This is a genomic window from Nostoc sp., assembly GCF_036919595.1.
Classification (GTDB): Bacteria; Cyanobacteriota; Cyanobacteriia; order Cyanobacteriales; family Nostocaceae; genus Nostoc.
The window spans coordinates 1-51,656 of record NZ_JBALCO010000080.1 but is presented as its reverse complement, the minus strand read 5'-3'; the positions used below and the strand labels follow the sequence as shown (position 1 = coordinate 51,656).

At 42.3% G+C, this 51,656-nt stretch carries 44 protein-coding genes and 1 pseudogene; 24 read left to right on the top strand and 21 right to left on the bottom strand.

The features are described 5' to 3' along the window. Positions 1-93 precede the first annotated feature (93 nt). Positions 94-516, bottom strand: a pseudogene (locus V7K21_RS11575) (GTP-binding protein); the annotation flags it as partial. Positions 517-783: 267 nt separating this feature from the next. On the opposite strand from V7K21_RS11575, the gene V7K21_RS11570 reads away from it, so the two are divergent. From V7K21_RS11570 to V7K21_RS11560, 3 genes are all read left to right on the top strand, one after another. Next, positions 784-1,707, top strand: a complete 924-nt coding sequence (locus tag V7K21_RS11570) for a tetratricopeptide repeat protein (RefSeq protein ID WP_335174300.1) — start codon at positions 784-786, stop codon at positions 1,705-1,707. 89 nt (positions 1,708-1,796) lie between these two features. Further along, a complete protein-coding gene (locus tag V7K21_RS11565) occupies positions 1,797-2,345 on the top strand; it encodes a phosphate-starvation-inducible PsiE family protein (RefSeq protein WP_335174298.1) in 549 nt (182 codons plus the stop codon). 216 nt (positions 2,346-2,561) lie between these two features. Further along, positions 2,562-2,807, top strand: coding sequence for a hypothetical protein (locus V7K21_RS11560; RefSeq protein ID WP_335174296.1), 246 nt, complete (start codon positions 2,562-2,564; stop codon positions 2,805-2,807). A 201-nt stretch (positions 2,808-3,008) separates the two neighbouring features. On the opposite strand, the gene V7K21_RS11555 is transcribed toward V7K21_RS11560, so the two are convergent. The 4 genes from V7K21_RS11555 to V7K21_RS11540 form a co-directional block, all read right to left on the bottom strand. After that, positions 3,009-3,806: an Rpn family recombination-promoting nuclease/putative transposase gene (locus tag V7K21_RS11555; RefSeq protein ID WP_335174294.1), complete on the bottom strand. Its 798-nt coding sequence runs from the start codon at positions 3,804-3,806 to the stop codon at positions 3,009-3,011. 343 nt (positions 3,807-4,149) lie between these two features. Beyond that, positions 4,150-5,070 (bottom strand): methylenetetrahydrofolate reductase, encoded by a 921-nt coding sequence (locus V7K21_RS11550; protein WP_335174302.1) that lies wholly within the window; start codon positions 5,068-5,070, stop codon positions 4,150-4,152. A gap of 57 nt (positions 5,071-5,127) precedes the next feature. Next, entirely contained in the window at positions 5,128-6,138 is a 1,011-nt protein-coding gene (trpS, locus tag V7K21_RS11545) for a tryptophan--tRNA ligase (protein ID WP_335174292.1), read from the bottom strand. Between the two features lie 1,009 nt (positions 6,139-7,147). Beyond that, positions 7,148-7,279, bottom strand: coding sequence for a hypothetical protein (locus V7K21_RS11540; protein WP_335174290.1), 132 nt, complete (start codon positions 7,277-7,279; stop codon positions 7,148-7,150). A gap of 336 nt (positions 7,280-7,615) precedes the next feature. Between V7K21_RS11540 and V7K21_RS11535 the strand changes: the two genes are divergently transcribed. Then, positions 7,616-8,566, top strand: a complete 951-nt coding sequence (locus V7K21_RS11535) for an acyl-CoA desaturase (RefSeq protein WP_335174288.1) — start codon at positions 7,616-7,618, stop codon at positions 8,564-8,566. A gap of 172 nt (positions 8,567-8,738) precedes the next feature. Here V7K21_RS11535 and V7K21_RS11530 read toward each other — a convergent pair whose 3' ends face one another. Then, positions 8,739-9,872 (bottom strand): SAM-dependent methyltransferase, encoded by a 1,134-nt coding sequence (locus V7K21_RS11530; RefSeq protein WP_335174286.1) that lies wholly within the window; start codon positions 9,870-9,872, stop codon positions 8,739-8,741. 146 nt (positions 9,873-10,018) lie between these two features. Here V7K21_RS11530 and V7K21_RS11525 point away from each other — a divergent pair, with 146 nt between their 5' ends. Further along, the gene (locus V7K21_RS11525) at positions 10,019-10,135 is read left to right on the top strand and encodes a DUF4070 domain-containing protein (RefSeq protein ID WP_335174285.1); all 117 of its coding nucleotides are present in this window, start codon (positions 10,019-10,021) and stop codon (positions 10,133-10,135) included. A 268-nt stretch (positions 10,136-10,403) separates the two neighbouring features. On the opposite strand, the gene V7K21_RS11520 is transcribed toward V7K21_RS11525, so the two are convergent. Together V7K21_RS11520 and V7K21_RS11515 are read right to left on the bottom strand one after the other, a co-directional pair. Beyond that, positions 10,404-11,270, bottom strand: a complete 867-nt coding sequence (locus V7K21_RS11520) for a calcium-binding protein (RefSeq protein ID WP_335174283.1) — start codon at positions 11,268-11,270, stop codon at positions 10,404-10,406. Positions 11,271-11,382: 112 nt separating this feature from the next. Then, positions 11,383-12,642 carry a glycosyltransferase family 4 protein gene (locus V7K21_RS11515; protein ID WP_335174281.1) on the bottom strand — a complete coding sequence of 420 codons (1,260 nt, stop codon included), beginning with the start codon at positions 12,640-12,642 and terminating at the stop codon, positions 11,383-11,385. Positions 12,643-12,793: 151 nt separating this feature from the next. On the opposite strand from V7K21_RS11515, the gene V7K21_RS11510 reads away from it, so the two are divergent. Next, positions 12,794-13,519, top strand: coding sequence for a DUF429 domain-containing protein (locus V7K21_RS11510; protein WP_335174279.1), 726 nt, complete (start codon positions 12,794-12,796; stop codon positions 13,517-13,519). 120 nt (positions 13,520-13,639) lie between these two features. On the opposite strand, the gene V7K21_RS11505 is transcribed toward V7K21_RS11510, so the two are convergent. The 3 genes from V7K21_RS11505 to V7K21_RS11495 all read right to left on the bottom strand — a co-directional run bounded on the left by V7K21_RS11505 (position 13,640) and on the right by V7K21_RS11495 (position 17,855). Next, on the bottom strand, positions 13,640-14,185 hold the full coding sequence (locus V7K21_RS11505; RefSeq protein WP_335174277.1) for a hypothetical protein: 546 nt from the start codon (positions 14,183-14,185) through the stop codon (positions 13,640-13,642). Between the two features lie 190 nt (positions 14,186-14,375). Continuing rightward, a complete protein-coding gene (gene glgP, locus V7K21_RS11500) occupies positions 14,376-16,940 on the bottom strand; it encodes an alpha-glucan family phosphorylase (RefSeq protein WP_335174275.1) in 2,565 nt (854 codons plus the stop codon). 591 nt (positions 16,941-17,531) lie between these two features. Next, positions 17,532-17,855 carry a hypothetical protein gene (locus tag V7K21_RS11495; protein ID WP_335174272.1) on the bottom strand — a complete coding sequence of 108 codons (324 nt, stop codon included), beginning with the start codon at positions 17,853-17,855 and terminating at the stop codon, positions 17,532-17,534. 558 nt (positions 17,856-18,413) lie between these two features. Between V7K21_RS11495 and V7K21_RS11490 the strand changes: the two genes are divergently transcribed. From V7K21_RS11490 to V7K21_RS11480, 3 genes are all read left to right on the top strand, one after another. Then, a complete protein-coding gene (locus V7K21_RS11490; RefSeq protein WP_179063512.1) occupies positions 18,414-18,578 on the top strand; it encodes a hypothetical protein in 165 nt (54 codons plus the stop codon). Between the two features lie 470 nt (positions 18,579-19,048). Next, entirely contained in the window at positions 19,049-19,189 is a 141-nt protein-coding gene (locus V7K21_RS11485) for a hypothetical protein (RefSeq protein WP_335174270.1), read from the top strand. A 408-nt stretch (positions 19,190-19,597) separates the two neighbouring features. Continuing rightward, positions 19,598-20,299 carry an acyltransferase gene (locus V7K21_RS11480; RefSeq protein WP_335174268.1) on the top strand — a complete coding sequence of 234 codons (702 nt, stop codon included), beginning with the start codon at positions 19,598-19,600 and terminating at the stop codon, positions 20,297-20,299. On the opposite strand, the gene V7K21_RS11475 is transcribed toward V7K21_RS11480, so the two are convergent. Then, a complete protein-coding gene (locus tag V7K21_RS11475; protein ID WP_335174266.1) occupies positions 20,273-20,494 on the bottom strand; it encodes a hypothetical protein in 222 nt (73 codons plus the stop codon). The genes V7K21_RS11480 and V7K21_RS11475 overlap by 27 nt on opposite strands. A gap of 363 nt (positions 20,495-20,857) precedes the next feature. On the opposite strand from V7K21_RS11475, the gene V7K21_RS11470 reads away from it, so the two are divergent. After that, positions 20,858-20,974, top strand: coding sequence for a photosystem II reaction center protein I (locus V7K21_RS11470; protein WP_273769737.1), 117 nt, complete (start codon positions 20,858-20,860; stop codon positions 20,972-20,974). A gap of 196 nt (positions 20,975-21,170) precedes the next feature. After that, positions 21,171-24,110, top strand: a complete 2,940-nt coding sequence (locus V7K21_RS11465) for a DUF3769 domain-containing protein (protein WP_335174264.1) — start codon at positions 21,171-21,173, stop codon at positions 24,108-24,110. A 352-nt stretch (positions 24,111-24,462) separates the two neighbouring features. Here the strand turns inward: V7K21_RS11465 and V7K21_RS11460 are convergent, their stop codons facing one another. Beyond that, on the bottom strand, positions 24,463-24,747 hold the full coding sequence (locus tag V7K21_RS11460; protein ID WP_335174262.1) for a hypothetical protein: 285 nt from the start codon (positions 24,745-24,747) through the stop codon (positions 24,463-24,465). 99 nt (positions 24,748-24,846) lie between these two features. Here V7K21_RS11460 and V7K21_RS11455 point away from each other — a divergent pair, with 99 nt between their 5' ends. After that, positions 24,847-25,047: a hypothetical protein gene (locus V7K21_RS11455; protein WP_335174260.1), complete on the top strand. Its 201-nt coding sequence runs from the start codon at positions 24,847-24,849 to the stop codon at positions 25,045-25,047. 69 nt (positions 25,048-25,116) lie between these two features. Next, positions 25,117-25,476, top strand: coding sequence for a winged helix-turn-helix domain-containing protein (locus tag V7K21_RS30670; RefSeq protein WP_442948870.1), 360 nt, complete (start codon positions 25,117-25,119; stop codon positions 25,474-25,476). A 183-nt stretch (positions 25,477-25,659) separates the two neighbouring features. Here the strand turns inward: V7K21_RS30670 and V7K21_RS11450 are convergent, their stop codons facing one another. The 4 genes from V7K21_RS11450 to V7K21_RS11435 all read right to left on the bottom strand — a co-directional run bounded on the left by V7K21_RS11450 (position 25,660) and on the right by V7K21_RS11435 (position 30,457). After that, a complete protein-coding gene (locus V7K21_RS11450) occupies positions 25,660-26,172 on the bottom strand; it encodes an outer membrane beta-barrel protein (RefSeq protein WP_335174258.1) in 513 nt (170 codons plus the stop codon). A gap of 153 nt (positions 26,173-26,325) precedes the next feature. Next, positions 26,326-27,930, bottom strand: a complete 1,605-nt coding sequence (gene murJ / locus V7K21_RS11445) for a murein biosynthesis integral membrane protein MurJ (protein ID WP_335174257.1) — start codon at positions 27,928-27,930, stop codon at positions 26,326-26,328. A 459-nt stretch (positions 27,931-28,389) separates the two neighbouring features. Continuing rightward, positions 28,390-28,896 (bottom strand): pentapeptide repeat-containing protein, encoded by a 507-nt coding sequence (locus tag V7K21_RS11440; RefSeq protein ID WP_335174255.1) that lies wholly within the window; start codon positions 28,894-28,896, stop codon positions 28,390-28,392. 49 nt (positions 28,897-28,945) lie between these two features. Continuing rightward, on the bottom strand, positions 28,946-30,457 hold the full coding sequence (locus V7K21_RS11435; RefSeq protein ID WP_335174253.1) for an LCP family protein: 1,512 nt from the start codon (positions 30,455-30,457) through the stop codon (positions 28,946-28,948). A gap of 115 nt (positions 30,458-30,572) precedes the next feature. Here V7K21_RS11435 and V7K21_RS11430 point away from each other — a divergent pair, with 115 nt between their 5' ends. The 5 genes from V7K21_RS11430 (at position 30,573) to V7K21_RS11410 (ending at position 36,098) form a co-directional block, all read left to right on the top strand. Continuing rightward, positions 30,573-31,637, top strand: a complete 1,065-nt coding sequence (locus tag V7K21_RS11430) for a mannose-1-phosphate guanylyltransferase (protein WP_335174251.1) — start codon at positions 30,573-30,575, stop codon at positions 31,635-31,637. Between the two features lie 78 nt (positions 31,638-31,715). Then, on the top strand, positions 31,716-31,946 hold the full coding sequence (gene yidD, locus V7K21_RS11425; protein WP_335174249.1) for a membrane protein insertion efficiency factor YidD: 231 nt from the start codon (positions 31,716-31,718) through the stop codon (positions 31,944-31,946). A 92-nt stretch (positions 31,947-32,038) separates the two neighbouring features. Beyond that, complete coding sequence (locus tag V7K21_RS11420) at positions 32,039-33,685, top strand: ABC1 kinase family protein (RefSeq protein ID WP_335174247.1); 1,647 nt, start codon at positions 32,039-32,041, stop codon at positions 33,683-33,685. A gap of 597 nt (positions 33,686-34,282) precedes the next feature. Then, on the top strand, positions 34,283-35,263 hold the full coding sequence (locus V7K21_RS11415; protein WP_334964239.1) for an ABC transporter ATP-binding protein: 981 nt from the start codon (positions 34,283-34,285) through the stop codon (positions 35,261-35,263). Between the two features lie 46 nt (positions 35,264-35,309). Beyond that, entirely contained in the window at positions 35,310-36,098 is a 789-nt protein-coding gene (locus tag V7K21_RS11410; protein ID WP_335174244.1) for an ABC transporter permease, read from the top strand. Between the two features lie 233 nt (positions 36,099-36,331). Here the strand turns inward: V7K21_RS11410 and V7K21_RS11400 are convergent, their stop codons facing one another. The 3 genes from V7K21_RS11400 to V7K21_RS11390 form a co-directional block, all read right to left on the bottom strand. After that, on the bottom strand, positions 36,332-38,050 hold the full coding sequence (locus V7K21_RS11400) for a serine/threonine-protein kinase (protein WP_335174242.1): 1,719 nt from the start codon (positions 38,048-38,050) through the stop codon (positions 36,332-36,334). 206 nt (positions 38,051-38,256) lie between these two features. Then, complete coding sequence (locus tag V7K21_RS11395) at positions 38,257-38,490, bottom strand: hypothetical protein (protein ID WP_335174240.1); 234 nt, start codon at positions 38,488-38,490, stop codon at positions 38,257-38,259. Positions 38,491-38,498: 8 nt separating this feature from the next. Beyond that, positions 38,499-39,335: an alpha/beta fold hydrolase gene (locus V7K21_RS11390; RefSeq protein WP_335174238.1), complete on the bottom strand. Its 837-nt coding sequence runs from the start codon at positions 39,333-39,335 to the stop codon at positions 38,499-38,501. Between the two features lie 148 nt (positions 39,336-39,483). Between V7K21_RS11390 and V7K21_RS11385 the strand changes: the two genes are divergently transcribed. Together V7K21_RS11385 and V7K21_RS11380 are read left to right on the top strand one after the other, a co-directional pair. Further along, the gene (locus tag V7K21_RS11385) at positions 39,484-39,630 is read left to right on the top strand and encodes a hypothetical protein (RefSeq protein WP_335174237.1); all 147 of its coding nucleotides are present in this window, start codon (positions 39,484-39,486) and stop codon (positions 39,628-39,630) included. A 142-nt stretch (positions 39,631-39,772) separates the two neighbouring features. Next, complete coding sequence (locus V7K21_RS11380; RefSeq protein WP_335174235.1) at positions 39,773-39,910, top strand: hypothetical protein; 138 nt, start codon at positions 39,773-39,775, stop codon at positions 39,908-39,910. Here the strand turns inward: V7K21_RS11380 and V7K21_RS11375 are convergent. Continuing rightward, positions 39,907-42,609: an ATP-binding protein gene (locus V7K21_RS11375; RefSeq protein ID WP_335174233.1), complete on the bottom strand. Its 2,703-nt coding sequence runs from the start codon at positions 42,607-42,609 to the stop codon at positions 39,907-39,909. The genes V7K21_RS11380 and V7K21_RS11375 overlap by 4 nt on opposite strands. Positions 42,610-43,668: 1,059 nt before the next feature. On the opposite strand from V7K21_RS11375, the gene V7K21_RS11370 reads away from it, so the two are divergent. From V7K21_RS11370 to V7K21_RS11355, 4 genes are all read left to right on the top strand, one after another. Next, complete coding sequence (locus V7K21_RS11370; protein WP_335174231.1) at positions 43,669-45,918, top strand: glycoside hydrolase family 65 protein; 2,250 nt, start codon at positions 43,669-43,671, stop codon at positions 45,916-45,918. A 1,016-nt stretch (positions 45,919-46,934) separates the two neighbouring features. Further along, positions 46,935-48,317, top strand: a complete 1,383-nt coding sequence (locus tag V7K21_RS11365) for a CmpA/NrtA family ABC transporter substrate-binding protein (RefSeq protein WP_335174229.1) — start codon at positions 46,935-46,937, stop codon at positions 48,315-48,317. A 70-nt stretch (positions 48,318-48,387) separates the two neighbouring features. Continuing rightward, complete coding sequence (gene ntrB / locus V7K21_RS11360) at positions 48,388-49,227, top strand: nitrate ABC transporter permease (RefSeq protein ID WP_335174227.1); 840 nt, start codon at positions 48,388-48,390, stop codon at positions 49,225-49,227. 257 nt (positions 49,228-49,484) lie between these two features. After that, the gene (locus tag V7K21_RS11355) at positions 49,485-51,485 is read left to right on the top strand and encodes an ABC transporter ATP-binding/substrate-binding protein (RefSeq protein WP_335174225.1); all 2,001 of its coding nucleotides are present in this window, start codon (positions 49,485-49,487) and stop codon (positions 51,483-51,485) included. The last annotated feature ends 171 nt before the right edge of the window (positions 51,486-51,656 follow it).

The window sequence follows — 51,656 nt, the reverse complement described above, 5'->3', positions numbered from 1 at the left end:
AGCAACCATTATTCAGGAGAAATCTTCTTCTAATCTATTTGGTGGGTCGTGGATGCCAGAATAATTTTCTACCCCGAAGTATTGAGGGGATACAATGTTTGCCCGATCCATTTTGTTGACAAAGACGAGGTGGGGAATTTCCCAATCGTCTAGGAATTTAAATAGAGGGGCAAGGGTGAGGACTCGTTCGCGTATGGGTTCGCAAACTACAATTGCCGCATCGACTCCGATTAAAGCATTGTACGTTTCTTGGGCAAATTCTACACTTCCCGGACAGTCTATAAAAGTGAAGCGAATGCCGCTATACTCAGTGCTAGCGGCGCTGACTTCTACACTCATGTGGCGATCGCGCGACTCGGCAGCACTATCTCCTACTGTATTGCTGTCCTTAACACTCCCTTTGCGGGAAATTGTCCCTGTGACGAATAACAAGCTTTCTAGTAAAGTGGTTTTTCCACTTAAATAAGGCCCGACGATTGCAACATTCCGCGAACCCGATTTTACTTTTTCGTTCATAAAACCCCCCTTGCGGTAAGTCTTTCCTAACCGCATTATTCTGCTGTATATATCAGGGATAAAAAATGGTTCTCTGGAGTCAAAATTACCCCTTCTTTAATTTTTTATTATCCTTCTTTTAATCGAAACTTAAAAAAATTGTAGCCTGTTGTAAGATTTAGCTTAAGAAAAGTTAACTATCACAAACTTTCATGGCAAATTAAAAATATTTGTAAAAAACTTCTTATGAAGTAAATTTAACTGAAAGTGTTGCGAGTCAGGAAATCAATGGGATTATCATCATCTAAATATCGCATAGCAGGGTTAGTAAGTTTGACTTTACTGGTTGTTAGCATTCCTTCACCTTCTCTTTCTCTATCTCCTCCTGTGCCCTCAAAGCTGGCACAATCTCATGGTAAAACTGCCATAGACTGGTTAAACCAAGGTTTACAGGCAATTCAGGCGGGAAAGGTACAAGATGCGATCGCCGCCTTTAAACAAGCAGCCCAATTAGATCCGACATTAGCACCAGCGCACTATAATTTAGGGTTAGCATTCCGACAAACGGGACAATTACAACCCTCTGCGGATGCATTTTATCGAGCGACGCAAGCCGATCCCAAATTTGCTCCTGCTTTTGCTAATTTAGGTGGTGCGTTGTTAGAAGGTAATAATTTCCATTTAGCTAACGATTATTTGCAACGCGCGTTGGAACTTGATCCCAAACTAGGATTTGCCCACTATAACTTGGGGTTGGTACGAGAACAGCAACGAGATTGTGAGCGAGCGATCGCATCTTTTAAAAAAGCCATAGAATATAGCAAAAATGCACCAGAACCACCTTATCATATAGGGATGTGTTATCTCCAACAAGGCAAACTTGATCAAGCCATAAATGCCTTTAATCAGGCAGTAAAAATTAATCCAAAGTATCCAGAAGCTTACTACAATCTTGGTTCAATTTTGTTTCAGCAACGCAAATCACAAGAGGCATTAGAAGCTTTTAGAAAATCAGCTGAAGCTAATTCCAACTATCCCAACGCTTATTATGGTGCAGGATTAATTTTTATGCAGCTACAGAAATATGGAGATGCAGTACAAGTATTCCAATTTGCCAAAGATTTATACAATGCTCAGGGTAATCACCAGTGGGCAAAAAATGCCGAGCAATTGTTGCAACAGGCACAAAATTTAAATTACCAACCTCGCTGAAGCATAAAAGCTTAATATTGCATAACATAAAACTATTGGGTTGACTCGCTGGTGTTGTCTTAACTTGTCCTGATTGGAATGAAACGTACATGCAAAAGCGCCTGAAGAGTCGATTTTTATTTTCCGATCGCTGGCTTGATCGGCACTCAATTGTTCGCAACATGGAAGCCTTCCAAGACTTAATTGTGATTGTTTTGTGTTTGGCTTTGTTTGCCGTCATGCTGATGCAATTGTGGGGGTTATTTATCGCCATTACGCAGCAACTGGATTATAAACATGTGACTGCAAAAATTCTATTTGTGTTGATTTTAGTCGAGCTATTTCGACTGTTAATGGTCTACTTGCAAGAACATAGTATCTCTGTGGGGGTAGCAGTTGAGGTAACAATTGTATCTCTACTGCGAGAAGTAGTAGTTCAGGGAGCGCTGGAAATTTCTTGGGTTAATACAGCTGCAATTTGTGGTTTGTTGTTTGTTTTGGGTGGGCTACTTGTGGTCTGTGCTAAGACGCCACACATGGATTGTATGAGCGCTAACACTAAATTGTGCCCGATTGTCCATAGAGGAGATAGGGAACGGCAAAATGAGTTGGAATTGCAGTATTCACGTCAATGTGATGAAAATCAACCTCTTGGATAAACTTCTATGAAATTAGGGAGTGAGGAGTGGGAGAGGAGAGGAGAAAGAGTTGAAACCATATCGGTTTCTTTAACGGCTGTTAAGCCAAAAGTATTAGTACCTAGCTTACCCTCATAAGGTACTTCCGACGTATTTAACTATACTCTTTTTGGGAGATGAATTGCTCTTGAAGGGTGGGTATAAAGTTAATTATAAATTCTAAAAGAGGGTCAAGCAATGACTACAAATACAGGTAACGGACAGTCTCAAGAACCAATTAGCAACTTGGAGTATGATTTTATCACCGTTTTGCACAACAAGGCTGAAGCCATTAAAGCTTACGAAATTTACATCAAAGATGCAGAGCAAGTAGGTTTTCAGCCTTGTGTAGAGTTGTTCCAAAAATTGCGCCAATCTGATATTGAACACGCACAAGAGGTTCGCCGACATCTACAAGAAGTGCTGCAACACGGTAAGATGTAACCCAGGTGTTTAACTGTGTAGATGTAGCCCGTCGTAGACATCGTTTCTCATTTAGTGAAACTAAACATCAAAGAGGCGATCGCACTTCAAGTAAAAAACTTTATTAATATCTTGCACACTTTGCTTAAGCAATATATAGCAGAGTGTTTCCAAAGATAAAGCGCAATACTCAAGCAGCGCCCACTATCAGCCAAACTGATTCTAGGCTGCTTGTTGTACTTGTGCCACTGTCAAATCGAGAGCCACCGCCACTTGTTCCACACTCAATCCCAATGCCAACAACCGAGGAATAGCTTCTAATTTAGCTTGTTGCCGACCTTCCTGCCGACCTTCCTCCAAGCCATCTTGCTTGATTGATTGATACATCCTTGTCTTTTTGAATTCGTCATCTATACCCAACATTTCTGCTAACTCCTCTCGGCTTAACCGGGTAAATTTGTACAACAGGATAGTCTCTATTAATTCTACAATTTGCTTTCTGGTTGCTTCATCTGTCAGTTGTTGTCTTGCTTGTAAAATCAATTCTCTACCTTTGCCAACGGCTGTCTCTTCTCTTTCAATAATTAATTTAACGATCGCAACTTCAAGTGAGTTCTCCCCTGTATCTAATTCATCAAGATAAATACGTTGCACTTGTGAACTGTTTAGCAGCAACTCATACGGTAGCCGATCGGTGGGATCTAAACTTCGTTGCGGATAGATAACAACAGCACGCCAAAAATTTACTGATCCGTTTTGACGCAAGTAAAGAAAGATTTCGGCAAAGAAGCGTCTATAAAAAGTTGAGTCTACTTGAAACTGGACTTCTACAAAGTACAGTGGTTGATTTATGGTTTGATTTTTGGGGATGAATACCCCATCAATCCTAAAAGCAGTTTCTTTTAGTTCGACTGAAACAAATTCATAGGCGTTGACATTGACAGTCGGATCGCCAATTATTGTAAAAAATATGCTAGGAAAAGCTTGAAATAAACTATAAAATATTTTGTCAGTTTGCACCTGGATTTAGTCAAGCGAAAATTGGATATTGAAAGTTTATCAAAAATAGTGTATGCGTGTCTGATTCTAACAATTCAGATCATGTGGAAAAGCCTATGAAAAACCTAATCCCCTTCCCGACGCTCTAAGGGGGAAAATTCAAAGTCTCTAACGCCACGTGCTAAAGAGCGGGAACGCTAAGAGTGAACAAGTCGGCGCGCAAGGGCGCAGTGGCTCCTCCTTTTGGGAGAGAGAAATAGAAGTGAGGTTTTCTAAATACCGTGAAAAGTCAAGTGTCTGATTCAGTGTTAAAAAAAGCAGATGGTTGCTCCCATCTGCTTTAATAAAAGATTTATTATCTTCTTTACTTGGATACCAACTGATTAACCGGAGCAACCCCAGCTAAATCCAAAATTGGCGCGATCGCATCTTCACGCTTCACCGCCATCACATGGACACCCTGACACAATTGCCGCGCTATTTGCACTTGCTCGGCTGCAATTTTTATCCCTTCCTCAAAAGGGTCTTTGGCTTTTGCCAATCTATCAATAGTATGCTGGGGAATATTTACACCTGGAACACACCTATTAATAAACTGGGCATTTTTTGCCGATTTCAACAGAAAAATTCCTGCCAAAATCGGTTTTTTATAGCCAGCGGCAATTGTGTCCATAAACTTTTCTAGCAGGTCAAAATCGGTAATCAACTGACTTTGAAAAAACTGCGCTCCTGCTTCAATTTTGCGTTCAAATCGACTTTGTAAACCCGACCAACTTTTACATTGTGGATCTACCGCTGCACCAACAAATAAATCTAACGCTCCATCAGTCAAGGGTTTCTCGTTGCAATCAACGCCTTGATTCATCTTCCGAATTAGTTGCAGCAGTCGCACAGCTTCCAAATCAAATACTGCTTTGGCATCTGCATGATCGCCTGCTTTTACTGGGTCACCAGTCAAAGCTAAAATGTTATGGATGCCCAAAGCATGAGCGCCCATTAAATCAGCTTGTAAACCAATGCGGTTGCGATCGCGGCAAGCAACTTGACAAATCGGCTCTATGCCGTTTTGTGACAAAATCACCGACGCCATTAATGAAGACATGCGTAACATTGCACGGCTACCATCAGTAACATTGACAGCATGAACCCTTCCCTTAAGGGTCGCCGCCATTTGAATCATGTGGGCTGGATCTCCCCCTTTCGGCGGTGCTACCTCGGCGGTAACTAGAAATTCACCTGCTTGTACAGCTCTCTTGAAGGCTGTGCGGCTATGGGTGTAATGCATAAAATTAAGAACTTCCATTTATTAAATGGTATAGCAAATCACACCTGAAGGGAAAACCTATAGAGGAAGAGAGTAGCCTAAAGCAGTTTTTACTTGTGATAAAGTTTGATTTGCGATCGCTCTAGCTTTTTTTCCTCCATCCCGCAACACAGATTCCAAATAGCCTTTGTCCGCCGTTATTGACTGATATTTTTCTTGGATTGGTTTCAGGGACTGAATTATCGTGTCCGTCAACAATGGCTTAAATTGTCCCCAGCCCATATCCTGACACTCAACTGCTACATCTTCCTTTCTCTTACCAGAAAGCAATGTATAAAGCGTTAACAAGTTATTACACTCTGGACGCGCTGGATCATCAAAAGTCAGCCCACGAATCGGATCAGTTTTACAACGCTTAATCTTGTATTGAATCTGCTCTGGCGGATCTAACAAACTGATTCGGCTTAACTCGGAAGGATCAGACTTTGACATTTTGCGTGTACCGTCTGCTAAACTCATCACTCTTGCTCCTTCCTTGCCAATCAAAGGGTCTGGTAACTTCAGAACTGATTGATCTGGTTTACCAAATTGGTGATTTAACCGAGCTGCAATATCCCGTGTCAATTCCAAGTGTTGCTTTTGGTCTTCACCCACTGGGACTTTATCCGCTTGGTAAAGCAAAATATCAGCAGCCATTAGCACAGGGTAATCCAATAAGCCTGCGCTCACATTTTCTCCCTGCTTGAGTGCCTTTTCTTTGAACTGGATCATATCTTGCAGCCAGTTTAGAGGTGTAATGCAGTTGAGCAACCAAGTGAGTTCACTGTGGGCGGAAACATGGGATTGGACAAAGATGGTGGAGTGATTTAAATCAAGACCACAAGCTAGATAGAGAGCAGCAAGGGTGTAGGTATCAGCTGCCAACTGTTTTGGGTCATGTGGCACTGTAATCGCGTGTAAATCAGCCACAAAAAGGTAATTTTCGTATTCGCTCTGACCTTCTACCCAGTTGCGAATGGCTCCCAAGTAGTTGCCTAGATGGTAATTGCCTGTTGGTTGAACTCCAGAAAGAACACGTTGCTTGCCCATAAATTTCAACTTAGTTATCTCAAATCCGCGTTATGTAAAGTGGCAATGTCTGGCGACAAGTCGCAACTCTTGGAGACGCTACGCATAGCAAGATCCCCGTAGGAGTATGCGCCTACGCAAAACTCATTTAATTTTGACATTTTCCAGGTCAACTCGCCGTTGTGGATTAGAGATTTTAACTCAACTCGGATTGGTATAGAAACTCTTCATGAAAGAAAACGACAACTTTGTGTAGTAACAATAGATTGTAGGGTGGGCATTGTAATGCCTTACTGTAGTCTGCTGTAAATAAAAAGTCGCTACAATCGCATTGTAAGTCGATGCAATCACATTGTAAGTCGATGCAATCATATTGTAAATCGATGCAATCATATTGTAAGTCGATACAATCACATTGTAAGTCGATGCAATCACATTGTAAGTCGATGCAATCACATTGTAAGTCGATGCAATCACATTGTAAATCGATACAATCACATTGTAAGTCGATGCATTAACAATGCAGAAGGTTGCGTTTAAATGACACGGCAATAGAAATACTAAACCGCAAGACCCTGTAAATAACAATACTTTTTCTCTTGATCTGAGCGCTTTATGTATCTTTAATTTATAGAAATAGACAAAATTTAAGTTTTTGTCAAAGAAAGGAAAACTAACCTAAGAATTGTAAGTTAATTTTTCCACTCCGGAAAGTCTGTTGATGAAAGCTTTACTACTCTAGCCAATAATGGAATGGCACTAAGAAAAGATGAAACCTTAGCCTGAACTGTCTCTATGGTGTAGAGAATAATAAAGAAAAATATAAATAATTGCAAACATCTATAAATCTCTGACCTACTACACCTCAAACTCTCTCATCCCTCTAGATAATGAATTCGCTCAAATCTTAGTGCTATTTGCTCATAAGCTTGTTTCCAGCTTGTTGTCGAACCCAATCACACATCTAGAATTGTTTGAATTTCCTAGTATAAATAGGCTTGATAAACCAACTTTACCGCTATGGCTTTTCTCACTTTACGCATATTTGGTACGCAGAGCGATAAATTCTTGCACTTGATGCGATCGCATCAAGTGTGTCTTTGAGTATCGTTCGCTGAACAACTTCAGAAGTAACTGTTGCGGTTTGTAGATGCTGATTCATTATTGTTTGCTATTAGACTTGTACACACCACAGTATTTTGGCTAATCAAACCTGGGATGGGATTCAAAATCAATTCCTTTTTCAAGGAGTTTTCTGACCTCAACAAGTTTTTGCAATACACGGTAGAACTGATAGCAACAAGGGTCGTACTTGCTTTCTCAAAAATTGCTTAGTGCCATTCGCTTACAAAGGAACTCATTTTCACTACTTTTTTTGCCACCGCTTGTGTTTGAAGCTGCTTTTCATATTTCAAGCGAATTGTGCCAAGATATCCCTGTAATGTTAAGGGTTGCAACGGTAGGCGTTCTGCTGCCCATGAGCTAAACTGCGGCGAAGATGTGGTGCATTTCTATTTTGAAGCTTAAGGACGTTAGAAGACTAATGAAGCAGTACTCTCCACTGACGATTATTTCTTACATATTAGGGCCTACTTTGATCGTAGTGAGTCATTTAGGATCACTACTCATTTTTGTTACTGGCTTATCGTGGGGTGCTGCCTTGTGGGCCGTATTGTTATATGTAATACGAATGCTTGCAACTACTGGCATCTACCATAGGCTACTCACCCACAAGAGCTACCAGGCTCCAACCTCAGTTCTATGCGTTGGAAGTATCGTGGCCGCTTCAGCTGGGCAGATGGGGCCAAGTTGGTGGAAAGCTCACCACATGGCGCATCATCAATGCTCAGACCAAGAAAAAGATCCTCATTCCCCCTATATGCCTTTCAAAGGGATAAAAGGATTCTGGTGGTCTCAAGCTGGATGGCTATTCTCGCTACAGTTTTTTCCCTCGAAGCTTCCTACCGATGTTGAGAGTAATGTGGTTTTGAAGATTGTTGACCGTTTGCACTTCATTCCCACCGTTGCTCTGGGTGCGCTCTCATACTACATCGGTGGAGCTGAATATCTCGGCGCTTTTTTCCTCAGCACGACTGTCCTCTTCCACGGTGTCGCCACCGTCAACTCACTCAGCCATATACTGGGTGAGCAACCGTTCATAACCAACGACTATAGTAAGAACCATTGGCTCGTCGCGTTTCTGACCCTGGGTGAAGGCTGGCATAATCTTCATCATGCATTCCAGTGGTCAGCCCGGCATGGCATAACCGTGCGAGAGGGCCAGGTTGCCTATCTTCCAGACCCAACATTTCGGTTCATCAAAATCCTTGAGTTTCTGAAGTTAGCGTCAAAGATTAGAGTACCTTCTGAACCAGAACTTCTCACTCGTGCCAGAAACCGCAACTATCAGAACTCAGTTTTCAAGGTGGAAGCGGAGATATCTATTTGATATTCTGGTTGACAGATTGCTCAAGATAAAAGTCTGTTCCTTGCCTTCTCAGTAAAGAATCCAAACATTTAACAGAATGAAGATGTTTTTGTCAAGAAGGCATCTTCAGCCAGTTAAATAAGGACAGGCAGGATGTCCATCCCCTAGCAGGTGAAACATTAGCTTTGTCCGGTTAAGCATGAACCATTAAAAATTGACCATTACCATTATATTCTCCATCACAACTAGCAAAATTACGAATAAACCATATCAAATAAAACCTCCATATCCGGCGAAACTTGGCATAATCCATGCCATAGTTTAATGTTTTTATTATTACCTGATTGTCGTCAAAATTTTGTAACCAGTTACTGAGTGTTTTAGAGTAATTAGAGCCATTAAGATACCATCTTTGAATTGTTTTGAGGTCTTGTTTATGGCTTGGAACTGCATCGTAATTCCAGTACCGACCGTGTGGAAAAATATATTTGTGAGTGTAAACGCTGGACATATTGTTAGGGATGCGGACTGTGATGATGTGAATTAAAACTTTGCCATCATCCTTCAGAAACGAAGCTAATTTTTTCAAGGCTCCCGTTAAGTTACCAACATGACAAAAAACACCAATCGAGAGGATTTTATCAAACTTCGCCTCGAAATTTGCATTATTCAAATCACCTTCATATAGGGTAAACCGATCTGAACTGAGATAACTCTCAGGATCTTGCATTTTGTGGCGGATATATTCACATTGCTCGTGGCTCAAATTAAGACCCGTAAACTTGACATTGGGGAACTTAGAAAGAATGTAATTAGGAACACATCCCCACCCGCACCCAAAGTCTAAGATATTGTCTCCGTCCTTGATGTCTAGCTTTTCAATCACATCATCAATCATCTGCATCTGGGATTGCTCAAGGTTTAATGCTCCTTTTTCCCACAATCCCATGCTGTACTTAGGATAAATGAGTTTCCCGTCCCCCAACATAGTATTCAGCATGGCTTGAGGCAAGTCGTACTGAATTTTCATTAGTTCTCGTGATCCTACGGCGAGATGGTCAGTTTCTTTTAATACCCATTCATACGGTGCCAGTAGGGATGGGAAATACTGAAAGAAAATTGGCATACAGGTATCAAAAAGCGATTCTATGACGGAATCAGGAACTTCTAATCCGTTGATATAAGCCTCTGCCACTGCCATCTGGACTGTGTTAACTACCTCAACCGCCCTACGAGTTGCTTGGTATGCTAATGGACTCTTGATATTTATATCTCCCACAATAGGGATATACTTTTCTATTTCTTGCAGTAGGGTACTAGTAGTCATAGTCACACTCCTAAACAAGCATTAAAATCATGCAACATGAGTATAATAATTAATTAGATTTTTTTAGTTTTTTAACACCAAAATGTAAGAACTTGTAACATACATTTAGGAATATTTATCTCCGACGCACCTGACGGCACTTTGACTTGATAAAAGGTAAGCATACTGAGGGCAAACGTCCTATAACTTGGCATGAACTGCGTTTATTTCCAATAATTGTATGGCGTCAGGGTGTTGTTCGATCAACTCGTTTCCGTTTCTAGTGGCAGTTGGTTGCGATCGCTTTCCAGAAACCGCATTTATTGTATGATTACTTCGTAGCATTGAGTAGGTGAACACTTCTTCAGCTTCTGTCATGAGGTGAAGGTGCAACTGGAGGCATAACTGGAAACATTCAAACAACAGCAGCAAACACAGGAGATAGAAAAAGCAAGTTATTAGTTGTCACATGTTAATTGGTTTTACGAAAGGTACTTTAGCCGTTTGCAATAGAGTTAACGATAATCATTCAACCAAACTCTTAAACTCGATTTACCTTTCTGCTAAACCCACCTGTCCTCCAATTAGCCCCAGAAATCCAGTTCCAAAGTGCTGAATCTCCAAAAAACTTGCTTGCTCCGGTGAGGTTTTGTAAATTCGGAATGTCTTCATAATTCCTAATGTGGCAGCACTTTCTAGAGGCCCAACAAAGCTAATATCCCGGTCGAGAAAATAAGTTTGATTAGCCCATTGAGCCATTTGATTTGCATTCAAAAAGTAGCAGCCTGCGTGAGGATTGAGGGCACGACGAAAGGTTATTGGTGTATTCAGAATTGTACCCTTGAGTTCCTGTTGCTCCTGCACATTTTGAAAGGGAGCAGTTACTCGTAAAGCCAAATCCCCATCAATGTAAGCTTTGTGAACCAAACCGTGGGGAGAGACTTCATAACGATGTGGCTGGAGCAAATTTAAATCACCCGCTTGTTGCGTAAACCAGTTTAATTTTATAAAAAACCAAGGGTCATAAATAATTAGGTCATCTTCAAGGAAGCAGTAGTAATCATACTGACTGAGACAACTTTGCAGAACAGCTTGGCATTCAAACCCCAAAAGCAGAGGTTCTATATTAGTAGAATGATGCTTATATAAATGAGATGGTAAGGGAAGCTGATTCAGAAGATGATTATCTTTAGTTGTACAAATAACAATATCTAGTTCATGCGACTGGGGTTGGTTAGCAGGGAAAGCTAGTCGTTGAGCAATGTTGATGATACTTTGAGATTTGCCCAATAATTGGTGTAAGGCGGTAAGGCTTTTAGTTAATGCCTGCAAGCGGGGTTGTGGGTCTTTGCGTTGAGAAGCATGACGACCCTCACCGCTAGGTTTGAAAAAATGAGCAATGGTAAAAATAATTCGCATTGAGGCTATTAATTTATTACTTGTAAATATCTTAGTTTCATTAGTTTTTCCCAATCAAAAAACTTCAGTGTACCCCAATTAAACTTCGGGAAACTCAACCCCAACTGCTTATCTAATTTCTGCCGAATCCTTTAGAACTTGGGCGCTTTTTCAAACTATCAGAACCTTTACCCGCGAATATCCATTGCAAATGCTGTGGTAACAGTTTCGCTAAATCATAACGCTTCAAAATAGTCTCTCGCGCATTGGCACGAATTGCTTGCATTTCCTGAGGATGATTCAGCGCCTCTTCAACCCGATTAGCAATATTCTCCGCAGAAAAGAAATCTACCAGCAGTCCATTTATCCCATCCTGTACGACTTCCAATACTGGCTGAGTCTTAGAGGCTACTAATAAACATGCTGCTGCCATGACTTCTAACATTGACCAGGACAAAACAAAAGGACGGGTTAAATAAACATGAGCAGAAGAAGCTTGCAAAACCTGAAGATACTCATTGTAAGGAAGCCTATCTGTAAAGTGCAGCCTCGATAAATCTAAAGGTAATTTTTCTAGCATTAATTTTTTATAAGTCTGACCATCGGGGAGATTCTTCCCATAAGCCACCCTATCTTCTCCCACAACTACTACATGGCACTTAGGTCTTCGCTGCTGAATTAGCGCCACCGTTTCCATAAACTGCGGAAAACCTCTATAAGGTTCCATCCCCCGTCCCACATAAGTTACCAACTCTTCCACATGGGAAAGATCAAGATTGATTCTTGGTAAAACTAACTTTGCGCCTGGTTTGGGGACAAAAAAGTTGGTATCAATACCATCATGAATTACAGTGATTTTGCTATGATATTCTTTAGGAAACTGCTGTCGCTGCCAATTCGTTGGAGAAAGACCGCGATCGCAACTATATAAATCAGTCAAAATCGGCGCATTTTTTACGCGGATGCGGCATACATCATCAACATTCAGTGGTTCCTTAGGATCAAAATCTGCATCCGAACCGTGAGCGTGGTAAAACCACTCGAAATAACACAATAATTCGGCTTTGGGGAAAATATCTTTTATAAATAAAGTCGGCCCCCAACCAGAATGACCATAAACTATATCTGGAACGAAACCCTCAGCTTTTAATTTTTCTGCCACGCGATAGATAGCCTGAGCAGTGAGAACAGCATTTTCCAGATTGCGAACATAGTGGTGGGTTTGGGGAGCAGCTTCACGAGAAGGAGTGTAAATAGCTTTATAAACGCCAGGTATTTCTCCTTCACGACGATTTGTCCCAAAGACGACTTTGTAATTAGGATTTTTACCTAAAACTGTCGCCAGGTTGCGAAATTGCGACGGAAAATTGGGATGTAAAAATAAAATCTTCATTGGAATAATCTTGATTAATTTATTGCGAGATAAAATAAATTAAGACAAGCTGCTTAAGATTATAAGATTATTTACCACGATTTTTAGCAAGTAAACTTAGGTAAATGGTTATCCGAAAATGCAAAAATAATCACAAATTCGTGTTATAACTATGAAATTTATTGGCATTGATTTAGGTTGGAAATCACAACCAAGTGGATTATGCTGCTTAAAATGGATAAATGGACAACTGCAACTACTTGATCTAGACCGTAAAGAAGCCATTGCAGACATCCTCACCTGGATTGATCAGAGTGTAAAACCAGATGAACCAGCCATCATCGCCGTAGATGCACCTACTCTCATACCCAACGATAGCGGGAGTCGCCTTCCCGACAAACTCAGCCACAAGTACTTTGGCAGATATCATGCAGGATGCTACCCAGCTAACAAAAACCTACCCTTTGCAGAACGCACCATCAACTTTGGTCTAGAATTAGAATCACGCGGTTTTGCACACGCACCCACAATAGAACCACAAAAACTCAGCAGATATCAAATAGAAGTCTTTCCTCACCCAGCAATCGTTAACCTATTCAGCTTAGAACGCATCCTCAAATACAAAAAAGGACGCCTCAATGAGCGCCGCCTAGAATTAATCAAACTCCAAAATTATCTTTTACATATCCTCCCCTCTTTTTCTCCTGCTCTACGCCTCTGCGGTTTTTTCCTTCTTGAAATCCCCACCACAGGCGCAGCCCTCAAAGCAACCGAAGATAAACTAGATAGTCTGATCTGCGCTTATGTTGCTGCTTATTGGTGGTATTGGGGAGAACAACGTAACCTCGTATTAGGCGATCGCACCACAGGCTATATTGTCATCCCTCAAAGAATTTGAGCAAAGGCTTCGCGTATGCTGCTTTAGAGTCCTTGCTTCTGATTTAGATATTGCGACGCGATCACAATATCTTATCCCTAGTAAACTAGACTAATCAATGGGGGTATTGTAGATTGGTAGTTAATTGTGTTTGGGAAAAAACCCTTCCTTAAACGCTTCCTTAATTGCCTCGAAGAATTGCTCTGAAACAGCATCATCCATCGGCAGTGGCGTCACTCCTTCCTCAGGTTCAGAAGAAATTTCTTGCCATTCACTGACAGGAATCTTTTCTTTCTCCAAGCTCTGTAGCTCATCTAGCGTAGCGAAGACCGTCCAAACTGAAAAGTCTGTGATCCGCAATAACACCTCAGTGTCATTGATTAACTCATAGCTCCATAGCTGTTCAAAAAAATCATAGCAGCCATCTTCCTCAAATTTTCCACGTTCTCGAATGAGCGCTCTTGCTGCTGGCGTTAAAGTGCCTTCAACAACTATACAGCCCACCATTCCTGACCAAGGTTGTACAGACACTTCCTCAAGCGCTAAAAAATCTGGTCTGTTGCCACTTAACTCCTGCCATCCTGGAAAGTACGCCCGAAACCTGTCAGCCTTTTTCAGGTAGAAGTCGAGGATGCCTTGCTGAATCTGTACTGTGTTTTGGGTAACTAGAAAACTTGAACGAGACATAAAAATAGCCTTTGAAACCCCTAAGAGGACGTGAGTTCGACGGGTTGAAAAAGAAGCAAAAAAAAGCTGAGACTGGAATAATTCTAGCAGTAGTTATTTTTTGGGTGTGACTGCGTAGCATAATAAAAGGCGTTGCTAAACTTAGATCAGCAACGCCTAATCTTGAGTAATCAATAACTACTCAGCACTATTACTCTGCCCAAGCAATCAACCTTGGTTCATAAGCATTAGCCAGGTATTGATTTTTCGGCAATACACGCAAAGACAAGCCTTGCAAACCAGAAGCGGTATAGGTGATATTACCCGTGTAAATACCCAATTGCTGTCCATCCTCACCTTCGTAATCCATTACCACTGACACAGCGTTGACAATCTCACCATTGGGATCGATCGCACCTTGGTATAGCTCCACCTGCACATCATTATTCGTCAAAGTTGCCAAGTCAACTTTGGCTTTGATTGTAACAGTTTGGTTAACCTCAATGTCCGAAACTGCCGATACGTCAACATCTTTAATTTTGATGTTGAACCAGTGTTCACCTAGTTTTGCTTTCCAAGCAGCTAGTTCTTTAGCCGGGGCATAGTTATCAACAGTCAGGGTATGATAGCGATCGCTAGCTGGAAAATAAGCTCGCTCGCCATATTCTCCTACCATCCGTGCTGTATTAAAGAATGGACAATTCAACCGAATTGCATCCTTCATTTTCGCAACCCACGGACGCGGTAAGCCATCAGTATCCCGATGTTCATAAAATAGCGGTACAACTTCCTTCTCTAACAACTCGTAGAGAGCATTTGCTTCTACTTCATCTTGGTAGTTGGGATCGTCGTAATTCTCTCCATGTCCAATTGCCCAGCCTGTGCGGACGTAATCAGCTTCATCCCACCAGCCATCTAGTACACTTAAATTCGGCAATCCATTCATTGCTGCTTTCATGCCACTGGTACCAGAAGCTTCCCGTGGACGACGCGGTGTGTTTAACCAGATATCGCAACCCGCAACCATCAACCGGGATATGTGAATGTCGTAATTGGGAACAAACACTACCTGTTTTTCTAAATCTTGTTCGCGGATAAAGTGGTTGATATCGCGGATCAGTTCTTTACCAGGAATATCCTTGGGATGTGCCTTACCAGCAATCACGAATTGCACTTTCCGGTCTTTATTAGCCAGTAAAAGCCGCTTAATGCGTTCTAAATCACGCATCCAGAGGGTAGCGCGTTTGTAGGTGGCAAACCGACGGGCAAAGCCAATGGTGAAAGCGTAAGGATCTAAAACTTCTTGAGCTTGGATAATTTCGGAAGCAGAAGCGCCGCGATCACTCAAATGCTTAACCAAATGATCCCGCACATACAAAATCATATCTAAGCGGCAGCGTTCGTGATTGCGCCACAACTCCTCATCGGGTATAGCGTCCATCCGCTCCCACAATGGGCTATCTGGTGGTGCTGATGACCAATTTGGCCCCAAATAGCGATCATACAATTCTTGAGTCGATTTCGCAACACAACTCCGGGCATGGACACCGTTAGTAATTGCTGCGATCGGCACTTCCTCTACGGGCACATTCTGCCACAAGCCCTGGAACATTTGCCGCGACACTACACCATGTAATTGTGCAACACCGTTAGAAAATGTGGCCATCTTCAGCGCTAGCACCGCCATACTGAAAGGCCCAGATAAATCGCCTGTATTCTCGCGCCCCAGTCCTAAAAATTGCTCTTTGGGCAACTCAAATATCTCTGCATAGTACCCCAGGTAGTACAACATTTTCTCGGGAGCGAACAAGTCAATCCCCGCCGGTACTGGTGTATGGGTAGTAAATATATTGCTGGAAGCCACCACCTGTCTAGCTTGAGCATAATTGAGTCCCTCTTCCTGAATCAGCAAGCGGATGCGCTCTAGGGCAGAGAAGGCGGCGTGGCCTTCATTCATGTGGTAAGCGGTGACTTTCAGCCCCAAAGCTTTGAGCATTTGCACACCACCGATCCCCAGCATGATTTCCTGGTGGATACGCATATCGATGTCGCCACCGTACAGCTGATCTGTGATGTCATGGTCGTAAACATTGTTGGGGTCAATGTTGGTGTCCATCAAATATAGGGGCACCGTTCCTACCTGTACGCGCCAAACTCTGGCATACACCTTGCGTCCTGGATAATCTACCGCAATCCGCAGTTCTGAACCATCTGGATTACGCTCTAGATGCAAGGGCATATTGTAGAAATCATTGCTCAGATAGCGTTCCTGCTGCCAGCCATCGGCATTGAGGTACTGAGCAAAGTAGCCTTGCTGGTACAGTAAACCTACACCTACAAGCGGTAGACCCAAGTCACTGGCAGATTTGAGGTGATCTCCCGCTAGAACGCCCAAGCCCCCAGAATAGACGGGTAAACAATCTACAAGTCCAAATTCCGCCGAAAAATAGGCGTAGCATTCTTTTGGTTTGTGTTCCCGTTGTTTCTGATACCACGTGCGCTCTTGCAAATAATCTTCTAACTGACGGTCAGCTCGATCCATTTGCGCTAGGAAGCCTTCATCTTCGACAACGTCCAGAAGCCGTGATTGAGAGATAGTACCTAACATTAACACCGGGTTGTGATGGCTAGACTCCCATAGGTCAGAGTCTAAGCGACGAAATAAATCTTTAGTTTCAACATTCCAATCCCAGTGCAAGTTCTGTGCCAGCCGCCGCAGTGGTTCGAGTCGCGGCGGTAGTGAAGGGGATACGTTAAATGTGCGAATTGGCTGCATAGGTTGGCAAAACTCCAAGTTTAGCTATGGTTATTGTTTACTCTCTTTACCAATGTTGCCAATTCTTTATACTGTATTTTGTGAAAAAGCGATGACTTTGTTAAGTATTGAGAATTATTCTTTACCTCGTTGCTAAAGCTTACACCAAGGTGTTTCTAATTCTATGCCTTACCCTCAGCCATGTACTTGGTATATTAAGATTTAATCATTTACTGGCACTGGATCACTTAAAAAAAATCTAGTTTTGAATAAATAATTTATATTTTTTTTAGTATTGCTTCCGGGGATCAATTCTAGGTCTTAGCTGAGGGTGAAAATTTCCCATAGCTGTATCCAGGAAAATTAAATTTTTAATTATTTTTTAATAAAATGGCGCCGCCAAAGAAGTAGTGTCAGAAGGCAGAAGGTAAACCCCATAAATAATCCATGAAAACTTTACCAAGCAATTAACCAGGAAAAGCGATGCCTGCGGTGGTCACTGAGCTTGGCGTTCGCGCAGCGTCTCGTAGAGAAGTGCGGGCTACGCCGACGCTAACTACTTGGTATAATTTTTGATCCTAAATCAGGAAAATAACTTCTTACCGTATTATTTTACGCGCCCAATGAAGGCTGATCTTTGGTATTTTTTGTCATTGACAAAGCCACAGCTGCTGCATAAGCAATCTCCGCTGCCATTTGATAAGCAAGTTTGATACTCGATGAAGCGTCTTTAGCTTTAGGAGAGAGGGAAGCTTTTTTTCGGCGCGACTCTTGCTTGACATCACCCGCCGCAATAGCTCGCTGTAAAATGATCCAGGCATCTAGGTCTTCTGAATCATAATTACTTTGAAGTTGCGATCGCAGTTGATCTTCAGCTACAACACTCAGATAGCCGATAGTTAGAGCTTCTTCGACAATTTCTTTAATTAAAGCCATAATTTGAACCAAGTGTGTGAGTTAAAACCGATACCTCAATTTGAGCAATTTGATGTTGTTTTGTGGACTTATCCTGAAAACTAAGCTATGTTTTAGCTTTCTCTCGATAAAATTAAATTTATAATGAGTAGTGCCAAGCACGCATCACCCGCTTGGATCACCCGAATGGGTGATTTACAATGTTTTAAATATAAGTAATAGGCAAGAGGAATATTTTTAGCATTTTTAAGAAGAGGGTGTCATAAGTATAGTAAATATCATTCTGAGTTGAACGCCCAATCATAAAATAACTTGGACAAGCAACGATAGAAATATGGACAAAAATGCCAATTAACCGCTTATAGCATTTTTCAACTTCCCATCTTCAATGGATTTTATCTAAGTGTATAAAATTAGTTTAGGTAGCGATCACTTAAGTGAAAAAGTTAATTGATTTCCATTATTCTCATCAATAAGCAACTTGGAAATCAACTTATTTCTTGAGAGTGTTCCACTAAAAATAAAATGTGTTATCGTTAAAAACAATTGTTATTAAAAACCATTCATGTAATTACAAACGTGAACTGGTTAGTCTGTAAATCATCTGTGTGCAACATGATTGGAGCAGCATACTCTAGAAATTCGTTGCAAGAAAGCCGTCATAGCAGTCGGGGAAGCGCTTACTTGTTTGCACCGATGGTTAATTTCAATGTGATGGCTGATGTGGGAGATAATCCACCCTAATTGGGTTTTCTTTGGGCAAAAATACCCAGAAAAATCCAACAATAATTACATTGCCATGCTAGGCAGAAATTTTTTCTAAACTTTAAATATAGTCTAGTCAAATGTATTTTTTGTTGCATAATAGCTTGTGGAACTGAGTTGTTTAAAAAGGCTAAAACTGCCTGACATAAAGTAGCTTCAAGGCAAACAACTCCATCCCTAGTTGCGTAACAAGCGTTTCAAATTTATCGGATAACCAAAACAGTAGCCTATTTAAACCAGCAAATTTACCCATCAGATAATTTAATAGTCTGATATTTGACTCTGCAATGCACTGATATTGTTTGATTAATTGAACTGGTAAAAAAGAAGCAAAATTGTCATGTGCCTTGACTGTGCCAATTTTAGATTTTAGATTAAAGGATTGAAGAATTAAAGCCTCGACTACTTCGACGCCGACTCCATTGAGCGACTTGTGTTGAGTACAGTCGTTGACGCAGCCTCTCGAAGAGAAGCAAGCCGAGATTCTCAGTACAAGTTTGCTCAGCTTTAACACTGAGCGACTTGCCTTGAGCGTATCCCTACGGGGAAGCAAGCTACGCGCAGCGTCTCCAAGAGTTGCCGAGGTATAGGAGCCGAAGTATTAAAGGTCAATCCCTTCGGGTGACGCTCGTTCCTCGCTAACAGCAGTCGCTCATGGAGGAAACCCCTAAGACCGGGCTGCTTCACCAAAATCCAAAATCCAAAATCCAAAATTGATAGACTGGTATAAAAGCTTCTAGCGACCCAAATCAATTGTGTATATCAATTGAGTAATTCTATCGCACTTAAATTAAAGAATTGCTCACATAGTCAAAGCTAGACTTTAGTTTTCCAACATCTGGAAAACCATTTAAAAATATGGGTAAATTTCGGTAATACTGCCAACTTACCTGATGTATTAAGAAATACAAAAATTATTGGTATTGGCAGAAGATTAGGATACAGCCAAAACAACTTTCAATACTGTCAACAACAATTGATTGAAGAGATATGTAGCCATGCATAACGAGCAATATGTTTCAAAATTGCAGCGCGTGCAAGAACTTTTAGTAACTACTGTGTTAGGGGATATTCCTACACTCATTCTAGGTCCGAAGTTGCGTAATTTGGGATATCGTAGTATTTTTGCTCAAATAGGCAGCCCAGTTTATATTCAAAATGGTGTTGAATTTAACGGTACCTCTTGTATTGAGATAGGCAGTGGAGTATATATTTTTAAGGGTGTACGGATGGATGCTAGAGGACACAAAAATAATAGAATTCATCTAGGAAATAGAGTTGCTATTGAGCGTAACGTTGATATAGGGTCTTTGGAAGATACGTGTATACATATTGATGAAGACACCTTCATTGCTCCCAACGTGTGTATTGAAGGACCAGGAGACATTATAATTGGCAAACATTGCATGATTGCTGCCCACTCAGGGATATATGCCAATAATCATAATTTTGCTGATCCGATGGAGCTGATTAAATATCAAGGTGTTACTCGCAAGGGAATTGTGATTGAGGATGACTGTTGGCTAGGGCATGGAGTAACGGTATTAGATGGGGTTACTATCGGTAAAGGCAGTGTTATTGGTGCGGGAGCAGTTGTCAATAAAGATATTCCTCCTTTTTCCATTGCTGTAGGCATACCTGCACGAGTAATCAAAAAGCGAATTGGCAAAGACCTAGCAAAAGTTCAAGTTGAAAAATAGGGCATCGGGAAGCCACTGCGCCCAAGAGGGTTCCCCGACTTGTCCCTTGCGCGTCTGACGCCACTTGACGCCAGTCCGCTCAAGTCGCCAGCCCGCCCAGACGGCTGGCGACTCTACTTGGGAAAACTCCTCTAAGCGAGTGGCTCCTTTTCTCACATTGCCAGAGACTAGCTGCCGTAGGATGCCCGAACGCAAGAGCGTCTCCTGTCTTGAGAAGGGCTGTAGGGAGAAGCAAGTGGCGTCATGGGGCATTGGGAATATTAACTATCCCCTGTAAGCTATAACCTGTTACCTTTTTTGGGAAACCTTTGCCGTCAGTTAACGTCACAACAGTAAACAGTCTCTGAGTTATTTTTTAAGGGCATCTAAAAGTCAGACAACTGACATCTTGCACCATTCTCAATAACTGTAGGGTAGGCACTGCTAGTTCCTAATCTCCAAGTCCCCAGAGTCCTCTAAAAAAGGGACGAGATTTGGGTAATATAAAGGAGCTATCTTTTCTGCATGGCAGATCCTGAAAGAAAAGCTTTCTTTGTCTTACCCCTTGGAGATATTTCTATGCTGACTTTAAAAATCGCTGTTTATATTGTTGTTGCCTTCTTCGTAATTATCTTCGTCTTCGGATTTTTGTCGAACGACCCAGCTCGTAATCCCGGCCGTCGGGACTCAGAGTAAAAGGCGATAAATCATCCGCGACTTTGGAAGGTGGAAGATACTAAACGCCACGGAAACTTACTAAACTTTCGCCTAGTAAGTTTCCTCCTCCAAGTGGCTTGCTGCAGGTAGCAGAAGGCGACAGTCGGAAGGCAATAATGTATATTTATCCTTCCGTCCGTCATTTGGCTGTTTGTTAGCCCGATTTTGCTCAAATATGCTTCATCCAGTTCTGCCACCCGATCCGCCTCCGATCCTCGAATCTTTACAACCTATAAATCCCGCCTCATCTGCAAGTCATACAAAGTTTCTTTCAGTTGTAGAGACTGGGATGCAGGAAAAGACAGACAAATCCAAGCAGCCCAAAGATTTGACTCAGTTGGCAATTGTGAGTGACACCAACAGTAATCCGCCATTGCCAACTGAAATCAACTCAACCCAGGATGACTTGGTAGTTGTCAAAACTCCTTCTCTATCCCATCCACCAGAAATTTCCCCGATCACCGCACCTGGAAGTGCTGCACTTTTGGGGCAGTCGCTGGTTGTTGGTTATCCCACGCAGGAAGTTAAAACCTCTAATCGCCAAGATAAAGAAGACACAAAGACAAGTCTGAGCGCCGGACGTCGACGCTCGGATCTTCTGCTCAGGTTGTCGCTGCACAAACAGAAGACGCAAACAGAAGCCACTGCATTGCCAACAAAAGTTGGATCTGAGGCTTCCAACCTAGATGTAAAGCGGCTTGTGGTCAAACATCCCAACTTCGGAGAGTTCTCGACCTTGAACCAAGTGGCGTGGAAAGACGCAAAACGTGAACCTTCTCAAAAACTCGGTGAGCGATCGCCAGATCCCAACTCTAGTGATGGAGAAAAACAAACATTATTAAATGGTAGCTTTAGCTATAGAGTTTCCCCAAGTCCTCAAGTCGCCCAATCTTTGCGTCCTCTTCAAATTGCCCCAAGTCTCACAAACAGCAACAGGTTAGTCGAATCCAAGGCGGAAATTTTAGCTGAGAAGTTAAACCAGCAAAAACAGCAAAGTGATATTACTGCACCACAGTCTCTAGGAAGAGACAATATCTCTGTATCTGCTGCTGATCTTGCACCAAGTTCTCAATTAGTACAAAATTTTATAAAATTCAAGTCTCGCAGTCCGACAAACCAACTCTCAACGCCCCTCACTGTAGAATTCAATTCCCAAATCCAGCAACAAGCTCAAGTACCAACACCTACACCACAGGTGGATACTACTAATAAGCCACAAGGTCAACCATCTGGTACAACTGCGCCAGTCAGCACGCCGCCAGCCAGACCGAGAATTGTGGAAGTTACTTCAGATCGGCAAGAATATGACGAGCAACGGCGAATTATTACAGCTGTTGGGAATGTAGTTGTGCGATTTGATGGGGCAGTGGTGGATGCCGACCGCCTGCAAGTCAATTTAGACAACTTGATCGCTGCGGGGGAAGGCAACGTAACTTTAACACGGGGTGATCAGATACTGCGTGGACAACGCTTTACCTATAACTTTGTTCAAGATAGTGGGGAACTGCTAAATGGTAGAGGAGAAATTTACGTACCCTCAGCACAAACAGATTTTGCTTTCTTATCCACGGATATAAGTGCTGGTGGAGTCCCAAAACGTCCGCCCAGCGATCGCATTTTAGCCAATCAGCCCGTTTCCGGTGTGAGCAGCCCTGGAGGAATTGATGTGACAATTGGTGGTCAGACAGGCGCTACCAACATCCCGCCACCAAAATCAGGGGGTGTAGTCAAGCGGCTCAGGTTTGAAGCTGAACACATTGACTTCTATCCGCAAGGCTGGCAAGCAAGGGATGTCCGCATCACCAATGATCCTTTTTCACCGCCAGAATTAGAATTACGGGCAGATACAGTAACTTTGACGCGAGAATCACCCTTGGTAGACCGCATCAGGACACAGCGACAGCGTTTGGTATTTGATCAAAGGCTCTCCTTACCAATTCCGGTGAATGAGCGGACTATTGACCGCCGGGAGCGAGACGTTACACCTGCAATAGTTTCCCCCGGCTATGATGGAAAAGATCGGGGTGGTTTGTATATTGAGCGTGGTTTTCCAGTGATCACTACAGATCAGACTAGTTGGACGATCACGCCCCAGTTGCTAGTACAGAGAGGTATACAAGAAGGCACGGGTGACTTAGGCGCACTGTTTGCTGTGAAGACAAAGATAAATTCTGTTTTGAGTCCACGAGCAGTAATTCAGGGGACTGGGGAGCTAACTAGTTTTGACTTGAACAAGGTGGAAGATAATTTGCGGGTGAATTTGGGATTGCGCCAAATATTAGGGACTTCCCTTCCCCATATCTTGAATCTGCAATATAACTACCGTGATCGTCTCTACAACGGTACTCTCGGCTTTCAAACTGTCCAGAGCAGTCTTGGCGGCATTATTACCTCTCCTGTGATTCCTTTAGGAAAAAGTGGTATCAACCTCACCTATCAGGCAAGCGCTCGATATATCAATGCCAACACCGATCGCCAAGACTTACTAAAACCAGTGCGGGAAAACGATCGCGTCTCACTAGGTCGTCTACAAGCCAGCGCTACCCTCAGTAAAGGGCTGTCGCTGTGGCGGGGAAAACCATTACCACCCACTGCCACTGAGGGATTACGATACACTGCTAACCCTGTAGTTCCTTACTTGCAAGCGTCCGGTGGTCTTACAGGCACTACCAGTTATTATACCAATGGTGATGACCAAAGCACCCTAACTGCTACAATTGGCTTACAAGGGCAAATTGGTCATTTCTCTCGACCTTTTTTAGACTATACCGCCTTTAATATTAGTTACTCTCAAGGCTTAAATAACGGATTATCACCCTTTTTGTTTGATCGCTCCGTTGATAACAAAGTGTTGAGCGCTGGGATATCACAGCAGGTCTACGGCCCTTTTCGCTTAGGCTTTCAAACATCTGTTAACTTGGATACTGGTAAAGAAGCTAGCACCGACTACATTGTGGAATATAACCGTCGCACCTATGGCATCACCTTCCGTTACAATCCAGTGCTGGAGTTAGGTGGCTTCACCATCCGAATTAGTGATTTTAACTGGGGTGGCGGCACTGATCCATTTTCTGAAATTAAGCCAGTAGTAGGTGGCGTGCAACAGGATTATTAGTCAATCGATTTTGGATTTTAAATTTTGGATAATGGAATTTACCCCGACCACTTTTTGGCTTAAGGCAATCAATTTTAGATTTTAGACTTTCCTGCGGAACGCTACGCGAACGGCTACGCTCAGTCGAACGATTTTAGATTTTAGATTGGAAGAAAATACTTAGAGGCCGCTGTGTTTTTATTTGAACAATTTTTCAATTTAAAATCAAAATGAACGGGGCGGGGCATGAACCGAAATAGTTTTTAATCTAAAATTGGCACGGTTAAATAGTTATCAGTTACCCTACCCGACACTTGATTCTCTAGTCACAATGGATACTTTCTTTTTTCTGATTTTCTATCTTTTGCCCAATCTAAGGACTTGGCACGACTCGATAGCCGATCGCACAATTGGTTAATGCACTACCAGGTATTCTCAGGTTGGCATAATCGCCGCTTAATTGAACACGTGAAGGTGGTTGGTGTAAAGTTGCACAGCATCTTTGAACTGCGGCTTGGTACTCTCGCCATTGCTTACGGATTGCTATACTGGCGGCATCATCACCTAAGTCTGAAAATCTTAGCCCAGCCCGAATTAGCCAAGATTCCACGTCAGTTGTTTCACCCAGTATTTCTGGAATGGGATTAATCTTTTTCATGAGTAATATATTATACGTGTATTAGCGATTATTCATTTTATTTTAAGAGAAAGGATGAATACTAGCCAATATAATTTTTTCTCAAAATCATAAATAAAAATGATTAAACCTCATCCATATTCAGAACTGGAGTTTTGCCAGAAAAAATATTACTCTGAAGAAGTGGGTGTAGTAGAGAACAAAAGGAGGATGCTTAAAGTAGAGTGCGATCGCTGGAATCAAAGTAGCTCAATATTGAGACAAGAGGCGTTAAAAGCAAATTATCCTCGGAAGGAGCGAACGTTTGATGGCACTGTATAAGATATGTAATGGAAAAAGCGCAACATAGGTAGGTCGCTCAACAAGACGCAACCCCTAGACAATCATGGAGTGGGTACATCGTTACAATATTTCAGGTATAGAAGTACTGCGGTATCAACATACAGGTGGTCATCCCCCCCTTTTTCAAAACAGATACAGAAAGCAGTTGATAAAGAGATTCGTAAAACCTTAGAACTGGCATCAACAGCACCTCAGCAAAAAAAGCTCAATCAAGAGTTCTTACCTGGTTGGACGTTGAAGCGTTTAGTAGCTTGGATTGACAATCATCAATTTAATCTCAAATGTTGTCGTGAATCAGTGCGTAAGACTCTGAAGAATTTCGGATTTTCATGGAAGAAAGCGCGGAAACTGTTAAATAAAGCTATATGCCTGTCGAACACCTCTGGCAATGGTTGCGTACAAATGTAATAAATCATACATAATAACACTTATCTGCTGAATTAATTGGACGGGTTCATTCAAGATAGACGTGGTTTAAAAAAAAGTTCATATCTGAGTATGAATACTCAGATATGATGAATGAATTACTATTACGGCTGGCAAACATCATTGCTTTAGTTTCCGAATAAGCCGTTTTCTAGCTTGTAATCACTAGAAGCGATAGCCTAATCCAGCTTGAAAGCTGACAGCATCAGCATCACTATTTTTGTAGGCGTCAATACCCCATTTAGTATCGCCATAAGCAATGACATTGTTTCTAATTTCTGATTCAATACCAAGGGTGACAACAGGTGCATTCTGATTGCCCAATGGGGTTTTTTGACCTTCGTCAGTCACAAAAGAATAACCACCACCGAAGTAAACGTTAGTATTTTTGGCGATGGGCGCATCGTAAGTCAGTATGGGCATAATTGCGGCAGCATCACCACCATACAGCACAGAACCCCGTAGTGAAAGAGGTGTTTTGGGAACGGCGTACCGTCCTTGAATATTACCCCCAAGTTGTGCCTCATCGTTTCCTTGTCCGCCACTGGTTGCACCAACAGCAACACCAGCACCGATGTAATTGCCGTTTGTACCCGCAGTTTGAGCAGAAGCAATTCCCGCTGAGAGGATAATGGAAGCAACAGCAAGGAAAGACGTAGCTAATTTTGTAAGTTTCATAGAATTCTTCTTACTAGAGTTAAGTAAAATCAATGTTCTCTAGTACTAGAATCTCTTTTTTTACAAAATGTAACCTCGCACATTTGGCTCACCCAAATGGCTGAATTATTAATCACCCAAATGGGTGTACCAACTGAAATTTTCAAATAATAGTTACTTCTTCAAAAAGCGCTGACGTAGACGAAATATAAAAATATTCACCTCTGCTATTTTCATTGATGAAGCGATCGCAGCAAACACTGCAATCCCCACGAAGCCAGATACACACAACTGCAACAGCAATATCAGTAAACCCGTTTTACCTAACAACTGCTGAGAACTAACCAAAGTTCCATAGCTTGCTACCCCAGCTACTACGCTACCAGCAGTCAAACCCAAAATCGGCAAACTCCACTCACGCCAAGGTAAACCATTAAGTTTGTGATCAAGCAACCATAACAGCATTAACATTGAGCTGCAATTTACACCCACTGTTGCCAACACCAAACCGGGAGCGCCAAAAGGTTTAACGAAAAACGAATCTAATAAAATGTTGAGCAAGATGTTAAAAACACTGATGCGAAAAGGTGTCTGTCCATCGCCTAAAGCATAGAATACCCGCACCAATACATCACGTCCCAAATAGACAAACATTCCAATCCCATAAGCGACTAACAAGGATGAAACTAGCTGTGTAGCTTCTGGCTTGAAAGCACCGCGCTCATATACCACCTGCACAATAGGTACAGATAGTGCCACCATCAGCGCCCCTAACGGTAGCATGGTGAAGGCAGTCAGTAGCAATCCTTGGCGAATGCGTAATTTTAACTCTGGCCAATTTTCTGGGCCGGCTAGTTTGGCAAATATAGGTAATAGGGGCAGCAAAATAATATTAGAAATAATCCCTAAAGGAGTTTGTACTAATAGATTTGCATAGTTAAATCCTGCCGCAGCACCAGGGATAGGACTGGCAAAATAAAGGTCGGTGGCAACATTAATTGGCATCATTCCAGAGGAAATTGTTGCCGGAGTCATGATTTTAATTACTTCTTGAACGCCTGGAGATTTAAACTCAAACCGCAGGCGTAATGTGCCTAATCCTAACCGCCACTGGACAATTAGCTGCACTAACCATTGGAGAATGGCTCCTGCCAAGGTTCCCCAAGCTAACACCATTCCACCGATTAAAGCGGACTCCGGCTTAATAATGTCCTTGCCCAGTTCCATAGCCAAGATACCAAGACCGCCAACAACGGTAATACTGGATAATAAAGGACTAATAGAGAGTAACCAATATTGATTGGCTGTATTGAGAGTACCGAAGCCAATGCCAATTAAACCGGCAAATAAAGCCATCGGTGCCATAATCCGGATTTGTTGAATTGCGATCGCTCTGGTTGTCTCTTGCAAACCTTGACCGACGAAATCAATGATTGCATCTGCAAAGAAAATCTGAGCAACTGTCACCAATAACAGCAATCCACCCACCAGCGTTGTCACAGTTTCCACTAGGGGAGCCGCTTCTTCTCGCCGACGCTTGGCTAAAACGCTGACAATTGCACTGTGTAATGGGCCGTTTACGCCACCTAGTAATATTAATATAAAGCCAGGGATAATATAGGCATAACTATAGGCAGTGGCAGCTGCACCAACACCAAAAGCGGCAGCGATCGCTTGCTGCCGCACTAAACCGAAAACTTTACTAATTAATGTAGCTGCGGCAACAATGCCAGCAATTCCAGCGAAAGAACGAGAGGGTTTTTGGTCTTGTTGTGTCACGAATAATACCCGACAACTCTTGCAGAGTGCATACTTTAAAACATTTAACCTGAAATCCCGCAGTTTGTCAGGTAAATTTTGACGAATTAGTGATTTTAAATGCCTACGGTGGTCACTGACTTGTACAGAGGGGCCTTGAGCGGCTTGTGTCTAGCGAACGCAACAGCGTCTCCAAGGGAAGCCGAGGTAAGCCGAAAGGAGCCGAAGTAGTACGAAGTAGCTTTGCCGTACTCCTACGGGGATCTTGCTACCAAGAGCGTCTCCAAGAGTTGGGCGGGCTATGCCTACGCTCAAAATTAAATTCCTGAGATTGCTATAATACAGCGAATTACAAGTTAGTTAGATAACGATTTAAAAGGGGTCAGATCGTAAGGGAACGAGGAGAGGTAGAGGTTTCTTCTGTTCCTCTAAGGCATCATAACTGCTTTGATTTGTTTTTATGCTCAATACTGAGATTCTTTACTTACAACCCAAACTGTCTCGCGTTAACACACCCGTAATTGAATTTACCCCATCGGCTCTTTCACACAATAGTGACACTTGATAACGGTCAATCAAAGCGTCTGTAAAATCAGCGCCTGTAATTTCGGCATCGTAAAAGCGGCTGCTTGTCAAAGTTGCTTCTGTAAAAATGGCATTTTTTAGGTTAGCACTATCCATAGTCACGCGATCAACTAAAGCGCCGCTCAGGTTCGCGCCTTCCAAATTTGCTTTTAATAAAACTCCTTTAGTGAGAATTGCGTTGGTTAAATTCGCTCCTTGGAAATTTGCCCCTCGCATTTCTGCTGCTACAAAAGTCACACCTGCCAAATCAGCATTAGAAAAGTCACGATTTTCTAAATTTATATTGTTGTAGTTGATTGTATTTAGTTGAGCAAAAACTGGTTTTGGACTAAGTATTATCCACAAAAATGCTAGTATTAAAATTACAATTAAACCAAAAAAGCGAAGTAAAATCTTTTTCATAACTTTATTATTTGTAGAGGCGCACAGCTAGCTGTGCGCCTCTAGTAACTTATTTCCAATCTTTACCAATACGGATTGTGAGATCAGATTCTAAATCACCAATCGCCGACACTTCGATTTGACCCAAGCCTAAGACTTTTTGCAAATCAACTCCAACTTGTCGGTTGCCTTTTTGGACAACAATCTGAGTTTGACGTTGGATATCTGGCCAATCAGGCACTTTGTAAATATTAGTAAAGCCTTTTTGTTTGAGATAAGCAATAACTTTTTCAGTTAGCTGAGGTTGATTGGAAGCATTTTGAATAGCAATTTTGAGGTTAGGGATCCGGCGCATATCTGGCTTTAGACCAGGTACATTTACCCCAACATAATCATTCAACAGGCTCTGTTGTCCAGTCATGTTCAGCCAATAGCTATCAGGGTCTTTGCTAAAACGGCTAAACGTACCAGGCAACACGGTCATTTGGAAATTATCCCGATCCAAGTTGAGTCCGAAGTTCACCAACGCCATCATTTCTTCCATCTTCAGGTTGGTATCAAAATATTTTCGCATCAAGCGAGTTAATTGAGGCAACCTGGGTAAGACGGTGGGACTATTGAGGCGTTGCAGCAGGGCTGCTATTAGTGCTTGCTGACGCTGCACTCTCGGCAAATCTCCCAAACCTGGGTCGCGGAACCGGGCAAACTGTTCTGCTTGTTCGCCGTTGATGGTTTGCCAGCCACTGACTAAATTAATCGACAGCCGACTGCTGGAGTCTTTATATTCCATTGATTTGGGAACAAAGACTTCTACTCCGCCTAACTGATCGACTAACTGCCGTAAGCCGCTGGTAGAAATGCGGATGTAACGATCAATTGGGGCATTATTTAAGGTACGGCTAACTACCCGCGCTGCCAAGACTGGGCCGCCTTTGGCATTGGCATCAGATACCTTAGTTAATCCCTTTTCTCCCTTTTCTGGGATGGCGATCATCGTATCTCTGGGAATCGAAAGCACCCGTACAGATTTTTCACTAGGGTTAAGCCGTACCAGCAGCATGGTGTCGCTTTTCCCAGCAAAGCTTTCTGGTGAACCATCAACAGTACCGTTGACTGGTTCAATCCCCATAATTAAAATATTCATCGGTCGTGAAAGCTGGTACTGGGAGAGTTTACTCCATAACTCTCCTGGTAATGGTATCTTTATCTCGTCTTTAGCAGCAGTTCCTAAATCTTCATCTGTTCGATCTAGATTGCTCCACAACGGAGTCCAAAGGGCCAACGTTGATACCAGTAACCCAGATAAGATGATGCCGATGACCACCGTCATGATCCACAACAGCCATCGAGGCATGGTCAAGCCCAGTCTCTCATAAAGCTGATTGGGAATTGCACCCACTGATTCGACGACGCTACGGTTCGGATTCGCTGGCTGGTTTAGTTCTAACTCCTGTGCGTCTGCTACTGGTGCAGGCGTTACCTGATTTTCCGGGCGTTGAAGTTGCTGCGATCGCATTTCATTTTCAAATGCTACTTGCTGAGATCCAAGCGGATTTTCCGACCATTCGACTTGTTTTATCACAATTATCTCCCCACTCAACCACTCCCTAAAAGTATGTTAATCCAAGCTACAAATATTGCCAGTGGAAAAGCTCACTGTAAACTTGTAATGTTCTTCGGTAGGCGTGTATGACAACATGAATACTTTATTGTTCCCCGTAATCCTTGCTGGTGGTAAAGGTGAACGTTTTTGGCCCCTGAGTCGCAAAGACCGACCCAAGCAATTTTTAAGTCTTGATGGTAGCTCTAGAAGTCTATTACAAGCAACCGCCGATCGATTGATTGAACTCGGTGGCGGGTGGGATTTTTTGTGGGTAATAACTTCTAATCAGATAGCTGAAGGTGTACGTCAACAATTACCTGATCTACCAGTTGAAAACTTACTGATTGAGTCGGAAGGAAGAGACACTGCCGCTGCCGTTGCTTGGACAAGTTTAGAAATCAAACAACGCTATGGAGAAGACGCTGTTATTGGCTTTTTCCCTGCTGACCACTGGATTGCCGATCAAGAGGCGTTTGCACACACATTAAGCGCGGCTACGCAACTGGCAGCAAGCACAGCAGCGATCGTTACACTGGGGATCAAGCCTACTTTTCCATCAACTGGTTACGGCTACATTGAACAAGGTGAAAAAATAGGTAGCTTTAATGAGTTGCCAGCTTATCACGTCAACCGTTTTACTGAAAAGCCCAACCGTGAAACAGCCGAGACTTTTTTATCTACGGGACGCTTTAGCTGGAATAGTGGAATGTTCGTTTTTCGGGCAGGGGTTGTTCTCAAAGAACTACATACCCATGCACCAGAAATTATCGAACCTTTAGAACAACATGGTCCTGATATCTATCCCCAGTTGCCTAAGAAGAGTATAGACTATGCGTTAATGGAAAAGACAACTCTAGCATACGTTTTGCCAGTTGATTTTGGTTGGGATGATTTAGGAGATTGGAATGCGATCGAGCGCTTACTCAAAACAGAGGAGACTCCCAATGTAGAACTCGGTACACATGTAGGACTGGATACGCAGGGGGCGATTATTTATGCCTCCAATCCAGAGGATGTAGTTGTTACTATTGGGTTAGAGGACGTGGTGATTGTGCGCGATCGCAATGTCACCCTCGTTGTCAAAAAAGAACGTACCCAGGAAATCAAGCAGATCCTAAAAATTCTCCAAAGCGATTCCCGATTTACCGACCTGCTATAAAAGTTAAAACCCTTGGCAGAGGCGAAAAAGTTGATTTTTCCATTATAACTTGACAGTCTGTTATTCTATCTGACAATTATGGACATTATTAGCTTTGAGCCTCTCGCCAAGACAATGGCAATCGAGTCTATTACTGCCTATCAAAAATATATTTCTCCGTCCAAAGGATTTAGTTGCTCCCATCGCTTATTACACGGCGGGGATTCCTGCTCTACTTACGTCAAAACTCTTCTGAACGAACAGAAGCTCCACCAAGCCGTAGAATCATCCATAAAAAGATTCCAAGTGCCGCAGCTAGCAAAACTTTAACAAGTACCAAAGCTACAGCCAACTTCCGTTGTATTGTCATCCCCTGCTTTAGCTCTTTAAACTTTTCTGCTTTTTTGCAGTTCTTTACAAAAATGTTCCTCACCCAAACTGTTCCCCGACAACGAGAAATTCTGGAAGTATTCCTTCGCAATGGCTGGGACTATATGCGAAGGTTACTTACTGGTGGCAAAGCTGATGAACCCCAGCTTCCGACACCTGCGGTTTTAAAAAATATCTTGGTAGACTTGGGGCCAGTTTACGTTAAACTTGGCCAGCTAATGTCTACGCGTCCAGATTTACTGAATGCCTCCTACATTGAGGAACTATCAACTTTACAAGATGAAGTACCGCCAGTTCCTTGGTCAGAGATAGAAATAATCCTCCGTAAAGAATTAAAACTTTCACTAGCAGAAACCTTCAGCACAGTTAACCCGATCCCAGTAGCGGCGGGATCAATTGCCCAGACACATCGAGCTACATTAATAGACGGTCGAGAAGTTGCTCTGAAAGTGCAACGTCCGGGAATTGATCTGACTATTGCCCAAGATATTGCTTTAATTCAAGGTATTGCCGATTTAGTGGCGCGGACTGAGTTTGGGCAAACCTATGAAATAAAATCCATCGCCGAAGAATTCACCAAAGCATTAGAAGCCGAGTTAGATTTTACACGGGAAGCGGGTTTTACAGACCAACTGCGGCGCAATTTATCTAAAAGTCGCTGGTACGATCCTACGCAAATAGTGGTTGCGGAAATTAATTGGGAATTGACCACAGAAAAATTACTGGTGATGGAATGGCTGGATGGGGTGCCGTTCCTAGAAGCGGATTTGGAGAACAACAATAATGGTAAAGACCCAGATGTGAAGCGTAAAGAAATAACTACTTTGTTATTTCGGGTATTTTTTCAGCAACTATATATTGATGGCTTTTTTCACGCTGATCCTCATCCAGGAAACTTGTTTTATCTCAAAGATGGTCGTGTTGCCCTCTTAGACTGTGGCATGGTGGGAAGACTTGATCCCCGCACACAGCAGATATTAACAGAAATGTTGTTAGCGATCGTTGATTTAGATGCTCAAAGGTGCGCTCAGTTAACTTTGCAGCTATCAGATTCTGCTCAACCAGTAATTTTGTCGCGGTTAGAAAATGATTACGATCGCATGTTGCGAAAGTATCACAACGTCAGCCTCACGCAAATAAACTTCAGTCAGATAATTTATGAAGTTTTGCAAGTTGCCCGCAACAATAAAATTAGGTTGCCTAGTAATATGGGTTTGTATGCCAAAACCCTAGCGAATTTAGAGGGTGTGGCGCGGACATTCAACCCGGAGCTTAACTTTTTTGATGAAGTTAAACCATTAATTACAGACTTGTTTCGTCGGCAATTACTGGGTGATAATCCAGTGCGATCGCTATTACGGACAGCCTTAGATATTAAAAGTCTGTCTCTCCAATCTCCTCGCCAAATCGAACTGTTATTAGACCGAGTTACCTCAGAAACCTTACAGTGGAATCTATCGCTGCGGGGGTTAGATGGCGTGCGGCGCACTATGGACGATGCCGCTAATCGGCTATCTTTTAGTATTTTAGTGGGTTCGCTGATCATGGGTGCGGCAATTATTTCCACCAGAGCGCAGACAACTCAGCTATCTTTTTTAAGCACCATCCTGTTTGCAGTCGCTAGTTTATTGGGTTTGTGGTTAATTATCAGTACATTGCGATCGGGACGTTTACGGTAAAACCTATATGTTGTGCTAGAAAATTATGATCGCTCTCACTGGCAAAAATTCTTGCTTTACTATTTGAAAACACAGATACATACAGCAGTTTGTAACTGAATGAGGTACAGAGCCTAGACTATAAAGCCAGGTATAAAACCTATTTTGCTTACGACTGTGCCAATTTTAGATTTTGGATTTTGGATTGAAAGAAAAATCTAAAATCTAAAATTGAATTACTCCTAACTCGTAACCGTTCACGGGGGGTAAAACATTTGCCTAAATGTCTAAAGCTATTTTTAGCAAGGCTTAGAGGTGATTTCTGGTATGAGATAATCGCTTTCCTTAATGCCTAAAAGACAATTAACATCCCAGTATATGACTTTTGCCTACTCAAAATTATCCCGAAAAAATAAAATATAGACTGGTTTTCATACTGTTTCCGTGTGATTTTCTATCGGCCACTTTTTTGATCACCCTGTGAACGGTTCCCCTCACTTCTCCTGTGAACACTGCTAAACACTAATGATTTATGTGTGTTTACCCCGAAGTTCTGATTGGTGGAAGCTGCCGTTTAGACTTTTCTCTGTATACATCTGTGGTTCTAATATAAAAAATATGTCAATCATCATTGCTGAAAATCTGAGTAAATCTTATCCAGTGGCAGTAAAAAGTCCAGGTATTAAAGGTACAATCACCCACCTTTTTCGCCGTACCTACCGCTCAATTAAAGCAGTTCAGGATGTTTCCTTTGAAATTGCTCCTGGTGAAGTGGTGGGGTTTTTGGGCCCAAATGGTGCTGGTAAAACCACCACATTGAAAATGCTCACGGGGCTGATTCATCCCTCTAGCGGTACAATCTCAGTAGCTGGACAAATTCCGTTTCATCGTAAAGAAGCATTTTTGCAAAAAATCACCTTGGTAATGGGGCAAAAGCAGCAGCTAATTTGGGACTTGCCAGCGCTGGATTCTTTAAAAATTAACGCCGCTGTATATAACATCTCTGATAAAGAGTTCCAGCGGCGGGTGGGAGAATTAACAGAAATGCTTTCCTTAGAAGGCAAACTTACCCAACCAGTACGGAAGCTATCTTTGGGTGAGCGAATGAAAGCAGAATTGCTAGCAGCACTTTTGCACCGTCCCCACGTATTGTTCCTAGATGAACCAACGTTGGGATTGGATGTAAATGCTCAAGCAGCAGTGCGCGAGTTCTTGCGCGAGTACAATCAGCTTTATCAGGCTACAGTGCTGTTGACAAGTCATTACATGGCTGACATCACAGCTTTGTGTCAACGGGTGCTGTTGATTCATCAGGGGAAGCTGATGTATGACGGTAGTTTAGATGGACTGCTGGAACGTTTTGCCCCGTACCGAGAAGTCCATATAGAGTTAGCCCAACCTCTACCGATAGAAAAACTTATGACCTATGGTGATGTGCAACTCTTAGAAGGGCGAGCAGTGCGTTTTATGGTGTCGAGAGAGGCGCTCACCCGCACTGTTTCTCAGATTTTGGCAGATTTGGAGGTAATTGATTTAACAGTTACCGAACCGCCCGTGGAAGAAGTGATTGGACGAGTTTTTCAGGCAGGTGTCGTGTAGTAAGTGCTGCGAGGAATAAAGTTGCTAAGAGGAGAATGCACCACAAATGAAAAAGATTATTAGAAAAGCTCTAACTTTACTGTTAGTATACTACGCATATTCGGTTGAGTATCGAGCAGAATTAATCTTTTGGGTTTTGTCTGGTTCTTTGCCGATTATCCTTATGGGTATCTGGATACAAGCGGCGCAAGGCGGACAGTTTGGGCTATCACCTGTGGATTTTGGCCGTTACTTCATTACGGTTTTCATTGTTAGGCAACTCACCGCTGTTTGGGTAATTTGGGAGTTTGAAACAGAGATAGTGCAAGGCAAGCTTTCGCCCAAGTTGCTACAACCACTCGATCCAGTATGGCATCATGTTGCGGGGCATATTTCTGAAAGATTTACTCGACTAATGTTTACTTTTCTATTAGTGGCATTATTTTTTATTCTTTATCCCCAAGCTTTTTGGTTACCAGGTTTGAGTAGATTTTTGCTATTTACATTGGCGGCGGTACTAACTTTTGCTTTGCGGTTTACGATTCAGTATACCTTTGCTATGTTAGCCTTTTGGACAGAACGGGCTAGCGCTTTAGAAAATTTTTGGTTGTTGTTTTATCTATTTTTATCTGGTTTGATAGCACCTTTAAAAGTCTTTCCAGAACCTGTGCAAAAAATAGTTATGTTTACGCCTTTTCCTTATTTGATTGATTTTCCTGCGAGTCTTTTGGTAGGGCTACCCGTAGATATAGGGCGAGGATTCTGGTCAATGGTGGGTTGGATATTAGTGTTTTTGGGTATGAATCGCTTTCTGTGGCGTGCGGGTTTGAAGCGGTATTCTGGAATGGGAGCATGAACAATTCATAATATGGTATAAGGGACTTCCAGTTAAAAAAACATCCCATTGTAGGGGCGCAAGGACAAGCTCCCCTACAAATGTACAAATAATTTTGGATAATTTATTTTTTATCAGTCCCGAAAGCGCCGTCTAATACGAAGGTAGCAAAAAAAGCCATGACAGTTTCTAACTGGCTCAATTGCTTATCGGCGCAAAGAATTTGCAATACCTATTGCACTTTGCTAGAGATGTTATAAATTACTCGGTATCGTCTTGAACTTTTCTACTGACCCCAAAGAATAATCTTCTAACTGAAAATCAGCAAAAGGCTTCTTTTGTAACCTATCCCGTAATGCTTCATCCAGAATTAAACCTGCTGATTTTTTTTTGACTCCAATAATTATAATACTTCTCTGATATTTGGTTAAATCTTGATTTTCCTGACAATCACTCCGTTGAAATTGCCCCAAATTTAATATTCGATAACCTTTGACCCTTGGTGTATTAATAAATAAATTTTTCACTAAAAATTGTATTTGTTTGGAACGTTCTAAAGCCATACGTTCTTGAACTGCTATATCTGCCTTACAAGAAACTGTGCCTACAGAGATAATCTCGGTAGGGTCTTGCATTATATTCTGGATACCTTCTTGTTCTAGGTTCAACTTTAAAAGGTCTAAACTAATAATTTCATCATTATATTTAATTTGAAAATTGCTACCTAAAAGCCATTTATATTCTAGTGATAAAACAGCTATATTAAATTCGGCTACCTTCCCCTGACTGTCCCTACCTTCTTGATAAGGAAAATAATCAATTTTACCTTTTTTTTCGGGAGATTGTTCGTAATTTTGCATCCCAGTAAATTTTGATGTCCGTGTTGCTAAAGCCACTATGCTAAGTAATCCTAATATCACTAACAGGACTGTAAAAAATGCCAGTAGTGGTACTTCTCCTGGCTGTTTATGTGGAGTCAATGAAGTTTGAGTAATTGGTGGTAGCAATTGCTCGACGTTACAATCTTCTACTAAATTAATGTTTTCAGGAGTAGTTTCTGTTAGTTCGGTTTCAATTTCTTCTAGGCGCTGTAAAATTTGCTGAGTATTGGCAGGACGCTTTTTTATATCCGGTGCTGTTAGCCAATCAATTAAATTTAATAGTAAAGGTGAGATATGGATGGCATGATTTTGCCAGTGCAATAAATTGTGCTGGACGTCATACATATCTAAGGGATGATGTCCCGTCAGCAAAAAGACAAAGGTGCGTCCCAAGGCAAAGAAATCTGATTGCGGTACTGCTTGACGATTCATTTGTTCTGGGGCGCTGTAGCCAGATGACATCAGTGCTGTCATCCCGTCGCCATTGCTGAGTTTGTCTGAGTTAGTTCTGCCAATTTCAGTGGCGGTGCCAAAATCAATCAGTACTAAATTCCCCCAACCCTTCCCAAGGGGAGAGCGAATCATGATATTAAATGGCTTAATATCTCGATGCAGGTACTGTTTAGCATGTACTAAATCCAAAATTTCTAGCAATTGTTTTAACCAGGCTATAGCTTGTTCCTGTGAAATAGGGTAATTCTGCTGTAGCCACTGTTCTAAGTTGTAGCCTTCGATTTTTTCCATTGCAATGCAATGCAGTACTAAACCATTTCGGGTTTGATACTGGAAGTAACTATCCTCCTTGGGAATACCGGGATGCTTGAGGTGTCCCAGTACAGTTACCTCTTGCTGAAATAGTTCTACTGCTTTGGCATCGTATGATACATCATTTTTAAGTATCTTAAGGATTTTGGGGGTATCTTGTTCGTATGCCTCATAAACTTTACTAAACCCTGTTTTGTCGCTCAACAGGCATGTCACCCGATAACGTCCTAGCAATTCCAAATGAGAACCACAACTTTGACAAAAGCGGTTTTGATGATTATTCGGGTGATTTGGTTTAAGGCAAACGGGATTGATACAAAGACTCATGACTGGCTTATCCGTACTTGAAGGGGAACGTAGACGCAAAAGGGTTTGTCGCTAGACATCGCTCCCAATACGCTTGGGTTAAGGATATTTGTAGGTTGGGTTGAACGTTCGCCAATAGCGTCCCGTAGGAAAGTTAAACCCAACAAACCACAAAAAATGTTGGGTTTCGTTTCTCAAACCCACTTGCTTCTCCCTACAGCCCTTCCCTAACGGGACGCCTTACGGCGAACGGGCATCCTACGGCAGTAGCCTCTCTCAAAGTGATAAGGGGAGACGCTCTTGCTAGCAAGATTTTCGTAAGGATACAAATCGGGAAACCGCAAAGGCGCAATGGCTCCCCAACCTACACTGGTTTTGGTTTTTGGCTTTAACTGAACCGTATTGACATCGCTCCTATTAATTCTTCTATTGCCGGATGATAATCCCGTCCAAATAATCATGAGATTTTCTATTTGTGTTCTGCCAAGAAAGCTGCTACAGTTTGGTTAAATGCCTCTGGTTGTGTCAAAAACGGCCAATGATTGCCGGGAATTTGGCAGATGCGTAAGTTTTTAAGATAGGTTTTGTAGGGTTTAATTTGCCAATCTTGGCGGTTCAGTCCTTGTTCTGGTTGGACGAAGATGGCAGGGGTGTCAAGAGGAATTGTAAAACCAGGTACTTGTATTACTGCTTCAAAAATACCGTCGCGGGCGGCTATGGTAAATTTGCTGCCCCAATTACCATCAGGTTTTTGTTCTATTCCTGCTTGGAAAACTTGCTGCTGTAAGGAACTCCATCCTTGATATTGCTTTAATTGGCGTGCTTGTTGTTCGGCTTCTTGATGACTGGCAAAGGGGCCCATGCTTTTGAGAAAAGGCAAGAAACGATACAACATGGGAAAAGTTATCTTGAGAAGGCTGGGCATTTTCCAGATGAAAATTGGATCGACCAGAATTATACTCCGCAAACGCTTTGGGTTTTGCCTTGCCCAGATGGCGGCTAATTTGCCTGTCCACGAATGACTTACAACATGGGCAAAAGTCCATCCAAGATGATCCATGAGTGCTTCGAGGTCTGCGATCGCACTTTCAAAACTATAATCTTTCACAGGCTTACTACTTTGGCCATGTCCGCGCATATCTGGTGCAACTATGTGGTAGTCTGCTGCTAAGTAATCTCCTAGACTAGACCAAACTAGAGCATGGTCGCCTAAACCGTGTAACAGCAGTAAAGGTTCTTGACCTTGGTTCCACTCTAAATAAGAAAGTTGGATATCAGGCTTTGATAAAGTTTGACGTATAGGCATGATTGCACATTCACTAGTGAAGAGATAGTTTGGCGTTTATATAGTACTGCCAAAGCAGATGGGGAGACTGTTTTTTGAACGTGACGAGAGACTTACCAGTCTTATCCCATAACACTTCACCTACTTTTTCGCCCGTTTTTTCTAAGCTTTGGTTGCATTTACCTACGGTACAGACAGCAGTGAATATGAAATAGCAGGGGGTATTCGCAAAAGCAAACGCACCCGCAAAATCAAGATAACACCCTTGAGGGCGACTCCAAAGGAACCAGCCAGTAATAACACTAAAACTGCATAGTCTCTTGTGTATTTAAAGTACACGATTAAAGGCACAAGATTGTTCTTTAATGCCCACCTATAATAATTTTCAGGTAATTAAAGTATATGGTAGGGTAGCACAACTAGCTGTGCTACTCTACAGGAGATTGTGTTTTAAATAGATGAAAAGAGACTTATACTTATTGGCGATCGCAGAACAAATTGTTGCAGAAAGGCAACAACGAGGTGAGTATAAATCATTGATTGATGTAAAGCAGCGCACTGGATTACCGTTTACTACTTATCGTCACATAGCTTAAAGATTATAGCGGTTGTCTCGTTCCCAGTCCCCGACTGGGAATGCCCCAACCTTTTTCCAAGGGAGTTTGACTGTAAATCGACTACCTTTCCCTAACTGACTTTCAGCATGGACAGTCCCACCGTGCAACTCGACAATTTTTTGTACCATTACTAATCCTAAACCAGTGCCGACTGATCGGTGGGTAAAGGAATTTTCAACTTGCACAAAAGGTTGAAATAATTTGAAAAGGTCATCGGAAAGCATACCAATACCCGTATCTACTACGCTGAAAAAGATATATTCATTTGTGGAATTTGGTTGGACTTCAATCCAAACTTTGCCTCCTTCTTTGGTAAACTTGATAGCGTTAGTCAACAGGTTGATAAATACTTGGCGAATGCGGCGTTCATCAACTTGGATAGGTTCGAGTTCTTCAGGGACTTGTACACTCAGTTGAATATTTTTTTGAAAGGCTAGATGTTTGACAAAACTGAGACTAGAGTCACATAATCCCTGAATCGAAGTAGTAGCTAGTTGTAGTTCTATCTTGCTAGATTCGATGTCGGTAAGGTCAAGAATTTGGTTAATCAATTCTAGTAGATTCTTACCGCTGGATTCAAGCATATTTAGATACTGGCGCTGTTCTTGACTTACAAGACCGTACACTTGATCTTGAAGTGCCTCTGTGATCCCAAGAATGGAGCTTAAGGGAGTCCTCAGTTGATGGCTGATGTTTCCTAAAAAGGTACTTTTGGCACGATTTGCTACTTCGGCAGCTTCTTTAGCCTCATTCAGAGCGGATTCTGCCCGTTTGCGATCGCATACTTCTAAAGTCAGGGCGACAAATTCCGCGATTGAACTAACGAAGTTTTGCTCACTCAAGTCCCATGTCCGGGGAGTCTCAATCTGCTCATACAATACTGTTCCTACTACTTCGCCCCCAACCCAAATAGAGGTGTCAATTAGGGATATAATATTCTTTGGTTTTAGTAATTCATCCGATAATTCTTGTACTCGTAAATCGGTGCGAGTGTCTGTAACGGCGATGGTACGGGCAGATGCCAAGGCTTTAAAGTAGATGGGATAATCTGCAAGGTTGCGTTCTAAACCTGCCGAATGTGTCTGGTTGCGACGTTCATAGAGACTTATACATTGTAATTTGGTGGGTTGGCGCAGCCCGCCGTAGGCATCGCCATTGAATAACCACACACCCACTTGTTCTACTTCTAAGGCATTTGCTGCTTTTTGGGTGATGATTTTGAATGCTGTTTCTAGATTTCCTTCTGAAATCGCCCTGTGATTTGCCAGTTCTGCTAGTGCTTGATTATGCTGGCCTAATCTTCGCTGAGTGTTAATCCGTTCTTGGATCTCTTGCTTTAATTCTTGAGTTTGCTGCTTAACTTGCAATTCTAACTCTTCATTTTTGGTAGACAATACACTAAAGGTTTTGCGTAATTGCTGCATCGTCTCATTGAAAGATTCACCTAGCAGCTCTAGTTCTTTAATGCCCTGTACTATCACCACTGAGTCTTCGCTATTGCTAAAATCGGCTAAATCTTTTGTTGCCCTGCTGAAGTTGAGAATTGGCTGAGTTATCCACCGGGCGGTGATAATACCCAGTAAAGTAGCTAGTCCCAATCCTCCCAAACAGAGAAAAATTGTGGTTTGAGTGTTGCGATCAATTTGTCCGGTAAAGTCTGCTTCTGGGACAGCCACTATAATCAACCAATTGACATTTGGTTCGCCCTGTAACGGTCTAACTTCTAAAAATTGTCGTTTGCCGTCAAAGAAGAAATCCAGCTGCTGTAAACTTTGAATCTGGTCAAAGTTACTAAATTTAGTTGCTAAATATTTAGCGCTTGCTTGAGTAAAAGAATTCCCGCTCTGGGAAGCTGCTAACCGAATGGGTTTACCATTTTGGACGCGGAATGGTTCTTCGGTTGTGGAACTTGCTACTAATAGCCCCGATCGCTCGATAATAAAAACTTGCCCAGATTTGCCAACTTTAAGATTTTGCAGCAAATCCCCAATCTGTGATATGTGAGTTAAAGTGCTGTTGACTCCAAGTAATTGACCTTGGGAGCTATATATAGGTTGAGATGCACTAATTAGAAGCGTTGGTTCGGTGAGGGGTGTAAAAATCCGACTAAAGCTGAATTTTTTGCCGGTAACTGCTGCTTGATAATCAAGACGCGATCGCGCATCATAGTTTTTGATCACCTCTGGTAGTTGGGTACGTTGACCTTGACGGTCAATTCTGTAAGTGTAGAGGTCGTATGCAGTTGACTTATCGGCAAGTCTTAGCAAAAATTGGCGATCGTTGAGCTTTTGGATTGCTAAGTGTTCTTGCTGTTCATTGCTTGCCGTTAAGGCGATTGCATCAGAAAAAATCTCTAATTGCTTTATTAAGTATGACTCCCAGGTTGCAAGATTTTCCATCTTCAGCAACCCGATGTCAATGACATTTTGATTACTGCTTAGTATTTGACGCGGGGTTGAGAGATAAGTCTGTAAACTCTGCTCTACTCGATTGGCGACTTGATGACGCAATTCGCTGGCTACCTCATTGACTGCCTTTTGCCCATTATTAATTGACAAGTATGCAGTTAATCCCACAGCTAGCAAGATTTGCAGCAGAAACAACGCTACCAGGATGCGACTTAGGGGTACGCCTTTAAATAGGGAAAAAACACTATTTTTTCCAAAATTTTTGTTCATCTGCCCACTTCCCCTGTTCCCGCTGACTGTTCTGTAGTACTGAGTACAACACCTCGACTTGGCACTCGTGTGGGCTTATGCATAGTTTGTACTTCGTCGGGTCAAGTGCCAATATACCACTTATGGTAAAAGAACAAAACATTACCCCGTGTGCAACTTTCTCTCAAATCTAACCCCCAACCCTAACCCTTGTAGCGTTGGGGAGCATGAATCAAAACCAAAACTCTTAAAGTAGAGATGAGATAATAATTTCAGCAGTTAAATATTGAGGCAAAGCCTTGATGAATGCATTCCCATGCAGAGTATGGGAACGAGGAAAAGCCTCATCAGTTAGAACACCATGATTCAGTAATCCTGGAAGAACCTCTCCTCCTACCCCTCTTTTTGTAGGAGAGGGGAGTCTAGCATGTGTGTCAACTTAAGCAAAAACCCCTTTAAAATCTCGTTTCCAGCCAGAGGCTGGAAATGCTCTTTCATTGCGGCTCTGCCGCAAGTCTTGAGGCAGAGCCTCCCATTAGGCATTCCCAGTCGGAAACCGGGAACGAGGCAATCTCTGAAGGACTTATCTAGAGAGGCTTTTACGTTAATTTGACACCAATGAGAGTTAAGCTGACCCTTCCCTACATGCGTTGGGGGCTGAGGGGTTAGGTTTTTGATTACTGAATTGATGCTCTAGGTTTGATATAAACTGGATTGAATTTGATCCCTTCTTGCTAATTTCAATTAAAAATAAAAAACAAAAATAATTTCAGATTATACTGCCTGTTTGTCAGTGCGATAAATTATATTCTAAAGCTGATGAATATGAAAGAAATCGATCAAAAACCCGATCAATTCGTTTCTGGTTTAAATTTATTAGTTCTAACTTACGTTATTAAGTAAATATAACTCTAGACAGATGAAAATTGAAACGTTACTGTTATTGTTAACGTATTTTTTCTGTGCTTAGGCAACATTCAAGTCTAGGCATTAGAGAAAAGGAGTTAATCACTAAAAGATTACTCCTAATTGTACTGCATCCTACGCACAGCAAGCCTCAAGACATAGGTTTTATTACTCATGCTCAACGTATCCACTCACAATTCTCAACAAAATCAGCAACTGATTGACACTACTGACTGGAACGTTATTGAAACGAAGTTTGACCAGACGCAGTTGCACCACAAAGAAACCGTCTTCACCCTTAGTAATGGGTTCTTAGGAGTACGGGGTACGTTTGAGGAAGGGTATTCCCAGGATTTACCAGCTACACTCATCCACGGTGTTTATGATGATGTGACAATTGCTCATACCGAACTTGTGAACTGTCCCAACTGGCTGCCATTGGTAGTGAAACTAGCTGGCGAACGCTTCAGCATGGACAGTGGTGAAATTCTCAACTACGAACGTCGGCTTGATCTGCGTTTAGGTTTAGTTAGCCGTGATCTGCGGTGGCGTAGTCCTAGTGGTCATACCCTCGATTTTCACTTCGAGCGTTTCGCCAGTTTAGCAGATCAACACGTTTTGGCGATTCGCGCTCAAATTACATCCGTAGACTTTGAGGGTGAAATTACCGTCGAAGCAGGATTTGACAGCGAACCAGATACCCAAGGCGTTAAACATTGGCGAACCTTAAACCAAGGTGGCATAGATCAGATTATCTGGCTAAATAGTCAAACCCTCTACTCAGGTATTGAACTTGGGATGGCTGCTAAGTTAGTGGTAGATGGTGAGGAAACTACACCCGTGGGCATCAAAAATGCTTCTAGTTCTCCCACTTTGACAACCATCTTTGAGTTATACCCAGGAAAAACGGCGACTGTCGAAAAGATTGTCACCCTGTTTACTTCACGGGAAACAGAAGTCCCGATCGCAGCCGCCTTAGAAAGACTCGCTGATGAACCCAGATATACTACCCTGTTGGCAGCTCACATTGCTGCATGGGATCAAGTGTGGCAAGACAGTGACATTATTATAGAAGGCGATCGCTTGGCTCAGTTAAGCGTCCGTTACAATCTCTTCCAATTACTAGCTGTTACACCGCGTCACGATAACCGGGTGAGCATCCCTCCGAAAACCCTCTCTGGTTTTGCCTATAGCGGACACATCTTTTGGGATACGGAAATTTTCATCCTGCCGTTCCTTACTTTAACTCAACCAGCCCTAGCGCGTAACTTACTCACCTACCGTTACCACACCTTACCAGGAGCTAGACGCAAAGCTCAAGAAGCAGGTTATCAAGGGGCGATGTTTGCTTGGGAAAGTGCTACCACTGGAGATGAAGTGACTCCTCGCTGGGTACCAACTCCCAACGGTGAATTAATCCGCATCTGGTGCGGTGACATTGAAGTGCATATCACTGCTGATGTCGCCTATGCAGTTTTACACTACTGGCAGACTACCAACGATGATGATTGGATGCGGGATTATGGCGCGGAAATTATCCTCGATACGGCTGTTTTCTGGGAAAGTCGGGTGCAGTGGAACCAAGAGCGCCACAGCTATGACATCCTAGATGTGATTGGCCCTGATGAAAATCATGATCGCGTCGATAATAATGCCTTCACCAATCTCATGGTTCAGTGGCATTTGCAGTCAGCTTTGGCGCTGTGGGACTGGCTCAAACAAGCTTACCCTGAAACTTCAGTCCAACTGGGGCAAAAACTCAACTTAACCATAGAGCGTCTGCACCGATGGGTGGAAATTCAAGAACGTCTATTTATCAATGAAGATGCCCAAACAGGTTTAATTGAGCAGTTTGAGGGCTTTTTCCAGTTAGAAGACATTAACTTCGCTGATTACGAACCGCGCAGCAAATCTCTGCAAGGTTTGTTGGGAATTGAAGCCACAAACCAAAAGCAGATTCTCAAGCAGCCAGATGTATTGATGCTTCTGTACTTACTGCGCGATCGCTACGACCATAACACCCTTACCACCAACTGGGATTATTACACCCAGCGCACCGACCACAGCTATGGTTCTTCACTAGGCCCAGCCATTCACGCCATCTTAGCTTGCGACCTCAATCAACCAACCGAAGCCTATATGCACTTTCTGCGATCGGCCTTGGTAGACTTGGAGGATGTAAGGCGTAACGCAGGCGAAGGAATTCACGCCGCCAGTGCTGGAGGAGTATGGCAAGCGGTAGTTTTCGGGTTTGGCGGGATTCGGATGACTCAATTTGGCCCCGTTGCTTGTCCCAACCTACCACCTAACTGGACGCGTTTGAAGTTTCGCCTGCAATGGCGTAACGAGTGGTATGACTTCGACTTACAAGCCGAAACAGAAGTCAAAGTTCCCACCTTGGCAGATACACGCTCAGAAATTTAATGGGGTTATCTTCGACTTGGATGGAGTTTTAAGCGATAGCTAAGAGTTTCATTAGTAAAAGCGACAGTTTAAAAGTTGATTCTTGTGAGGTTGTCCGTCTAATTGCCAACGATACAGCGGTTTTGAATTGAAAACCGCTGTATTGACTAAAAAAGGCGTTACTCAATAGCTCGCCTTTGACCAGATAATCATGAATTCATAATTCATAAATTTTAGACACTAGACCTCTTGCATAAGTCGAATAGACCCCCTTATAAAGGGGGGAAACTTGAAATCTTGCTCCCTCCCCTTGTAAAGGGGAGGGTTGGGGAGGGGTGATTCAAGGATTTTTGCAAAAGGTCTACTGTACAGAGCAAGCACGCTCCACTCATTAAATCAGTGGTCGAAAACAGAGCGTTGAGAGTTCAGAGCTAACATGCTATAAGAAATTATGAATTACATTGATGTATTTTCTGTGCCTCTGTGGTTAAATAAAAGACTTTTAAACCACAGAGACGCGGAGGGCGCAGAGAGAAAAAAAGAGATTTTTCGAGTCACCTTGAAAGGGCTACACCTGAATCCTTAGCAATATTTATAGAAGTCAAAGGCGAAACTTCGTATTTTACTTTTAGTGTTATTGTTTCTTGCTTAGAGATGTAATCATAAATAAAAGATTATATGAACTATAGATTTATTGCTATTTAATAGTACTTATTTAAATAGTTGGCTGCGATACATAAACTTTTATTTATACCTGCAATCTAATATTTATTTAATAATTTCCCTTTCGGAGTTAACTATTTTGTTTTAAAAGCAAGTAAACTAATTTGAACAAGGGAAAGTTACCTCCTCGGTAGACTTCAATCAATTAATATAAGTCATTAGGTTTATTAAAGATAGTTGATATTGCCTTTTCTTCAAAGAAAGGTTGAATTGGCACGACTATCATAGCTTGATATATCTATTGATAATGCAAGATAAATTTATTTATCTTTGTCATAGCTATAAAGAATAAAATTCATTTGTAAGGAGACTTGATGACAGAATTTTTTAATCAAATTTCCCGCCGCAAATTAATCTTAACTGCCGGAGTATCTGCGGGTGCTATGTTCTTGAAAGGCTGTTTAGGAAATCCTCCTGACAACCTTACTGGTAAGAACTCTCAAGTTGTCCCAACTGCTCAGACAGTTGCTAATATTAGCCCTGGACAAAAACCAGAAACTACGAAAGTCAAGCTGGGATATATTCCAATTGTAGAAGCTGCTCCTTTAATTATTGCTAAAGAAAAAGGCTTTTTTGCTAAGTATGGTATGACTGATGTTGATCTTTCTAAGCAAGCTTCTTGGGGTTCAGCACGGGACAATGTAGAAATTAGTTCTGCGGGGGGTGGTATTGATGGCGGTCAATGGCAAATGCCAATGCCGCATTTAATTACAGAAGGTTTAATTACCAAAGGCAATAAAAAAATTCCGATGTATGTGCTGTGTCAGTTAATTACACATGGTAACGGAATTGCGATCGCCAATAAGCACCAAGGTAAAGGTATCAGTTTGCAGCTTGCTAGTGCTAAATCTCTGTTAACGCAACTCAAATCCTCAACACCTTTCACTGCTGCATTTACTTTCCCTCATGTCAACCAAGATTTATGGATTCGCTACTGGTTAGCCGCAGGCGGCATAGATCCTGATGCAGATGTCAAGCTGCTTACAGTACCTGCGGCTCAAACTGTCGCCAACATTAAAACAGGAACAATGGATGCCTTCAGTACAGGCGACCCTTGGCCATATCGTCTTGTTGAAGAGAAAATTGGCTACCTAGCAGCATTAACCGCAGAGATTTGGAAGAATCATCCTGAAGAATACCTTGCCATGAGAGCCGACTGGGTTGACAAAAATCCCAAGGCAACGAAAGCGATACTCAAGGGCATCATGGAAGCACAGCAGTGGTTGGATAATTTTGATAACCGCAAAGAAGCAGCGCAAATTCTGGCTGGACGAAATTATTTTAATCTTCCCTCAGCCGAAATTCTTGCAACTCCATATCAAGGCAAATATGACATGGGAGATGGACGTAAAATTGATGATAAATCAATGGCAGCTTATTACTGGAAAGATGAGAAAGGTAATGTTTCTTATCCCTATAAAAGTCATGATCTATGGTTTATAGTCGAGAATGTCCGTTGGGGATTTTTACTACAAGATTACATCACGAATAATGCTGTAAAAGCTAAAGAACTAATCAATCAAGTCAACCGTGAAGATATTTGGAAAGCAGCTGCTCAAGAAACTGGTATTGCCGCTGCTGATATTCCAACAAATACATCTCGCGGTGTAGAAGAATTTTTTGATGGCATCAAATTTAATCCTGAAAAGCCAGAAGAATATTTGAAAAGTCTCAAAATCAAAAAAGTTAGTGTTTAGTAGAGACGCGATTAATCGTATCTGTACAAGCCAAATGACCAATGACAAATAATCAAGAGAATAAAGCATCATGACAATAGCCCAAAAACGCCCTGTAACCCCTAGATTTAATAACAGCTTTATATCTCGTCTGCAAAAGCAATTTCCTGACATTGTACCGCCAACGATCGCGATCCTCATCTTCCTGATCATCTGGCAACTGTTCGCTTTTACTCCCGGTGCGACATTACCAGGCCCAATACAGGTTATTCAAGATACCTGGGTACTAATTTTCTGGCCCTTTTATGACAGAGGTGGCATAGATAAAGGTCTGTTTTGGCAGATTTGGGCTAGTTTACAACGAGTTGCTATCAGCTATACCCTAGCAGTGATCGTTGGTATTGGCTTGGGCATTTTGATTGGGGTGAATAAAACTATGTCCAAAGCTTTAGACCCCATCTTTCAACTACTGCGGACTGTACCACCCTTGGCTTGGGTTCCCATTTCTCTAGCAGCCTTGCGACAAAACGAACCAGCCGCTTTATTCGTAATATTCATCACCGCAATTTGGCCAATCTTACTTAATACTGCCGTCGGCGTTACCCAAATTCCCCAAGATTACAACAACGTTGCCAAAGTCCTGCAACTTAGTCGCAAAGAATATTTTATTAATATTCTGATTCCTGCCGCTTTACCTTACATTTTCACCGGCTTGAGAATTGCGATCGGTTTAGCTTGGTTAGCGATTATTGCCGCCGAAATTGTTATGTCCGGTATCGTCGGAATTGGCTTTTTTATCTGGGATGCCTATCAAAATAACAACGTCAGCGAAGTGATATTGGCTCTAATTTATATTGGCGTTGTCGGTTTAATCCTAGATAAAATGATGGGTTGGCTTCAAAACAAGATTTTACCAGCAGAACAGAAATAGTCATTAGTCAGCATAATTCGTAATTATTACCCCACGGCTGAAATTAGCAACCTAATTGAAAAATAAATTTATTTATCTCCATATTAAAGTCAGGGGCTTGTACCTTGAATTACGTAGCTTGCTTCTCGCCGGAGGCGAATATTACGAATTAGTAATTATTGAGTCGTTGGTCTTTATTTATTTGTAAGAAAATAGAAAATAAAGACTACGTACCAATAACTAATGACGAAAGACAAAGGACAAAGGATAAATAAATTATGTTTGTAGCTGTTGATCAAATTGAAAAAGTTTTTGAATTAACTGGTGGTGGCAAATATATTGCCCTTAAAGGAATCGACCTTCAAATTAAAAAAGGAGAATTCATTTCTTTAATTGGTCACTCCGGTTGCGGCAAATCCACTTTATTAAATATGATTGCAGGTTTGGATTTGCCCACTGAAGGTCTTGTGACTTTAGAAGGACAAAAAATCATCAAACCAGGCCCAGACAGGATGGTAGTGTTCCAAAATTATTCGCTACTACCTTGGCGGACAGTTAGAGAAAATATTGCCCTGGCGGTAGATTCAGTAATCAAAGGGTTGCCAGCCTATGAACGCCAAGCGATTACTGAAAAACATATAGATATGGTGGGTTTGCGTCCCCATGCTGATAAACAGCCGGGAATGTTATCTGGGGGACAAAAACAAGGAGTTGCGATCGCCCGCGCTTTAGCAATTCGCCCCAAGTTGTTACTATTAGATGAACCCTTCGGTGCATTGGATGCACTCACACGCGGTAATTTGCAAGAACAACTCATGCAAATCTGCGAAGAAAATCAAGTCACTGCTGTGATGGTTACTCATGATATTGACGAAGCGGTGCTGTTGTCTGACCGAATTGTCATGCTAACCAATGGCCCCGAATCCAAAATTGCGGAGATTTTGGAAGTGGATATTCCTAGACCCCGCAAACGGATGGAAGTTGTAGAACATCCCAGCTATTACAGCTTGCGGAGTGAAATGATTTACTTCCTCAATCAGCAGAAACGCATCAAGAAAATTCGGGCGCGGAAAACTGCGGATATCGCTCGTCATGGATTGGAAAAAGTTAATCTAGAAATTGGCTTTTTGCCACTGACTGCTTGCGCCCCGTTGGCTGTTGCCAAAGAGAAAGGTTTCTTTACCAAGCATGGTTTAGATGAAGTCAACCTCGTGCGGGAAAGTAGCTGGCGCGGCATCGTTGATGGCATGACTGGCGGTTACTTAGATGCGGCTCAAATGCCTTCGGGAATGCCGATATGGTTAACACTGGGAGGACATAATAACCAACCTCTGCCCGTTGTCACTGCCCTCACCATGACTCGCAACGGTAACGCTATTACCTTAGCAAAACGTTTTTACGACCAAGGCGTGCAAACCTTATCAGATTTCAGAAATCACCTGATTCTCACCCGCGAACAAAGGCATACAATGGGGGTAGTACATCCCGCATCTATGCACAACTTGCTGCTGCGTTACTGGCTAGCGGCTGGAGGAATCGACCCCGATGGCGATGTAGATATGAAGACCATTCCCCCAGCGCAGATGGTAGCCGACTTAAAAGCTGGAAGCATTGATGGTTACTGCGTCGGCGAACCTTGGAACTACCGCGCGGCTGTGGAAGGTGTTGGCTTTACCATCGCTACCGACTTAGAAGTTTGGCTGGGACACCCTGGTAAAGTTCTTGGTGTGCGGGAAAATTGGGCAGAAAATTATCCAAATACGCATATCGCCTTAACCAAAGCTTTGTTAGAAGCTTGCCAGTATTGTGCAAATCCCGATAATTCCCAAAGGATTCGCCAAATTTTAGCAGGGCGAGAGTACGTCAGCACTGATTTAGAATACATTCAACTCGAAGATCCAGATAGTCTTACCTGTGACTTAGACCATCCGTTGCGGGACTATGCCCATCACCAGTTTTATTCTGAGTCTGCCATCAACCGCCCCAGCCGCACCGAACAAATTTGGATTATGAGTCAATTGGCGCGTTGGGGTGACACTCCGTTTCCCAGAAATTGGGTAGAAGTTGTGGAAAGGGTATGCCAAGTTCGTATCTTCAGTACCGCTGCACGGGAATTAGGTTTAGATATTAGCTACATTCGCCAACCCATCAAACTGTTCGATGGTACTCCCTTTAACGCCGATGATCCAATCGCTTATCTCAACAGTTTGAAAATTAAACGTGATTTTTCAGTCGCGGAAGTTGTTCTTGATGCACCTAGAAGAAGACTCGCTTCATAAAAAAATCGTGAGAGAAAGAGGGAGTGGAAGAAGTAGGACATCAGGCGCGAGTTTTTGAACTCCATTAATGAGCCTCTGAACTCCATTAATGAGCCTTTGAACTCCATTAATGAGCCTTTGAACTCCATTAATGAGCCTTTGAACTCCATTAATGAGCCTTTGAACTCCATT

What these genes read in the sequence shown, in the direction of transcription:
- V7K21_RS11570 (WP_335174300.1), top strand. Translation starts at nt 784, where the DNA reads ATGGGATTATCATCATCTAAATATCGCATAGCAGGGTTAGTAAGTTTG.
- V7K21_RS11565 (WP_335174298.1), top strand. Translation starts at nt 1,797, where the DNA reads ATGCAAAAGCGCCTGAAGAGTCGATTTTTATTTTCCGATCGCTGGCTT.
- V7K21_RS11560 (WP_335174296.1), top strand. Translation starts at nt 2,562, where the DNA reads ATGACTACAAATACAGGTAACGGACAGTCTCAAGAACCAATTAGCAAC.
- V7K21_RS11550 (WP_335174302.1), bottom strand. Translation starts at nt 5,070, where the DNA reads ATGCATTACACCCATAGCCGCACAGCCTTCAAGAGAGCTGTACAAGCA.
- trpS (WP_335174292.1), bottom strand. Translation starts at nt 6,138, where the DNA reads ATGGGCAAGCAACGTGTTCTTTCTGGAGTTCAACCAACAGGCAATTAC.
- V7K21_RS11540 (WP_335174290.1), bottom strand. Translation starts at nt 7,279, where the DNA reads ATGAATCAGCATCTACAAACCGCAACAGTTACTTCTGAAGTTGTTCAG.
- V7K21_RS11535 (WP_335174288.1), top strand. Translation starts at nt 7,616, where the DNA reads ATGTGGTGCATTTCTATTTTGAAGCTTAAGGACGTTAGAAGACTAATG.
- V7K21_RS11530 (WP_335174286.1), bottom strand. Translation starts at nt 9,872, where the DNA reads ATGACTACTAGTACCCTACTGCAAGAAATAGAAAAGTATATCCCTATT.
- V7K21_RS11520 (WP_335174283.1), bottom strand. Translation starts at nt 11,270, where the DNA reads ATGCGAATTATTTTTACCATTGCTCATTTTTTCAAACCTAGCGGTGAG.
- V7K21_RS11515 (WP_335174281.1), bottom strand. Translation starts at nt 12,642, where the DNA reads ATGAAGATTTTATTTTTACATCCCAATTTTCCGTCGCAATTTCGCAAC.
- V7K21_RS11510 (WP_335174279.1), top strand. Translation starts at nt 12,794, where the DNA reads ATGAAATTTATTGGCATTGATTTAGGTTGGAAATCACAACCAAGTGGA.
- V7K21_RS11505 (WP_335174277.1), bottom strand. Translation starts at nt 14,185, where the DNA reads ATGTCTCGTTCAAGTTTTCTAGTTACCCAAAACACAGTACAGATTCAG.
- glgP (WP_335174275.1), bottom strand. Translation starts at nt 16,940, where the DNA reads ATGCAGCCAATTCGCACATTTAACGTATCCCCTTCACTACCGCCGCGA.
- V7K21_RS11495 (WP_335174272.1), bottom strand. Translation starts at nt 17,855, where the DNA reads ATGGCTTTAATTAAAGAAATTGTCGAAGAAGCTCTAACTATCGGCTAT.
- V7K21_RS11480 (WP_335174268.1), top strand. Translation starts at nt 19,598, where the DNA reads ATGCATAACGAGCAATATGTTTCAAAATTGCAGCGCGTGCAAGAACTT.
- V7K21_RS11470 (WP_273769737.1), top strand. Translation starts at nt 20,858, where the DNA reads ATGCTGACTTTAAAAATCGCTGTTTATATTGTTGTTGCCTTCTTCGTA.
- V7K21_RS11465 (WP_335174264.1), top strand. Translation starts at nt 21,171, where the DNA reads ATGCTTCATCCAGTTCTGCCACCCGATCCGCCTCCGATCCTCGAATCT.
- V7K21_RS11460 (WP_335174262.1), bottom strand. Translation starts at nt 24,747, where the DNA reads ATGAAAAAGATTAATCCCATTCCAGAAATACTGGGTGAAACAACTGAC.
- V7K21_RS11455 (WP_335174260.1), top strand. Translation starts at nt 24,847, where the DNA reads ATGATTAAACCTCATCCATATTCAGAACTGGAGTTTTGCCAGAAAAAA.
- V7K21_RS11450 (WP_335174258.1), bottom strand. Translation starts at nt 26,172, where the DNA reads ATGAAACTTACAAAATTAGCTACGTCTTTCCTTGCTGTTGCTTCCATT.
- V7K21_RS11440 (WP_335174255.1), bottom strand. Translation starts at nt 28,896, where the DNA reads ATGAAAAAGATTTTACTTCGCTTTTTTGGTTTAATTGTAATTTTAATA.
- V7K21_RS11430 (WP_335174251.1), top strand. Translation starts at nt 30,573, where the DNA reads ATGAATACTTTATTGTTCCCCGTAATCCTTGCTGGTGGTAAAGGTGAA.
- yidD (WP_335174249.1), top strand. Translation starts at nt 31,716, where the DNA reads ATGGACATTATTAGCTTTGAGCCTCTCGCCAAGACAATGGCAATCGAG.
- V7K21_RS11420 (WP_335174247.1), top strand. Translation starts at nt 32,039, where the DNA reads ATGTTCCTCACCCAAACTGTTCCCCGACAACGAGAAATTCTGGAAGTA.
- V7K21_RS11415 (WP_334964239.1), top strand. Translation starts at nt 34,283, where the DNA reads ATGTCAATCATCATTGCTGAAAATCTGAGTAAATCTTATCCAGTGGCA.
- V7K21_RS11410 (WP_335174244.1), top strand. Translation starts at nt 35,310, where the DNA reads ATGAAAAAGATTATTAGAAAAGCTCTAACTTTACTGTTAGTATACTAC.
- V7K21_RS11400 (WP_335174242.1), bottom strand. Translation starts at nt 38,050, where the DNA reads ATGAGTCTTTGTATCAATCCCGTTTGCCTTAAACCAAATCACCCGAAT.
- V7K21_RS11395 (WP_335174240.1), bottom strand. Translation starts at nt 38,490, where the DNA reads ATGATTATTTGGACGGGATTATCATCCGGCAATAGAAGAATTAATAGG.
- V7K21_RS11390 (WP_335174238.1), bottom strand. Translation starts at nt 39,335, where the DNA reads ATGCCTATACGTCAAACTTTATCAAAGCCTGATATCCAACTTTCTTAT.
- V7K21_RS11380 (WP_335174235.1), top strand. Translation starts at nt 39,773, where the DNA reads ATGAAAAGAGACTTATACTTATTGGCGATCGCAGAACAAATTGTTGCA.
- V7K21_RS11375 (WP_335174233.1), bottom strand. Translation starts at nt 42,609, where the DNA reads ATGAACAAAAATTTTGGAAAAAATAGTGTTTTTTCCCTATTTAAAGGC.
- V7K21_RS11370 (WP_335174231.1), top strand. Translation starts at nt 43,669, where the DNA reads ATGCTCAACGTATCCACTCACAATTCTCAACAAAATCAGCAACTGATT.
- V7K21_RS11365 (WP_335174229.1), top strand. Translation starts at nt 46,935, where the DNA reads ATGACAGAATTTTTTAATCAAATTTCCCGCCGCAAATTAATCTTAACT.
- ntrB (WP_335174227.1), top strand. Translation starts at nt 48,388, where the DNA reads ATGACAATAGCCCAAAAACGCCCTGTAACCCCTAGATTTAATAACAGC.
- V7K21_RS11355 (WP_335174225.1), top strand. Translation starts at nt 49,485, where the DNA reads ATGTTTGTAGCTGTTGATCAAATTGAAAAAGTTTTTGAATTAACTGGT.